This is a genomic window from Pseudomonas sp. HN8-3 (assembly GCF_020790195.1).
Taxonomy (GTDB): Bacteria; Pseudomonadota; Gammaproteobacteria; order Pseudomonadales; family Pseudomonadaceae; genus Aquipseudomonas; species Aquipseudomonas synxantha_A.
Genome location: NZ_CP086206.1, coordinates 2799488 through 2856937 on the forward strand (window position 1 = coordinate 2799488; position 57450 = coordinate 2856937).

The 57450-nt window shown below is 60.6% G+C and carries 49 protein-coding genes and 1 pseudogene (2 of these 50 only partly in view); 22 read left to right on the forward strand and 28 right to left on the reverse strand.

Annotated features, from left to right (window positions below; all coding sequences use genetic code 11):
- The 5 genes from LJX92_RS12310 to LJX92_RS12330 form a co-directional block, all read left to right on the forward strand.
- A protein-coding gene (locus LJX92_RS12310) for an MdtB/MuxB family multidrug efflux RND transporter permease subunit (protein WP_032875755.1) crosses the window boundary here: on the forward strand, positions 1-935 show its 3' end. It extends 2167 nt beyond the left edge of the window; 935 of the gene's 3102 nt are visible here — the last part of the coding sequence; its start codon lies beyond the left edge, outside the window; its stop codon occupies positions 933-935.
- Complete coding sequence (locus LJX92_RS12315) at positions 932-4039, forward strand: efflux RND transporter permease subunit (RefSeq protein ID WP_032875751.1); 3108 nt, start codon at positions 932-934, stop codon at positions 4037-4039. Before LJX92_RS12310 ends, LJX92_RS12315 begins: the two co-directional genes overlap by 4 nt.
- On the forward strand, positions 4036-5523 hold the full coding sequence (locus LJX92_RS12320; RefSeq protein WP_032875748.1) for an efflux transporter outer membrane subunit: 1488 nt from the start codon (positions 4036-4038) through the stop codon (positions 5521-5523). The genes LJX92_RS12315 and LJX92_RS12320 overlap by 4 nt, the downstream gene beginning before the upstream one ends.
- A gap of 299 nt (positions 5524-5822) precedes the next feature.
- Positions 5823-7919, forward strand: coding sequence for a putative bifunctional diguanylate cyclase/phosphodiesterase (locus LJX92_RS12325; RefSeq protein ID WP_228309818.1), 2097 nt, complete (start codon positions 5823-5825; stop codon positions 7917-7919).
- 54 nt (positions 7920-7973) lie between these two features.
- Positions 7974-8720, forward strand: coding sequence for an SDR family oxidoreductase (locus LJX92_RS12330; protein ID WP_032875743.1), 747 nt, complete (start codon positions 7974-7976; stop codon positions 8718-8720).
- Between the two features lie 8 nt (positions 8721-8728).
- Here the strand turns inward: LJX92_RS12330 and LJX92_RS12335 are convergent, their stop codons facing one another.
- From LJX92_RS12335 to LJX92_RS12350, 4 genes are all read right to left on the reverse strand, one after another.
- On the reverse strand, positions 8729-9184 hold the full coding sequence (locus tag LJX92_RS12335) for a hypothetical protein (RefSeq protein WP_032875740.1): 456 nt from the start codon (positions 9182-9184) through the stop codon (positions 8729-8731).
- 77 nt (positions 9185-9261) lie between these two features.
- Positions 9262-10671, reverse strand: a complete 1410-nt coding sequence (gene mapR / locus LJX92_RS12340; protein ID WP_005788562.1) for a GntR family transcriptional regulator MpaR — start codon at positions 10669-10671, stop codon at positions 9262-9264.
- A gap of 533 nt (positions 10672-11204) precedes the next feature.
- Positions 11205-12614, reverse strand: coding sequence for a cytochrome c oxidase accessory protein CcoG (gene ccoG / locus LJX92_RS12345; protein ID WP_228309819.1), 1410 nt, complete (start codon positions 12612-12614; stop codon positions 11205-11207).
- 184 nt (positions 12615-12798) lie between these two features.
- The gene (locus LJX92_RS12350; protein ID WP_228309820.1) at positions 12799-13038 is read right to left on the reverse strand and encodes a DUF3203 family protein; all 240 of its coding nucleotides are present in this window, start codon (positions 13036-13038) and stop codon (positions 12799-12801) included.
- Positions 13039-13156: 118 nt separating this feature from the next.
- Here LJX92_RS12350 and LJX92_RS12355 point away from each other — a divergent pair, with 118 nt between their 5' ends.
- Positions 13157-13648 (forward strand): MgtC/SapB family protein, encoded by a 492-nt coding sequence (locus tag LJX92_RS12355; protein WP_103734282.1) that lies wholly within the window; start codon positions 13157-13159, stop codon positions 13646-13648.
- Between the two features lie 10 nt (positions 13649-13658).
- Here the strand turns inward: LJX92_RS12355 and LJX92_RS12360 are convergent, their stop codons facing one another.
- Together LJX92_RS12360 and LJX92_RS12365 are read right to left on the reverse strand one after the other, a co-directional pair.
- Entirely contained in the window at positions 13659-14666 is a 1008-nt protein-coding gene (locus LJX92_RS12360) for a M10 family metallopeptidase C-terminal domain-containing protein (protein WP_228309821.1), read from the reverse strand.
- A gap of 188 nt (positions 14667-14854) precedes the next feature.
- A complete protein-coding gene (locus LJX92_RS12365) occupies positions 14855-15013 on the reverse strand; it encodes a hypothetical protein (protein WP_164699486.1) in 159 nt (52 codons plus the stop codon).
- A 204-nt stretch (positions 15014-15217) separates the two neighbouring features.
- On the opposite strand from LJX92_RS12365, the gene LJX92_RS12370 reads away from it, so the two are divergent.
- From LJX92_RS12370 to LJX92_RS12385, 4 genes and pseudogenes are all read left to right on the forward strand, one after another.
- Positions 15218-17212 carry an alpha-1,4-glucan--maltose-1-phosphate maltosyltransferase gene (locus LJX92_RS12370; protein ID WP_228309822.1) on the forward strand — a complete coding sequence of 665 codons (1995 nt, stop codon included), beginning with the start codon at positions 15218-15220 and terminating at the stop codon, positions 17210-17212.
- Between the two features lie 148 nt (positions 17213-17360).
- Positions 17361-20708: a maltose alpha-D-glucosyltransferase gene (gene treS / locus LJX92_RS12375; protein WP_228309823.1), complete on the forward strand. Its 3348-nt coding sequence runs from the start codon at positions 17361-17363 to the stop codon at positions 20706-20708.
- On the forward strand, positions 20705-22942 hold the full coding sequence (gene glgB / locus LJX92_RS12380) for a 1,4-alpha-glucan branching protein GlgB (protein WP_032875727.1): 2238 nt from the start codon (positions 20705-20707) through the stop codon (positions 22940-22942). The genes treS and glgB overlap by 4 nt, the downstream gene beginning before the upstream one ends.
- 51 nt (positions 22943-22993) lie before the next feature.
- Positions 22994-23701 (forward strand): annotated as a pseudogene (locus LJX92_RS12385) (GGDEF domain-containing protein); the annotation flags it as partial.
- A gap of 36 nt (positions 23702-23737) precedes the next feature.
- Here LJX92_RS12385 and LJX92_RS12390 read toward each other — a convergent pair.
- From LJX92_RS12390 to LJX92_RS12410, 5 genes are all read right to left on the reverse strand, one after another.
- Positions 23738-25942: a GAF domain-containing protein gene (locus LJX92_RS12390; protein WP_228309824.1), complete on the reverse strand. Its 2205-nt coding sequence runs from the start codon at positions 25940-25942 to the stop codon at positions 23738-23740.
- A gap of 103 nt (positions 25943-26045) precedes the next feature.
- Positions 26046-26897 (reverse strand): CAP domain-containing protein, encoded by an 852-nt coding sequence (locus LJX92_RS12395; protein WP_005788547.1) that lies wholly within the window; start codon positions 26895-26897, stop codon positions 26046-26048.
- Between the two features lie 81 nt (positions 26898-26978).
- Complete coding sequence (locus LJX92_RS12400; RefSeq protein WP_228309825.1) at positions 26979-28304, reverse strand: MFS transporter; 1326 nt, start codon at positions 28302-28304, stop codon at positions 26979-26981.
- Positions 28305-28360: 56 nt separating this feature from the next.
- Positions 28361-29554, reverse strand: coding sequence for an L-2-hydroxyglutarate oxidase (lhgO, locus tag LJX92_RS12405; protein WP_032875718.1), 1194 nt, complete (start codon positions 29552-29554; stop codon positions 28361-28363).
- 106 nt (positions 29555-29660) lie between these two features.
- Positions 29661-30371 (reverse strand): FadR/GntR family transcriptional regulator, encoded by a 711-nt coding sequence (locus LJX92_RS12410; RefSeq protein ID WP_078821451.1) that lies wholly within the window; start codon positions 30369-30371, stop codon positions 29661-29663.
- A gap of 188 nt (positions 30372-30559) precedes the next feature.
- On the opposite strand from LJX92_RS12410, the gene LJX92_RS12415 reads away from it, so the two are divergent.
- The gene (locus LJX92_RS12415) at positions 30560-31237 is read left to right on the forward strand and encodes a GNAT family N-acetyltransferase (RefSeq protein WP_228309826.1); all 678 of its coding nucleotides are present in this window, start codon (positions 30560-30562) and stop codon (positions 31235-31237) included.
- Here LJX92_RS12415 and LJX92_RS12420 read toward each other — a convergent pair.
- Positions 31227-31829, reverse strand: a complete 603-nt coding sequence (locus tag LJX92_RS12420) for a TetR/AcrR family transcriptional regulator (protein WP_005788542.1) — start codon at positions 31827-31829, stop codon at positions 31227-31229. The genes LJX92_RS12415 and LJX92_RS12420 overlap by 11 nt on opposite strands.
- Before the next feature lie 72 nt (positions 31830-31901).
- Between LJX92_RS12420 and LJX92_RS12425 the strand changes: the two genes are divergently transcribed.
- On the forward strand, positions 31902-32501 hold the full coding sequence (locus tag LJX92_RS12425; RefSeq protein ID WP_005788541.1) for an NAD(P)H-dependent oxidoreductase: 600 nt from the start codon (positions 31902-31904) through the stop codon (positions 32499-32501).
- A gap of 1 nt (position 32502) precedes the next feature.
- On the opposite strand, the gene LJX92_RS12430 is transcribed toward LJX92_RS12425, so the two are convergent.
- The 3 genes from LJX92_RS12430 to LJX92_RS12440 all read right to left on the reverse strand — a co-directional run bounded on the left by LJX92_RS12430 (position 32503) and on the right by LJX92_RS12440 (position 34898).
- The gene (locus tag LJX92_RS12430; protein ID WP_005788540.1) at positions 32503-32892 is read right to left on the reverse strand and encodes a hypothetical protein; all 390 of its coding nucleotides are present in this window, start codon (positions 32890-32892) and stop codon (positions 32503-32505) included.
- Between the two features lie 33 nt (positions 32893-32925).
- Entirely contained in the window at positions 32926-34182 is a 1257-nt protein-coding gene (locus LJX92_RS12435) for a 3-phosphoshikimate 1-carboxyvinyltransferase (protein ID WP_228309827.1), read from the reverse strand.
- A gap of 161 nt (positions 34183-34343) precedes the next feature.
- Positions 34344-34898 (reverse strand): UPF0149 family protein, encoded by a 555-nt coding sequence (locus tag LJX92_RS12440; protein ID WP_228309828.1) that lies wholly within the window; start codon positions 34896-34898, stop codon positions 34344-34346.
- A gap of 185 nt (positions 34899-35083) precedes the next feature.
- On the opposite strand from LJX92_RS12440, the gene LJX92_RS12445 reads away from it, so the two are divergent.
- Together LJX92_RS12445 and nudC are read left to right on the forward strand one after the other, a co-directional pair.
- Positions 35084-35896, forward strand: coding sequence for a crotonase/enoyl-CoA hydratase family protein (locus tag LJX92_RS12445; protein WP_032875698.1), 813 nt, complete (start codon positions 35084-35086; stop codon positions 35894-35896).
- Positions 35897-35901: 5 nt separating this feature from the next.
- Positions 35902-36735 carry an NAD(+) diphosphatase gene (nudC, locus tag LJX92_RS12450; RefSeq protein ID WP_005788532.1) on the forward strand — a complete coding sequence of 278 codons (834 nt, stop codon included), beginning with the start codon at positions 35902-35904 and terminating at the stop codon, positions 36733-36735.
- Here nudC and LJX92_RS12455 read toward each other — a convergent pair.
- From LJX92_RS12455 to LJX92_RS12465, 3 genes are all read right to left on the reverse strand, one after another.
- Positions 36703-37482 (reverse strand): TSUP family transporter, encoded by a 780-nt coding sequence (locus LJX92_RS12455; protein WP_228309829.1) that lies wholly within the window; start codon positions 37480-37482, stop codon positions 36703-36705. The genes nudC and LJX92_RS12455 overlap by 33 nt on opposite strands.
- 170 nt (positions 37483-37652) lie before the next feature.
- The gene (gene pcsA, locus LJX92_RS12460) at positions 37653-38369 is read right to left on the reverse strand and encodes a phosphatidylcholine synthase (RefSeq protein WP_032875693.1); all 717 of its coding nucleotides are present in this window, start codon (positions 38367-38369) and stop codon (positions 37653-37655) included.
- A gap of 148 nt (positions 38370-38517) precedes the next feature.
- Positions 38518-39438 (reverse strand): class I SAM-dependent methyltransferase, encoded by a 921-nt coding sequence (locus LJX92_RS12465; protein WP_228309830.1) that lies wholly within the window; start codon positions 39436-39438, stop codon positions 38518-38520.
- 191 nt (positions 39439-39629) lie between these two features.
- On the opposite strand from LJX92_RS12465, the gene mdeB reads away from it, so the two are divergent.
- Complete coding sequence (gene mdeB / locus LJX92_RS12470) at positions 39630-42308, forward strand: alpha-ketoglutarate dehydrogenase (protein ID WP_228309831.1); 2679 nt, start codon at positions 39630-39632, stop codon at positions 42306-42308.
- A 90-nt stretch (positions 42309-42398) separates the two neighbouring features.
- Here mdeB and LJX92_RS12475 read toward each other — a convergent pair whose 3' ends face one another.
- Positions 42399-42884 carry a DUF1289 domain-containing protein gene (locus LJX92_RS12475; protein WP_228309832.1) on the reverse strand — a complete coding sequence of 162 codons (486 nt, stop codon included), beginning with the start codon at positions 42882-42884 and terminating at the stop codon, positions 42399-42401.
- 185 nt (positions 42885-43069) lie between these two features.
- Here LJX92_RS12475 and LJX92_RS12480 point away from each other — a divergent pair, with 185 nt between their 5' ends.
- On the forward strand, positions 43070-43369 hold the full coding sequence (locus LJX92_RS12480) for a putative quinol monooxygenase (RefSeq protein ID WP_032875681.1): 300 nt from the start codon (positions 43070-43072) through the stop codon (positions 43367-43369).
- 46 nt (positions 43370-43415) lie between these two features.
- Here LJX92_RS12480 and LJX92_RS12485 read toward each other — a convergent pair whose 3' ends face one another.
- Entirely contained in the window at positions 43416-44666 is a 1251-nt protein-coding gene (locus tag LJX92_RS12485) for a ribonucleotide-diphosphate reductase subunit beta (RefSeq protein ID WP_005788524.1), read from the reverse strand.
- Positions 44667-45043: 377 nt separating this feature from the next.
- On the opposite strand from LJX92_RS12485, the gene LJX92_RS12490 reads away from it, so the two are divergent.
- The gene (locus LJX92_RS12490) at positions 45044-45259 is read left to right on the forward strand and encodes a TOBE domain-containing protein (RefSeq protein ID WP_003173733.1); all 216 of its coding nucleotides are present in this window, start codon (positions 45044-45046) and stop codon (positions 45257-45259) included.
- A gap of 56 nt (positions 45260-45315) precedes the next feature.
- Here LJX92_RS12490 and LJX92_RS12495 read toward each other — a convergent pair whose 3' ends face one another.
- The gene (locus LJX92_RS12495; RefSeq protein WP_103734269.1) at positions 45316-46461 is read right to left on the reverse strand and encodes a MalY/PatB family protein; all 1146 of its coding nucleotides are present in this window, start codon (positions 46459-46461) and stop codon (positions 45316-45318) included.
- 227 nt (positions 46462-46688) lie between these two features.
- Here LJX92_RS12495 and ggt point away from each other — a divergent pair, with 227 nt between their 5' ends.
- Complete coding sequence (gene ggt / locus LJX92_RS12500) at positions 46689-48413, forward strand: gamma-glutamyltransferase (RefSeq protein ID WP_228309833.1); 1725 nt, start codon at positions 46689-46691, stop codon at positions 48411-48413.
- Between the two features lie 120 nt (positions 48414-48533).
- On the opposite strand, the gene LJX92_RS12505 is transcribed toward ggt, so the two are convergent.
- From LJX92_RS12505 to LJX92_RS12515, 3 genes are all read right to left on the reverse strand, one after another.
- Positions 48534-49058, reverse strand: coding sequence for an AAA family ATPase (locus LJX92_RS12505; protein WP_228309905.1), 525 nt, complete (start codon positions 49056-49058; stop codon positions 48534-48536).
- Positions 49055-49618 carry a nicotinamide riboside transporter PnuC gene (pnuC, locus tag LJX92_RS12510; protein ID WP_005788520.1) on the reverse strand — a complete coding sequence of 188 codons (564 nt, stop codon included), beginning with the start codon at positions 49616-49618 and terminating at the stop codon, positions 49055-49057. The genes LJX92_RS12505 and pnuC overlap by 4 nt, the downstream gene beginning before the upstream one ends.
- Positions 49619-49861: 243 nt before the next feature.
- Positions 49862-51496 carry a methyl-accepting chemotaxis protein gene (locus tag LJX92_RS12515; RefSeq protein WP_032875667.1) on the reverse strand — a complete coding sequence of 545 codons (1635 nt, stop codon included), beginning with the start codon at positions 51494-51496 and terminating at the stop codon, positions 49862-49864.
- 227 nt (positions 51497-51723) lie between these two features.
- On the opposite strand from LJX92_RS12515, the gene LJX92_RS12520 reads away from it, so the two are divergent.
- Together LJX92_RS12520 and LJX92_RS12525 are read left to right on the forward strand one after the other, a co-directional pair.
- Complete coding sequence (locus LJX92_RS12520; protein WP_005788518.1) at positions 51724-52554, forward strand: undecaprenyl-diphosphate phosphatase; 831 nt, start codon at positions 51724-51726, stop codon at positions 52552-52554.
- Positions 52551-52934 (forward strand): DUF1294 domain-containing protein, encoded by a 384-nt coding sequence (locus LJX92_RS12525; RefSeq protein ID WP_228309834.1) that lies wholly within the window; start codon positions 52551-52553, stop codon positions 52932-52934. Before LJX92_RS12520 ends, LJX92_RS12525 begins: the two co-directional genes overlap by 4 nt.
- On the opposite strand, the gene LJX92_RS12530 is transcribed toward LJX92_RS12525, so the two are convergent.
- Both LJX92_RS12530 and LJX92_RS12535 read right to left on the reverse strand, forming a co-directional pair.
- Positions 52923-53279, reverse strand: a complete 357-nt coding sequence (locus tag LJX92_RS12530) for an MmcQ/YjbR family DNA-binding protein (protein WP_228309835.1) — start codon at positions 53277-53279, stop codon at positions 52923-52925. The two genes, LJX92_RS12525 and LJX92_RS12530, sit on opposite strands and share 12 nt — an antisense overlap.
- Entirely contained in the window at positions 53276-54184 is a 909-nt protein-coding gene (locus LJX92_RS12535; RefSeq protein WP_032875659.1) for a LysR substrate-binding domain-containing protein, read from the reverse strand. Before LJX92_RS12535 ends, LJX92_RS12530 begins: the two co-directional genes overlap by 4 nt.
- Positions 54185-54309: 125 nt before the next feature.
- Here LJX92_RS12535 and LJX92_RS12540 point away from each other — a divergent pair, with 125 nt between their 5' ends.
- Entirely contained in the window at positions 54310-54921 is a 612-nt protein-coding gene (locus LJX92_RS12540) for an FMN-dependent NADH-azoreductase (protein WP_005788514.1), read from the forward strand.
- Positions 54922-55122: 201 nt separating this feature from the next.
- Positions 55123-56160 carry an alpha/beta hydrolase family protein gene (locus LJX92_RS12545; RefSeq protein ID WP_032875656.1) on the forward strand — a complete coding sequence of 346 codons (1038 nt, stop codon included), beginning with the start codon at positions 55123-55125 and terminating at the stop codon, positions 56158-56160.
- Here the strand turns inward: LJX92_RS12545 and LJX92_RS12550 are convergent.
- Together LJX92_RS12550 and LJX92_RS12555 are read right to left on the reverse strand one after the other, a co-directional pair.
- Positions 56154-57326 carry an MFS transporter gene (locus tag LJX92_RS12550; RefSeq protein WP_228309836.1) on the reverse strand — a complete coding sequence of 391 codons (1173 nt, stop codon included), beginning with the start codon at positions 57324-57326 and terminating at the stop codon, positions 56154-56156. The two genes, LJX92_RS12545 and LJX92_RS12550, sit on opposite strands and share 7 nt — an antisense overlap.
- 116 nt (positions 57327-57442) lie before the next feature.
- Positions 57443-57450, reverse strand: the 3' portion of a protein-coding gene (locus tag LJX92_RS12555; protein ID WP_003191057.1) for an ABC-F family ATPase. Its footprint extends 1579 nt past the window's final position; 8 of the gene's 1587 nt are visible here — the last part of the coding sequence; the start codon falls outside the window, past its right edge; the stop codon is at positions 57443-57445.

Consider the following 57450-nt stretch of genomic DNA (forward strand, 5'->3'; position numbering starts at 1 on the left):
GTGTGAGTGTCTCGACCATTACCGACGCGTTGTATGACGCCTTTGGCCAACGGCAGATCTCTACCATCTATACCCAGGCCAGCCAATATCGCGTGGTGCTGCAAGCTCAGTCCGGCGAAACCCTCGGCCCGGCCGCGCTCAACCAGATCCATGTGAAGACCACCGACGGCGGCCAGGTGCGGCTGTCGAGCCTGGCCCATGTCGAGCAGCGCCAGGCGCAGTTGGCGATTGCCCATATCGGCCAGTTCCCGGCGGTGATGATGTCGTTCAACCTGGCCCCCGGCGTCGCCCTGGGCAAGGGTGTGGAGCTGATCAACCAGACCCAGAAGGACATTGGCATGCCGGTGGGCGTGCAAACCCAGTTCCAGGGTGCCGCCCAGGCGTTCGAGGCGTCGCTGTCGAGTACCTTGCTGCTGATCCTGGCCGCGGTGGTCACCATGTACATCGTGCTGGGCGTGCTTTACGAGAGCTATATCCACCCGATCACTATCCTTTCGACCTTGCCGTCGGCGGCGGTGGGGGCCTTGCTGGCCCTGCTGCTCAGTGGCAATGACCTGGGCATGATCGCGATCATCGGCATCATCCTGCTGATCGGTATCGTGAAAAAGAACGCGATCATGATGATCGACTTCGCCCTCGACGCCGAGCGTAATCAGGGCCTGGACCCACAGACGGCGATTTACCAGGCGGCGCTGTTGCGTTTCCGGCCGATCCTGATGACTACCCTGGCCGCGTTGTTCGGTGCGGTACCGCTGATGCTTGCCAGCGGTTCCGGCGCGGAGTTGCGCCAACCGCTGGGTTTGGTGATGGTCGGTGGCTTGCTGGTGAGCCAGGTGTTGACGCTGTTCACCACGCCGGTGATCTACCTGTACTTCGATCGCCTTGGCCGGCGCTGGCGCAAAGAGCCGCAACGCCTGGAGCCGGTTGAGCCATGAACCTGTCCGGACCTTTCATTCGCCGGCCGGTAGCGACCATGCTGCTGAGTCTGGCGATCATGTTGCTCGGTGGCGTCAGCTTCAACCTTTTGCCGGTGTCGCCGCTGCCGCAGATCGACTTTCCGGTGATCGTGGTGTCGGCCAGCCTGCCCGGCGCCAGCCCCGAGGTGATGGCGTCCAGCGTGGCGACGCCATTGGAGCGTTCATTCGGTTCGATTGCCGGTATCACCACCATGAGCAGTTCGTCGAGCCAGGGCTCGACTCGGGTGATCCTGGCCTTTGATTCCGACCGCGATATCAACGGTGCGGCGCGGGAAGTGCAGGCGGCGATCAATGCCTCGCGCAACCTGTTGCCCAGCGGTATGCGCAGCATGCCCACCTACAAGAAGATCAACCCGTCCCAGGCACCGATCATGGTGTTGTCGCTGACCTCCGACGTGCTGCAGAAGGGCCAGCTGTATGACCTGGCGTCGACCATCCTGTCCCAGAGCCTGTCCCAGGTGCCGGGCGTGGGCGAAGTGCAGATCGGCGGCAGCTCCCTGCCGGCAGTGCGCATCGAGTTGGAACCCAAGGCCCTCGACCAGTACGGCGTGGCCCTGGACGATGTGCGCAATACCATCGCCAATGCCAACCAGCGCCGGCCCAAGGGCTCCCTGGAAGACGCTGAGCGCAATTGGCAGATCCAGGCCAACGACCAGCTGGAAAAAGCCAAGGACTACGCGCCGCTATTGATCCGCTATCAGGACGGCGCGGCCCTGCGCCTGGGGGATGTGGCGAAGATCACCGATGGTGTGGAAGACCGCTACAACAGTGGCTTCTTCAATAATGATTCGGCGGTGCTGCTGGTGATCAACCGCCAGTCCGGCGCCAACATCATTGAAACGGTCAGGCAGATCAAGGCCCAGTTGCCGGCGTTGCAGGCAGTGCTGCCGTCCAGCGTCAAACTCAGCCTGGCCATGGACCGCTCGCCAGTGATCACTGCCACCCTGCATGAAGCGGAAATGACCCTGCTGATTGCCGTGGGCCTGGTGATCCTGGTGGTGTACCTGTTCCTGGGTAACTTCCGTGCTTCGCTGATCCCGACCCTGGCGGTGCCGGTGTCGCTGGTCGGCACCTTCGCGGTGATGTACCTGTACGGGTTTTCGCTGAACAACTTTTCGTTGATGGCGCTGATCCTGGCCACCGGGCTGGTGGTGGACGATGCCATCGTGGTGCTGGAGAACATTTCCCGGCACATCGACGAGGGTGTGCCGCCGATGAAGGCGGCGTACCTGGGTGCCGAAGAAGTCGGCTTTACCTTGTTGTCGATGAACGTGTCGCTGGTGGCGGTGTTCCTGTCGATCCTGTTCATGGGCGGGATTGTCACCAACCTGTTTCGCGAGTTTTCCATCACCTTGTCGGCGGCGATCATCGTCTCGCTGATTGTCTCGCTGACCTTGACGCCGATGCTCTGCGCCCGCTGGCTCAAGCCTCATGACAAGACCCGGCAGACCGGTTTGCAGCGCTGGAGCCAGAAGGTCAACGACCGCATGGTCGCCGGCTACGCCACCAGCCTGGACTGGGTATTGCGCCACCGGCGCCTGACCCTGCTCAGCCTGTTGATTACCGTGGGGGTGAATATCGCGCTGTATGTGGTGGTGCCAAAAACCTTCATGCCTCAGCAGGACACCGGCCAATTGATCGGGTTTGTGCGCGGTGACGATGGCCTGTCGTTCAGCGTGATGCAGCCGAAGATGGAAGTCTTCCGCCAGGCGGTGCTCAAGGATCCGGCGGTGCTCAGCGTGGCCGGCTTTATCGGTGGCAACCAAGGCACTAACAACGCAGTGATGCTGGTGCGCCTCAAACCCATCAGTGAACGCAAGATCTCTGCCCAGGCGGTGATCGAGCGTCTGCGCAAAGAGGTGCCGTTGGTACCGGGCGGGCGCCTGTTCCTGATGGCCGACCAGGACCTGCAGTTCGGCGGCGGCCGCGACCAGACCAGCGCGCAATATTCCTACATCCTGCAAAGCGGCGACCTGGCCGCGTTGCGCCTGTGGTACCCGAAAGTGGTCGCGGCGATGCGTGAGTTGCCCGAGCTGACTGCCATCGACGCTCGCGAAGGCCGGGGCGCGGCGCAGGTCACGCTGATCGTCGATCGGGACCAGGCCAAGCGTCTGGGCATCGACATGGACATGGTCACGTCGGTACTCAACAACGCCTACAGCCAGCGGCAGATTTCCACCATCTACGACAGCCTCAACCAGTATCAGGTGGTGATGGAGGTCAACCCCAAGTATGCCCAGGACCCGATCACCCTGAACCAGGTCCAGGTGATTACTGCCGATGGTGCGCGGGTGCCGTTGTCGACCATTGCCCATTACGAGAACAGCCTGGCCGACGATCGCGTCAGCCATGAAGGCCAGTTCGCTTCAGAAAACATCGCCTTCGATATGGCGCCCGGGGTGACGGTAGAGCAGGGCACCGCGGCCATCGAGCGAGCGATTGCCAAGGTCGGCCTGCCTGAAGATGTGATCGCCAAGATGGCCGGCACCGCCGACGCCTTTGCGGCCACGCAGAAGGGCCAGCCGTTCATGATTCTCGGTGCGTTGGTGGCGGTGTACCTGGTGCTGGGCATTCTGTATGAAAGCTATATCCACCCGCTGACCATTCTCTCGACCCTGCCGTCGGCGGGTGTTGGCGCGTTGCTGGCGATCTACCTGCTGGGCGGCGAGTTCAGTCTGATATCGTTGCTGGGCTTGTTCCTGCTGATCGGTGTGGTGAAGAAAAACGCGATCCTGATGATCGACCTGGCGCTGCAACTGGAGCGCAACGACGGCATGAGCCCGCTGGAATCGATCCGCAGCGCCTGTCTGCTACGCCTGCGACCCATTTTGATGACCACGCTGGCCGCCATCCTCGGCGCCTTGCCGTTGCTGCTCGGCACCGGCGATGGCGCGGAAATGCGCCATCCGTTGGGCCTGACCATTATTGGTGGCCTGGTCTTCAGCCAGATCCTGACCCTTTACACCACCCCGGTGGTCTACCTCTATCTCGACCGCGCGCGCCACCGCTTCAATGCCTGGCGCGGCGTGCGTACCGATGCTGCCCTGGACACTGCGCTATGACCGATTCAACCAAATTATTGTGGCGAGGGAGCAAGCACCCTCACCACAACAACACAATGAAGTTATTGGCCGTGATGATGTGTGGGGTGTTGCTCAGCGCCTGCGCCATTGGCCCTGACTACAAGCGCCCGGAGGTCATCGAACCGGTGCAGTTCAAAGAAGCCCAGGGCTGGCGCCAGGCCAACCCCAGCGATTCCCTGGCCCGTGGCGCCTGGTGGGAGCTGTATGGCGACCGCCAACTCAATGAGCTGGTAGAGCGCCTCAACACGTCCAACCAGACCGTTGCCCAGGCCGAAGCGCGCTTTCGCCAGGCCAAGGCGCTGGTGCGCAGTTCCCGCGGGGCGTTTTACCCCAGCGTCGACCTGAGCGTGGGTAAAACCCGCGCCAGCCAGGGTACCGGCAGCAGCAGCGCCAGCCTCAGCAGTTCCAGCAGTGGTATCCGCGACACCCTCAATGCGCAGTTGGGCGTGAGTTGGGAAGCCGATATCTGGGGCAAGTTGCGCCGTGGACTAGAGGCCAATGAAGCCAGCGCCGAGGCCAGCTCGGCAGACCTGGCCGCGATGCGCCTGAGCCAACAGTCGGAACTGGTGCAGAGCTACCTGCAACTGCGGGTCATGGACGAACAGACGCGCCTGTTGCAAGCCACCCTGGACACCTACCAGCGTTCATTGAAAATGACCGAAAACCAGTACCGTGCCGGGGTGGCCGGCAAGGATGCCATCGCCCAGGCGCAAACTCAGCTCAAGACCACCCAGGCCAGCCTGATCGACCTGATCTGGCAGCGGGCCCAGCTGGAAAACGCCATTGCCGTGCTGATCGGCGAAGCCCCGGCCAACTTCAACCTGGCGGTGAGCAAAGACATTCCGGCGCTGCCGCAAATACCGGTGAGCCTGCCGTCCCAGTTGCTGGAACGTCGCCCCGATATTGCCTCGGCCGAACGCTCGGTGATCGCCGCCAACGCCAACATCGGCGTGGCCAAGGCGGCCTATTACCCGGATCTCAGCCTGAGCTTGCAGGGCGGCTACTCCAGCAGCACCTATGAAGATTGGATCAGCCTGCCGAACCGCTTCTGGTCGGTGGGGCCGAAACTGGCGATGACCCTGTTCGATGGCGGCCAGCGCTCGGCGGAAGTCGACCGCACCGTGGCCAGCTATGACGAGACCGTGGCCAAGTACCGCCAGACCGTACTGGATGGGTTCCGTGAAGTGGAAAACTACATGGTGCAACTCAAGGTGCTGGCGGACGAAGCTGTGGTCAGCAATGAAGCGCTGGAATCGGCGCGTGAGTCGTTGCGCTTGACCGAGAACCAGTACAAGGCGGGTCTGATCGCTTACCTGGATGTGGTGACTGTGCAGGCGACGGCCTTGAGCAACGAGCGCACCGTGTTGACCTTGTTGCAGTCGCGGCTGGTGGCGAGTGTGCAGTTGATTGCGGCGTTGGGTGGTGGCTGGGATGGCCAGACGTCTCTTGCCGAGAAGGAGTGAGCGAATACCTGCGCATCCTGTAGGAGCGAGCTTGCTCGCGAAGAACACACAGACACCGCGTTTCCCCCGGTTTCGCACGTCATCGTTGACGATCTTCGCGAGCAAGCTCGCTCCTACAGTGGGGAGGCCCCTTTCCACAGGTATTGAAAAACACCCGCATTAAGCCAGCAGATTGACGCCAAAAAATGACTAATGGCTATCTGCTTAATTAATCACCTGCCCCAGAATCATTCTCGCTACAATCGCCCGCTTTGCCACCCGGCATGGGCTTTTACGCCCTGTTGCCTGCGAGAAGCCCCATGTTGATCGGTAGCTATTCAACCTCCCTGGTCGTGATTTCCCTGTGCGTTGCAATGCTGGCGTCCTACACCGCGTTGGACCTGGCCGGGCGTATCGCTACGACGAAGGGGCGTGCCGTTTACCTATGGATTACCGGCGGCGCAGCAGCCATGGGCGTGGGCATCTGGTCCATGCACTTTATCGGCATGTTGGCCCTGCGCCTGCCGTTTGCCCTCGGGTTTGACCTGGGCATCACTGCGCTGTCGCTGTTGATCGCTGTGTTATCCAGTGGCTTCGCCTTATGGCTGGTCAGCCAGCCACGTCTGCCGGCCTGGCAACTGGCGTTCGGTGCGCTGGTGATGGGTGCCGGTATCGCCAGCATGCACTACACCGGCATGGCAGCGATGCGCATGACCCCGGGTATCGACTACGACCCGACCTTGTTCGGCGCTTCGTTGTTGATCGCGGTAATGGCCTCCGGCGCCGCGCTGTGGATCGCCTTCAACCTGCGTCGCAATACGCCTTACGTGCGCCTGGCGCGGGGTGCGGCGGCGGTGGTGATGGGCGTGGCCATTGTCGGCATGCACTACACCGGGATGGCCGCGGCGCAGTTTGCCGATGACAGTTTCTGCGGTGCCGCGCTAACGGGCTTGAGCGGCAAGGGCCTGGATAACCTGGTCTTGGTGACCTCCCTTGCGGTGTTGGTCATAGCGTTGTTGACCTCCTTGCTGGATGCCCGCCTGGAGGCGCGCACCGCTGTACTCGCCGATTCCTTGACCCTGGCCAACCAGGAACTGACCCACCTGGCACTGCACGACATGCTTACCGGCTTGCCCAATCGCACACTGCTGGCGGATCGCATTCAACAAGGCATTCAGGCGGTGTACGAGCAGGGCGGTTGCTTTGCGCTGATGTTTATCGACCTGGACGGCTTCAAGCCGGTCAACGATGCCTTCGGTCATCACATGGGCGATCAACTGCTGCGCGAGGTTGGCCTGCGTCTGCGCGAGGACTTGCGCAGCCAGGACACCCTGGCCCGTATTGGCGGTGACGAGTTCGTGTTGCTGGTGCAATTGACCCAGCCGGACGATGCCATGGGCCTGGCCGAGCGTCAGGTCGGTCTGATCAACCGCGCTTTCACGGTGGCCGAGCATGAGCTGAAAATCTCCGCGAGTATCGGTATCGCCATGTTCCCGGGCAACGGTAATAACCCCCAGGAGCTGTTGATGAACGCCGACGCGGCGATGTATCACGCCAAGGGCATGGGCAAGAACGGCTACAGCTTCTTCGATGCGTCAATGAACACCAATGCGCGCAAGCAACTGCAATTGTTGCAGGACCTGCGCAATGCCCTTGAACTCGGCGAGTTTCGCTTGTATTACCAACCCAAGTTCGATGCGGTGAGCGGTATTGCCGTGGGGGCCGAGGCGTTGTTGCGCTGGGAGCATCCGCAACAGGGCTTGTTGCTGCCGGCAGCTTTTATCGCGCTGGCGGAGAAAACCGGGCTGATCATTGCCATCGGTGAATGGGTACTCGACGAAGCCTGCCGCCAGATGAGCCTGTGGTACGCACAGGGTTATCAGAGCTGGCGCATCGCCGTGAATCTTTCGGCGCTGCAGTTCTGTCATGCCGGGTTGGTCAACAGTGTTGCGGCTGCTCTGGAGCGCCACCAATTACCCGCCAACAGCCTCACGCTGGAGATCACCGAGACCACTGCCATGAGCGATGCCGATGCGAGCATGACGGTATTGCAGCAGCTCTCGGACATGGGAGTGGACCTGTCCATCGATGACTTTGGCACCGGTTACTCCAGCCTGATGTACCTCAAGCGCCTGCCGGCCAACGAGTTGAAGATCGACCGCGGCTTTGTACGCGACCTGGAGCACGACAGCGACGACGCCGCCATCGTCTCGGCCATTGTCGCCCTCGGCCAGGCCCTGGACTTGCGGATCGTTGCCGAAGGCGTGGAAACCGAAGCGCAGCAAAATTTCCTTACCCGCCTGGGGTGTGATTCCTTGCAAGGCTATTTGTTGGGGCATCCATTGCCGGCCGACAATTTCATGGCAAACATCCTCGCCGGCGAAGATGCGCCAGCGCCTGACAAAAGCCATCAGTGACGGGTATTCTTGGATCCAACCCTAACCATCAGGTTGAATCAGGAGACCGTAGCCATGGACAAAGTCGTCATCATCACCGGAGGCAGCCGCGGGATTGGCGCCGAGACGGCCTTGCTGGCTGCTCGCGAAGGTTATCGCATCTGCATTAACTATCAGTCGGACGAGAAGGCTGCCCATGCCGTGCTTGAACAAGTGCGCGGCCTCGGCGCCCAGGCCATTGCGGTGCGCGCTGATGTCAGCATCGAAGATGAAGTGATAGCGCTGTTCAATCGCGTGGATGCCGAATTGGGGCGTGTCACGGCGCTGGTCAACAACGCCGGTACTGTGGGGCAAAAGTCGCGGGTCGACGAGATGTCCGAGTTTCGTATCCTGAAGATCATGAAGACCAACGTGCTGGGCCCGATCCTGTGCGCCAAGCACGCGGTGCTGCGTATGTCGCCTCGGCATGGCGGGCAGGGTGGCAGTATCGTCAACGTGTCCTCGGTGGCGGCGCGGCTGGGGTCGCCAGGTGAGTATGTGGACTACGCTGCGTCCAAGGGCGCTCTGGATACCTTCACCCTCGGTCTGTCCAAAGAAGTCGCAGGTGAAGGCATTCGAGTCAACGCGGTACGCCCTGGTTATATCTTTACCGATTTCCACGCCCTGAGCGGCGACCCGGACCGCGTCAGCAAGTTGGAGTCCGGTATCCCCATGGCGCGTGGCGGGCGTCCGGATGAAGTGGCTGAGGCGATTATCTGGTTGCTGTCGGACAAGGCCTCATACGCCACCGGCACCTTTTTAGACCTAGGGGGCGGACGCTGAAAAGCAGCTTACTGCCCGAGGTTTTGCAGCACGTCGTAGCCGTTTTCCGCGAATGCTACAAGTAGACGGGCTTCTGAGTTCTTTCGGGTGGAATAGCCGGCGTTGTGAAAGCCATTGATCTTGCCGTCGTGTCGTTCGCTGTTACCGACGCGGCGATCATTCACATTGTCGAGGACGTTAATCACTCTCGCCAGGTTATAGGCCGCGTGGGCCCTGGCCTTGGCATCAGGGTTGGCGAATGTCCAGTCCCCCAGTCGGCGCTTGAGCAAGTCTGTCACCGGGTAGCTATCGCGGCGCTTGAACAGGTGCTTGAGCGCAGGATTGGCGTTGATGATCTGCCGGGTGGTACGACGGTCACCGACGGGAGGTTCTTCGGGCGCAGTCGGCGCAATAAGCCAGTTATTTTCAGGGCGACCTTCGCCAAGCCGATAGGCGGTCGATGCCGCAAGAGGGTTGATGCGCATGACGATCTCGACATGAGGATAGGCATAGCTAGGTGGTTCCTGATGGCACACGGTTCCACGGGCTGTGTTTCGCGCCGTTAAAAAGACCGCACTATCCGCCCCAGCGTCTCCATGGCCTTTTCCGAGGCTTCGTTCCATGGGCTGCCATAGTTCAAGCGTATGCAGTTTCTGAAGCGCTGGGTCGCTGAAAAAATCGGCCCCGGTGCGATGCTGATGCCTTGGGCCAGGGCCATCTGGAACAATTTCAGCGAGTCGGTTTGCTCCGGCAATTCCAACCACAGAAAATAACCGCCCGCCGGCTGGCTGACCCGTGTCTGGGCCGGGAAGTAGCGGGCGATGGCCGCCAGCATGGCGCTTTGCTGTTCTTCCAGGGCATAGCGCAATTTGCGCAGATGCCGGTCATAACCGCCGTGTTGCAGGTAGTCGGCAATCGCCGCCTGGGCCGGCATCGACGGGCACAGCGAGGTCATCAGTTTCAGGCGCTCGACCTTCTGCGCAAAGCGCCCGGCCGCGACCCAGCCGACGCGGTAGCCCGGTGCCAGGCTCTTGGCAAAGGAGCCGCAGTGCATCACCAGCCCTTCGGTATCAAACGCCTTGGCCGGTTTTGGCGCGTGTTGCCCGTAGTACAACTCGGCATAGACATCATCTTCGATCAACGGCACCTGATGGCTGCGCAACAGCTCTACCAGCGCCTGTTTTTTTGCTTCGGGCAGGGTGGCGCCCATGGGGTTCTGGAAGCTGGTCATGGTCCAGCAGGCCTTGATTGGGTAGCGCTCAAGACTTTGTGCCAAGGCGTTCAGGTCAATACCATCGCGCGGGTGCACCGGGATTTCCACGGCCTTGAGTTTCAGGCGCTCCAGCACTTGCAGGCAGGCGTAGAACGCCGGTGCCTCGATGGCAACCAGGTCGCCCGGTTCAGTCACGGCTTGCAGGCACAGGTTCAGCGCTTCGAGGGCACCGTTGGTAATCAGCAGCTCCTCCATGGGCAGCATCAGGCCGCCGACCATGTAGCGTAGGGCAATCTGTCGGCGCAGTTGCGGGTTGCCCGGCGACATGTCGGTGACCACCAGGCGCGGGTCCATTTCGCGGCTGGCGCTGGCCAGGGAGCGGGCCAGGCGCGGCAACGGGAACAGCATCGGGCTGGGGAAGGCCGAGCCGAAGGGCACTGTATTAGGGTCTTTGATGGAGTCGAGTACCGAAAACACCAATTCACTGACGTCCACATGGGTGGACTCATGCACCTGCTCGCTCACCACTGGCTCGGAAAACGGGCTCGGCGCATGGGTGTTGACGAAGTAGCCCGAACGCGGCCGCGCGCGAATCAGGCCACGGCGTTCCAGCAAGTAATACGCTTGGAACACGGTAGACGGGCTGACGCCGTAGGTCTGGCTGGCATAGCGCACCGACGGTACGCGCTGACCTGGGCCAAGGACGCCGGAGCGGATCAGTTCTGCGATGTCATCGGCGAATTTTTCGTAGCGTTTCATGGCAGCCTTAAACAGTTTTCAGTCTGTACGCCGGGTAAGTGTGTGTGGGAGCTTGCCCACGATTAGCATAGGTATCTACACATTTTTGGTACGGCGCTGTACCTGTGGCGAGGGAGCTTGCTCCCGTGACGACCAGTCAGCCAGCGCATATCTATCTGATGCTCCGAGATCCAAATGTGGGAGCGGGCTTGCTCGCGAAGGCGGCCAGGCAGCCGACACAGTTATACCGAGTACATATCCATTGCTGCGGTAACGGCCACTTATGGTTCCGCTCTTACAGCGGGTCACTTTCGAAAAGCCGGAATGCCGGCCCAGAATCCCTGTCGAATTCCGGCCAGCGTGGTTTGACGGGGCGCTTAAGATCAAAAACAGATCAAGATCAAGAGCGGCTCGCTTCGCATCGTAGTTACCGTCGGCTTCTACAACCTAAAAAATTGTGTAGATACCTATGTCCCGATGAGGGGGTGTCAGTAACCAAAACTGTTCTGACCCACCGCTATCGGGAGCAAGCCCCCTCCCACATTGGCGGATTGTCAGCGGTTCAACGGCGCGACGAAGCGACTGTCTGCGGCGCTGTAGATCCAGGGCTCATCCACATCTGTCACCTTGAAGCGCAGGCTCTGCGAGCTGCTCGCCGGCTTCTCGGCCAGCAGTGCCACTGACACCGGCATATCGACGATTTCTCCGGGCGCCAGGCTGATCCGGGTCTTGCCTTGCAACTGGAACCCGTCGGCATCCACCAGTTCCACCCGGTAGTCCTGGCGTTGCTGGGTCTTGTTGATGACCTTGAGGCTGTAGATGTTCTCGATCAAACCCTGGCTGTTTTCGCGAAACATGCCGCGGTCCTTGGTGACATCCAGCGACACCATCGGCCGTTCAATCAAGGCCACCACCAACGCGGCAATCATTACCAGCAGTACGGCACTGTAGCCGATCAGGCGTGGCCTGAGCAGATGAGTCTTGCCACCCTGCAGTTGGTGTTCACTGGTGTAGCTCACCAAACCCCGGGCATAGCCCATTTTGTCCATGATCGAGTCGCAGGCATCAATGCAGGCCGCACAGCCGATACATTCCATTTGCAGGCCGTCGCGGATATCGATGCCGGTAGGGCAAACCTGCACGCACAGCTGGCAATCAATGCAATCACCGAGCCCTGCATCGGCTGGCTGCACTTCGCGTTTGCGCGGGCCACGGCGTTCGCCGCGGGCGGTATCGTAGGAAATGGTCAGGGTGTCTTTATCAAACATTACGCTTTGGAATCGCGCATACGGGCACATATGCATGCACACCGCTTCGCGTAACCAGCCGGCATTGATGTAGGTAGCGCCCGTGAAAAACAGCACCCAGAACAGGCTCACCCCGCCGATTTGCCAGGTCAGCAGTTCGACGGCGAGAGGGCGGATGGGCGTGAAGTAGCCGACAAAGGTCAGCCCGGTCAGCACGCTGATGCCCAGCCACAGCGTATGTTTGGCTGAGCGTCGCGCGAGTTTGTTCAGGCTCCACGGGGCCGCCTGCAGCTTGATACGCTGGTTGCGCTCGCCCTCGGTGATCTTTTCACACCACATGAACAGCCACGTGAACGAGCTTTGCGGGCAGGTATAACCGCACCAGACGCGGCCGGCAAACACCGTGATCGCAAACAGGCCGAAGGCACAGATGATCAGCAGCGCCGAGAGCAGGATAAAGTCCTGCGGCCAGAAGGTGGCGCCGAAAATGTGGAACTTGCTGTGCGCCAGGTCCCACAGCACGGCCTGGCGCCCACCCCAGTTCAGCCATACGGTGCCGAAAAAGGCCAGGAACAGCAAAGCCGTTCCACTGACACGCAAGGTGCGGAACAGGCCGGTAAAGCTGCGGGTATGGATCAGGTTATCGCTGGATTTGGCCTTCACCTTCTTTGGGTGTATGGGCTCAAAGGTTTCCACGGTTGGGATTCGTTCGCTCATGGTCGTTCGCTCATCAGCCTCCATCAGGCCAATGCACTATGGGCGACAGGCTGTTTGCATAACAGACTCAGGTATGGCGATATAAAGCGGATCAGATGGGCTGGATGTACCCATCTGCGTCAATGTGCTGCACCCCAGCGTCAATAAGGTGCAGCGATCGATCGAAGGGGCTGACGCAGATCAATTAAATCACCGAACCCGGTTCGTCGGCCTTCACGTGCTGACGGCCATCGGTGGCGCCTTCAACCGTCAGGGCGTCCGCCTCGGCTTCGGTGATGTAGATGCGAGAACCCGCCAATTCCAGATAAGACATGGCTTTGTCGTGATCGGTAAGGATGGTCACCCGGGTGGCGGGCAGGCTTTGTTCCTGGCCGTTTTCGTCGAGCGTGAAGTAGCACAGATGATTTTCGATGTGTACGGTCATGACGATCTCCGTTTTGTGAACTGTGCAGCGTTAGGCGACTGCCATGCGCACGGGTTCCGGGCAACTGACTGGCGGTCTGTGCGGTCTATTCTTTACTCATAATAAAAGGAGCGCATCCATGGACGTCTGGTGGCAACAAGTGTGGCAAACCCTGCAAGCCGAGTTCGCCGACATCACCGATGCCCGGCAACTCACTCAAGTGACTGTGCGCCTGCTGATCGCTGCGATCCTGGGTGGCATCCTGGGTTTTGAGCGTGAACACAAGGGCAAGGCGGCGGGCGTGCGCACTCATATGCTGGTGGCGCTTGGCGCGGCGCTGTTCGTGCTGGTGCCGCAGATGTCCGGCAACCAGGCAGACGCCATGAGCCGGGTGGTTCAAGGGGTGATTGCGGGCATCGGCTTCCTTGGCGCCGGCACTATCCTCAAGGGCAAGGAAGATGAAGAGGGCCAGCATGTGAAGGGCCTGACCACGGCTGCCGGGTTGTGGATGACCGCCGCCATCGGGGTGGCGGCGGGCATGGGGCGTGAATCGACGGCGGTACTCAGTACGTTGCTGGCCCTGGCGGTGTTCAGCATCATGCCGAGAATCGTCAAGTTAGTGGAAAAGTGATACCCAGCCATCAGGTCACGATGTTGCTTTGGCGCACCTCACCAAACACCTTCAGTACGAAGGGTGGCTTGCCTGGAGCATCAGCAATGACTACCACGCTGACATTTTTATTGGGCGAATATTGAATCTGTATCTCCCCGATCGACTCTGGGCGGCGCTCAACCCACCGCAGCGGGGTGTTCAACTGTTTCTGAATGCCGGTCAGGTTCAGTTTGTCTTGGGATTTGAAATTCCGGATCTCTTGAGGAGACTCGAGTGTGGATTCACTGGCAGAGCGGAAGCTGTAGGTTGCAGAGCTGTCGTGGCCAGTGTCGGAGGCCGATGGCGGTGGCGTGGCATCTGCTTGTGACGCGTCGAGCTTTTCCTTGGCCAGCGAATCGCAGGTATTGCTTAAGGTTTTATAGGTCGAGTCCATCCTGGAATAGTGTTGTTTGATTTTGGCTAACTCTGCGAGTGAGTTATCGAGACGGCCAAAAGAGCTCGAGGCGTCGCCGTCAAATGCCCCGAGCAGGGCCTCGATATTTTCAAAGGCGAATTTATTCATTACCTCTTCTGTTGTTTTGTGCTTGGCTGAGTTCAGGTTCCTGGCACCGGCATTGAGCACGACGCTCATCTCTTCAAATTTTTTGCGGTTCGCTTTGGCGTCGGGCCCACGTAACGCTGCGCGCCTGTTTTCTGGCTGAAAAATCCATTCGAGTTCGGACTTGATCGCACGAGATTGGGCAGAGTCCGGATTGCCCTGTAGCGCGTTGATTGTTTCCGGGGTCAATAGTGTATGAGTATCGCTCACGCGTTTCGTCGCGTCTGCGTGTTGCTCAGGAGAGGTCTGATTGGAACGCGTGTCAGGCGATTGCTGTGCACGGTCCGGTGCCTTGGGCGTAACGGACCAGTTCGGGCCAGCGTTGAGCAACGCGTCCACCTGCTGCTGTGTGGGCCGGCCCTGAGCTTGGGCGCCGCTGGAGTGTCCAGGTGGCGATGGCTGCGTGCGGGAAAAGTGCTGAGGGTTGATAGTCGACATGGTGTCCTCGCGATAGGATCAGAACTTCCCATCGGAAGATGGGTTGAGTGCGAGGTAAATATATAAACCTGCAGTCACGCGAGCATTCAGGCTTGTTCCCAGTGTCTGTAGGAGAGTTCGATTTTTTGCGGCTCGCTCGAGTTGAAGAACAGCCTGGCCCCTCCCGAGCGAACCTCCATCATTGTGACTCAGACGATGACCGGCGGCGTGGTCGTGGGCGGTTCTTGCGCTGCGGGTGGCTCATCTTCAGGGGGTTCCTGCTTTGGCGCCGGCGTCGGCTCCGAAGGCGGCAAGGGCGGGGCATCGATATTCGGATCTTCGGGTTCAGGGGGTATTGGGATATTCATCAGTGTGGCCTCCTTTGTGCTTGGCTCTATGGGTGGACCATTGCCTTGGGGAATTGATTCCCCGCCCGGCGGCCACATATCCACCTGAACTTTTGCCGCGCGCCCAGGCTCGGACTTTAAACGGCTCTGCTCAGGGAGAGCGTCGCCGTACTTGAATTCGGATCAAGCAAAGAGCGTCCACGGGGCGTAAGGGGAAGATGCTCGATGACTGCTGAAATACTGGCTCCAGAGGGCTGCGCACTGCCGTTGTCGCAAGCGCTGTTGTTACCCAGGATCGCTATCGAAAGCACCATGCCGGTGATCGACAAGGGGGAATTTGCCGTCAAGGCCGTGGTCGGCCAGCGCGTCAATGTCACCAGTAAAGTGTTCGCCGATGGCCACGACAAACTGGCGGTGCTGATCCGCTGGCACGCGCTGGAGGATGAAAGCTGGCACAGCGTGGTCATGACCGATGTCGGTAACAATGGCTGGGAGGGCGCGTTCACCGTCGCCCACCTCGGTCCGCATGAATACTGCATCGAGGCATGGATCGATACCTTCGCCAGCTTCTGCTATGAACTGCGCAAGAAACACGAGGCCGGGGTGCCGGTCAGCCTTGAATTGCAGGAGGGCCGTAGCCTGGTGTTGCAGGCCGCCGAGCGCAGTGACAACGAATTGCGCGACCGCTTGATGTTGCTGCACCACGAATTGTCGGGCCTGCTGGAAACCGAGCAGGTGGCGTTGTTCCTGCACGAAGACAGTGCACACCTGATGACCCAGGCCGATCATCGCGCTTATCTGAGCATCAGCCCCGCCTACCCGATTGACGTAGAGCGTGAGGCGGCGCAGTTCGCCAGTTGGTATGAGCTGTTTCCCCGCTCGATCACCGACGATCCGGCCCGCCACGGCACATTCAATGACGTGCACTCGCGCTTGTCGATGATCCACGACATGGGCTTTGACGTGCTGTACTTCCCGCCGATCCATCCCATCGGCCGCAGCCATCGCAAGGGTAAGAACAACTCACTCACCGCCGGCCCCGATGATCCGGGCAGCCCCTATGCCATCGGCAGCGAGGAGGGCGGGCACGAGGCGATTCACCCGCAACTGGGCAGTCGTCAGGATTTCCGTCGCCTGGTCAAAGCCGCTGCCGACCACGGCCTGGAAATTGCGCTGGACTTTGCCATCCAATGCTCCCAGGACCATCCGTGGCTTGAACAGCACCCTGGCTGGTTCAACTGGCGCCCCGATGGCACGATTAAATACGCAGAGAACCCGCCGAAAAAGTACCAGGACATCGTTAACGTCGATTTTTATGCGGCGGATGCGATTCCGGGCTTATGGACAGAGCTGCGCGATATTGTGGTGGGTTGGGTGGAAGAGGGCGTGAAGACCTTTCGCGTCGATAATCCCCACACCAAGCCGCTGCCATTCTGGCAATGGCTGATCAGTGATGTCAGGTCCAGATACCCTGAGGTGATCTTCCTCGCCGAGGCCTTTACGACTCCGGCGATGATGGCGCGCCTGGGCAAGGTCGGCTACTCCCAGAGCTACACCTACTTCACCTGGCGCAATACCAAGGCCGAGTTGAGCGAGTACCTGACGCAATTGAACCAGTCGCCGTGGCGCGAATGCTACCGGCCGAACTTCTTCGTCAATACACCTGATATCAACCCAGGCTTTTTGCACCAGTCCGGGCGCGCCGGCTTCTTGATTCGTGCCGCGCTGGCGGCCATGGGCTCGGGCCTGTGGGGCATGTATTCAGGCTTTGAACTGTGCGAAGCCGCGCCAGTGCCGGGCAAGGAGGAATACCTGGATTCGGAGAAGTACGAAATCCGCCCGCGGGACTTCACCGCCCCCGGCAACATCATTGCCGAGATCGCCCAACTCAACCGTATCCGTCGGCAGAACCCGGCCCTGCACACACACCTGGGGCTCAAGCTCTACAACGCCTGGAACGACAACATCCTGTATTTCGGCAAGCGCAGCGAAGATGGCAGCAACTTCATTCTGGTGGCAGTCAACCTCGATCCCTTTAACGCTCAGGAAGCCCATTTTGAACTACCGCTGTGGGAACTGGGCCTGCCGGATGACGCCCAGACCCAGGGTGAAGACTTGATGAACGGCCACCGTTGGACCTGGTACGGCAAGACCCAATGGACACGGCTTGAACCGCAGATGCCCTTTGGAATCTGGCGCATCACCCATTCCCCAGGCTGATGGAGTTCCCCTGTGGGAGCTGGCCTGCCTGCGATAGCGATTTGTCAGCCACCATTTCAGGTACTGACAGACCGTTATCGCAGGCAAGCCAGCTCCCACACTGGATCGCATTCCGTCTGCAGAACTTTAGTGTTTTCAGGAGTTCCCGATGGCGAAGAAACCCAAGACAGCCACCTTCATCAAAGACCCGCTCTGGTACAAGGATGCGGTGATTTACCAGGTTCACGTCAAATCCTACTTTGACTCCAACAATGATGGCATCGGTGACTTCCCCGGGCTGATTGCCAAGCTCGACTATATTGCCGACCTTGGCGTGAACACCATCTGGCTATTGCCGTTCTACCCCTCGCCACGTCGCGATGACGGCTACGATATTGCCGAATACCGTGGCGTGCACAGCGACTACGGGACCATGGCCGATGCCAAACGCTTCATCGCCGAGGCGCATAAACGCGGGCTGCGGGTAATTACCGAGCTGGTGATCAACCACACATCCGACCAGCACCCCTGGTTCCAGCGTGCGCGCAAGGCCAAGCCGGGTTCGGCCGCGCGGGACTTCTACGTGTGGTCGGACGATGACCAGAAGTACGACGGCACGCGCATCATTTTTCTCGATACCGAAAAATCCAACTGGACCTGGGACCCGGTCGCCGGCCAGTACTTCTGGCACCGCTTCTACTCCCACCAGCCCGACCTCAACTTCGATAACCCGCAAGTCATGAAGGCCGTACTGTCGGTGATGCGCTATTGGCTGGACCTGGGCATTGACGGCCTGCGTCTGGACGCCATCCCCTACCTGATCGAACGCGACGGCACCAACAACGAAAACCTGGCTGAAACCCACGACGTCCTCAAGCAGATTCGCGCCGAAATCGATGCCCATTATCCCGACCGAATGCTGCTGGCCGAAGCTAACCAATGGCCCGAAGACACGCAGCTGTATTTCGGTGAGCGCAAAGGCGATGACGGCGATGAATGCCATATGGCCTTCCACTTCCCGCTGATGCCGCGCATGTATATGGCGCTGGCCCAGGAAGACCGCTTTCCCATCACCGATATTCTGCGCCAGACCCCGGAGATTCCCGCCAATTGCCAATGGGCGATCTTCCTGCGCAACCATGATGAGCTGACCCTGGAGATGGTCACCGACAAAGAACGAGACTACCTGTGGAACTACTACGCCGCAGACCGCCGCGCCCGAATCAACCTGGGTATTCGTCGACGCCTGGCGCCGCTGATGGAGCGTGATCGTCGCCGTGTCGAGTTGCTCAACAGCCTGTTGTTGTCGATGCCGGGCACACCGACTTTGTATTACGGCGATGAGATCGGCATGGGTGACAACATCTACTTGGGCGACCGCGACGGTGTGCGTACGCCTATGCAGTGGTCTATCGACCGCAATGGCGGCTTCTCCCGTGCCAACCCGGCCAGCCTTGTATTGCCGCCGATCATGGACCCGCAATACGGTTATCAATCGGTCAACGTCGAGACCCAGGCCCAGGACCCGCATTCGTTGCTGAACTGGACCCGGCGCATGCTCGCGGTGCGCAAGCAGTCCAAGGCCTTTGGCCGTGGCAGCCTGAAAATGCTCTCGCCGACCAATCGGCGCATCCTGGCTTACACCCGTGAATACACGGGGGAAGACGGCCACACCGAAATCATCCTGTGCGTGGCCAATGTGTCGCGCAGCGCCCAGGCGGCGGAGCTGGACTTGTCTGCCTTCGCCGGCATGGTGCCGGTGGAGATGCTCGGCGGTAATGCCTTTCCACCGATTGGCCAGCTGAATTTCCTGCTGACCCTGGCGCCCTATGGCTTTTATTGGTTTGTGCTGGCGACGGAAAACCAGATGCCAAGCTGGCATGTGGAACCGGCGCAGAGCATGCCCGACTTCACCACTCTGGTACTGAAAAAACGCATGGAAGAATTACTCGAAGAGCCTTGCCGCACCAGCCTGGAACAAACCTCATTGCCAGCCTGGTTGCCCAAACGTCGCTGGTTTGCCGGCAAAGACACGGCGATCGACAGCGTGCGCATCGCTTACGGCGTACGTTTTGGCGACCCACAGCACCCGGTATTGCTCAGTGAAGTCGAGGTCAGCAGCGGCGGTCAGGTCAGCCGTTATCAACTGCCGTTGGGCTTTCTCGGCGAAGATCAGGTGAGCAGCGCCTTGCCCCAGCAATTGGCCCTGGCCCGGGTGCGACGTACTCGCCAGGTAGGGTTGGTGACCGATGCCTTCAGCCTTGAGCCTTTCATCCGTGAAGTCATCCAGGCGATGCAGGCAGGGACCGTGCTCAACTCCAGTGAGGGCGATCTGCGGTTTGAGGCGACCGGACACCTGGCCGGGCTGCAACTGACTCACGAATCGCCGGTGCGTTACTTGTCTGCCGAGCAGTCCAACAGTTCGGTGGTGTTGGGCGAAAGCCTGGTGCTCAAGCTGATTCGCAAAGTCAGCGCCGGGGTACACCCGGAGCTGGAAATGAGCGCCTACCTGACCGCCGCCGGCTACCCGAATATCTCGCCTTTGCTGGGCTTTATGAGCCGCCGCGACGCGCAGGGGCAGGACAACCTGCTGATGATTGCCCAGGGCTACCTGAGCAACCAGGGCGATGCCTGGAGCTGGACCCAGAACAACCTGGAACGGGCGATCCGCGACGAGTTGGCCGAGGCCATTTCTGAACAGGAGCAGCACTACAACGCCCTTGGCGAACTGGCGGATTTCGCCGCGGCGCTCGGCCAGCGCCTGGGGGAAATGCATGGGGTGCTGGGGGCGCCAACGGATGACAAGGACTTCCAACCGCAAGTCACCACCGCCAAGGATACTCAGGCCTGGGCCAAGGATGTCGGCGCGCAGATCGAGCGTGCGCTGCAATTGCTCAAGCTTCATCAAAGCCAGTTGAACCCCGCTGACCAGGCGTTGGTCAGTGAGTTACTGGTACACAAAAAAGCCATCGCCGGGCATGTCCAGGCGTTGGCGAAGGCCACGGTCGGCGGGCTGCGGATTCGTGTCCACGGTGACTTGCACCTGGGCCAGGTGCTGGTGGTCAAGGGCGACGCGTACCTGATCGACTTTGAAGGGGAACCTGCGCGGCCGTTGCATGAGCGGCGCGGCAAGCACAGCCCCTATAAAGATGTGAGCGGAGTGCTGCGCTCCTTTGACTACGCGGCGGCCATGGCCCTGAATGTGCAAGCAGTGGATCAGACACCGCAAGCCAACACTGCGCGCAAGCGCGTCACCGATCGCTATCTGAGTGAAGCCCGCGAGGCATTTACTCAGGCTTATCAGACGGCGACGTCTACACTGGCGCATGATTGGCAGGATGCCAACGGCCAGGACGCAGCGCTGACGTTGTTCAGCCTGGAAAAGGCCGCGTACGAAGTGGCCTACGAAGCGGAAAATCGCCCGACCTGGTTGCCGGTGCCCTTGCAAGGGCTGCATGGCTTGCTGAGCGGGCTTACACCTAAATCGAAACCTGTACGCGGTGGGGAGACGTCATGAGTTTTACACATAAAGAACCGCTGCAGCCCAAGTTGACTGCATTGCCGGCGTCCAAGGACGTCGAAGCGCTGGTACGCGCCGAACACCCGGATCCGTTCTCGATCCTGGGCCCGCATGACGACGAGCAGGGCGGGCAGTTTATTCGCGCCTTTCTGCCAGAGGCGCTCAGCGTTCAGGTACTCAGCCGGGATGGCGGTGAAGTGCTGGGTAGCCTCGAGGCAACCCAGGTGCCAGGCTTGTTTGTCGGGCAGTTCAGCACGCGCCAGCCGTACCTGCTGAAAATCCAGTGGGCGGGCGGTGAACAGATTACCGAAGACCCCTACAGCTTCAGTCAATTGCTGTTGGGGGAAATGGACCTTTACCTGTTTGCCGAAGGCAATCACCGCGACCTGGGCAGTTGCCTGGGGGCCCAGGTGACCAGTGTCGATGGCGTGCAAGGTGTGCGCTTTGCGGTGTGGGCACCGAATGCGCGGCGGGTTTCGGTAGTTGGCGATTTCAATATCTGGGACGGTCGCCGCCATCCGATGCGCCTGCGTCACCCCTCCGGCGTGTGGGAGATTTTTATCCCACGTTTGCAGCCGGGCGCTGCCTACAAATACGAAATCCTCGGGGCTCATGGGATCCTGCCGCTCAAGGCCGACCCGGTGGCGCTGGCCACTCAACTGCCGCCCGATACGGCCTCCAAGGTCGCCGCACCGTTGCAGGTGGACTGGCAAGACCATGAGTGGATGCAAGCCCGGGGTGACAAGCAGAAATCCACGGCGCCGTTGTCGATCTACGAGCTGCACGTGGGCTCCTGGCAGTGCGAGCTGGACGAGACCGGCGAGGTCGCCCGTCAATACGGCTGGCGTGAACTGGCGGAGCGCTTGATCCCCTACGTGCAGCAACTGGGCTTCACCCATATCGAGCTGATGCCGATCATGGAGCACCCCTTTGGTGGTTCCTGGGGCTATCAGGCTTTGTCGCAATTCGCCCCGAGTGCACGCTTTGGATCGCCCGAGGATTTCGCCTGGTTCGTCAATGCCTGTCACCAGGCGGATATCGGCGTGATTCTCGATTGGGTGCCGGCGCATTTCCCCACCGATACCCACGGCCTGGCGCAGTTCGACGGCACAGCGCTGTACGAGTATGCCAACCCGCTGGAGGGCTTTCACCAGGACTGGGACACGCTGATCTACAACCTGGGCCGTACGGAAGTGCACGGCTTCATGCTGGCCTCGGCCCTGCACTGGCTCAAGCATTTTCATGTGGATGGGCTACGGGTGGATGCGGTGGCTTCGATGTTGTACCGCGATTATTCGCGCAAGGCCGGCGAGTGGGTGCCCAACCGCCATGGCGGGCGCGAGAACCTGGAAGCCATCGATTTTCTGCGGCATTTGAACGACGTGGTCGCCCTTGAAGCGCCCGGCGCGCTGGTGATCGCCGAGGAATCGACGGCATGGCCGGGGGTCAGCCAGCCTACCCAGCAAGGTGGCCTGGGGTTCAATTACAAGTGGAACATGGGCTGGATGCATGACTCGCTGCACTACATCCAGCAAGACCCGGTGTACCGCGCCCATCATCACAACGAGCTGAGCTTCGGCCTGGTATATGCCTGGTCCGAGCGTTTTATCTTGCCGATCTCACACGATGAAGTGGTGCACGGCAAGCACTCGCTGATCGACAAGATGCCGGGAGATCGCTGGCAGAAGTTTGCCAATCTGCGCGCCTATCTGAGTTTCATGTGGATGCATCCGGGCAAGAAGCTGTTGTTCATGGGCTGCGAATTTGGCCAGTGGCGCGAATGGAACCACGACCAGCAACTGGACTGGTATCTGCTGCAATACCCTGAGCACCGTGGTGTGCAGAAGCTGGTGGGCGATTTGAACCGCCTGTACCGCGAGGAGCCGGCGCTGCATGAACAGGATGATGCTCCCCAAGGCTTCCAGTGGCTGATTGGCGATGATGCGATCAACAGTGTTTACGCCTGGCTGCGCTGGAGCAAGGACGGCCGGCCGGTGCTTGTGGTTGCTAACTTCACTCCGGTGCCGCGTGAAGGCTATGCGGTTGGTGTGCCGTTCGGCGGGCGTTGGAGTGAGGTAATCAACAGTGATGCGGACACTTACGCCGGTTCCAACTTTGGCAATGGGGGAGAGGTGTTCACCCAGGATGAGCCGCGTCATGGGCAACCGGTGTCGCTGTCGTTGAACCTGCCGCCGCTGGGTGTGTTGATTCTGCGTCCGCAGGAGCTGTAAGGGCACTGGATTGGCGGATGCAGTTGTTCCCGATACTGGCAGGGCGCCACAATGGCGCCTTTGCCGTCGCAATCGACACAGGCGCATTGCATGAACAGCCTTGGGCATGGGCAAGATCAGGATCCCATCATCGAGCAGCAAGTGCGAACCGACCGGTTGCACCAACTGTTTCGCCAGTCGTTCTCGGCCGTCTTCGGTAGTTATCTGGGCGCCGCCATGCTCTGCTGGCTGTGCTGGGATCGCTTCGATCATCGAATCATTCTGGTATGGCTGGTGCTGCTGGGTTGCTCGTCACTGCTGCGCCTGCACATGTTCGTGCAGTGGTTTCGCTGCCCTGACAGCGAGCGCACCCCAAAGCGTTGGGAGCGGCGTTACTGGATCACGCTGATGTTGTCGGCTGGCATCTGGGGAGGTGGAGCGCTGGCGGTGATGCCGGTTGATGACCGAGTGTCCCAGGTACTGGTGATGCTCTTTACCGTAGGAATGTCAGTCAGTGCGGTGTCCTGCTACTCGGCCTTTCGCTACATGACCTTGAGTTCGATGGCGTTGGTGCTGTTGCCCTGTACGCTGTGGCTGTTGTTCCAGCCGGCGCCGATGCAAGTGGGTGTGGCCCTGGCGGTGCTGGTGTTTTCATCTTTTGTGGTGACGGCCACCTGCAAACTGTCCGATGCGCTGGAAAAAGCCTTCCGCCTGACTCGGCAAATGGAGCGTACACACCGTCTTTCAACCCGCGCGGCCCAAACCGATGAGCGCGACGGGTTTGAAGACCTGCACCGCTAAGGCTCAAGGTCTTGATCAGGTGGCCGTAGCGGTCTGATCCTTGGACATCGCCCTCACCAACGCCCTGGCGACCTGTTCGGCGGAGTAGGGTTTGGCGAGGAACTCAAACCCCTCATAACCGCTGTCCGCCAGCTCTTCGCTGTAGCCTGAGACAAGTACCACCGGCAGGTCCAGACGCCGCTCACGCAGCAGTCTGGCCATCGCAACGCCGGTCATCCCCGGCATGACCACATCCGAAAAAATCGCGTCGAAGGCTCGGGCGTCGTTGCCAGCGAGGGCCAGTGCCTGCTCGGCATTGGTCGCCCAAGTGGTCTTGTAGCCCAGGTCCTTGAGGATCTGGCTGGCGAAACGTCCCACTTCCAGGTTGTCTTCTACGATCAGAACATGCCGTTGGGCAGCCTCCTGCGGCGGTACAAGTTGCTCCTGTTCGTCCTGCTGCGGGGCGGGTTCGCCTTCCACTTGGGGCAAATACAAGGTGAACACAGTGCCCTGGCCGAGGGTACTTGCCACATCGATGTTGCCGCCCGACTGTTTGGCAAAGCCGAAGACTTGCGACAGGCCCAGCCCGGTGCCTTTGCCAACGGCCTTGGTGGTGAAGAACGGCTCGAAGATACGGTCGATGGTGTCGCCGGCAATACCGGTGCCGGTGTCGGTCAGAGAGATGCTGATGTACGGCAGGCGCGACTCGGCGTCACCGCGGATGCGCGGCAGCGCTTGCTGTGTGGCGACCTTGAGGGTCAGGGTGCCCTGGCCGTCCATTGCGTCGCGAGCATTGAGTGCGATGTTGAGCAGCGCGGTTTCGAGTTGGCTGGGGTCAATGCGTGCGTAGCACGGCTGATCGGGCAACTGCACCTGTACATGAATGCGGGCGCCGGTGACACTTTCAAGCATCTCGCCGATGTTGCGTACCCGCTGGCTGACATCCAATACCTGCGGGTTCAACGGCTGGCGACGGGCGAAGGCAAGCAATTGGCTGGTGAGTTTACTGGCCCGCTCCACGGTGTCGGAGACGACGCTCATGTAGCGCTGGCGACGCTCTTGCGACAAGTTCGGTTGGCGCAGGAAGTCCACTGACGAGCGAATGATGGTCAGCAGGTTGTTGAAGTCATGGGCGACGCCGCCGGTCAGTTGGCCGATGGCTTCAAGCTTCTGTGACTGGCGCAGCGCGGCCTCGGCCTGGGCCAGCGCGAGGGTGCGTTCTTCCACGCGCTGCTCCAGTGTGGCGTTGAGTTCGGTGTAGGCCGCCAAACCCTCGCGTACGGCGGCATCGGCGCGCACGCGCTCGATGTGCGCCCAGGACCGTTCGGTCACTTCACCCAACAACGCCAGATCGTAGGGCGACCAGTAGCGGGGCTGTTTGTCATGCACGGCCATCAGCGCCGTGAGACGTCCATCCTTGATCAGCGGCACGCAGATGGTAGCCGTGACGCCCAGCGCCTGGAAGGTTGCCGACTCATCGGCGGGCAGTTCGATCAGGTTATCGCGGATCACCAGGGGCTGACCGGCACGCAGAGCCCTCACCGCGCGTTCGCCGAACGCCGCCAGGCTGTAGTGGCCGATGATGCTGGGTGAGCCCTGCGCCGCCCAGTCGCCACGGATAGTGAAGCCATCTTCATCCTCATCCATATCGGCATAGGCGCAAATCGACACTTGCAGGTGTTGCGCCAGCAGTTGGGTGGTCGATGTCATGATGGCTTCGGCGTCGGTGGCGCTGGCCACGGCGTTGCCGATGGCATCCAGCACCGCCAGGCGACGGGCGAGGAATACGGTGGAGGTGGTCTCGGTCACCGTATCGAGCATGCCCACCACGTTGCCTCGGGAGTCGCGGATAGGGCTGTAGCAAAAAGTGAAATACGCCTGTTCCGGCGCACCATTGCGCTTGAGCATCAGCGGGAAGTTTTCAATATAGGTGGCATGACCGTCGAACGCCGCGCTGGCGATGGGGCTTATCTCGCTCCAGGCCTCGTGCCACACCTCGCTGAAAGGGCGGCCCAGTGCCTCCGGCTTGTTGCCCAGAATCGGCCGGAATGCATCGTTGTAGAGCGTAATCAACTCAGGCCCCCAAACAATGGCCTGGGGAAACCTGGAAGCGAAGCACAGCGCGACGGTGGTCTTCAATACATCGGACCACTGCTCCAGCGGGCCGAGGGGCGTACTGGCCCAATCATGCTGGCGGACCCGCTCGGCCATGTCGCTGTTGCCTTGCAGCCAATTCATCATGGGGTCAACACCTTATCTACCGCGGTTCGACTATTGCCTGAAACGTCAGGTTGCCAAGCAACAGACCTGAATGACTGCTCCCAGTTCAGCGCGAATATCCAGGTTATTGAGCGGCGAATACACCTGTCCAATAGATACCCGCATCGCTCTTGGGGTCCATCGCGTAGGCCGCGCCCAATTCGCGAAATTGCGGGTTCATCAGGTTGGCGCAATGGCCGGGGCTGGCGAGCCAACCGTCCACGACTTTGCGTGGGGTATCGAGGCCGGCAGCGATGTTTTCGCCGATGTTCTTTGCGATATACCCGGCCAGTTCGGCGCGGTCACCGGGAGTACGACCGTCGTGGTCCAGGTGGTCGAAGAAGTTGCCGTTGGCCATGTTGCGCGTGTGGCTGTTGGCCGCGCTGGCCAGGGTGTCGTTCCACGACAGCGGCGTGGTCGCGCTGAACGCCTGGGTGCCGCATTGATGTGGTTCGGCGCGCGCAGCGTTGACCAGGTTCAGCAGTTGCTTGCCTTCGGTCTGCCAGTCGCCCAGGCCACTGGTCAGCAGCGGGCGGGCCAGCACGATGCGCCAATCCTGGCCGCTGTTGCTGACGCCGATGTCGACATATTGCGGGTCCAGTACGACCCGACAGAAGCTTTCGCGCACTGCTTTCATGGCGGCGTCGGCATCCTTGGGCCCGGACAGGCTGATGGCCTGCACGTTGACCATAGGGTACGCAGCCCGCGCCAGCGACTGCTGCAAATCGCCGACATTGGAGGCCGGCAGCACCAGCCGTGTGTCGCTGGTCAGCGGTGGCAGTTCCTGGGAACCCTGGTCACCGCAGCGTTGCACCTGGCTGCGGTATTGGTTGATCTGTTGGACTAACTGACTTTCTTCATTCGCCATCGCGCTGGCGCAGAACACCGTAGTGGCGGCCAGCGTCGTAAGACCCATCATCAATGACAGAACGCGCATGGACGTTACCCTTGAGCTTGAAAGTGCCCATGATGCGCGATCCAGGTGCATCCATGCACCCGTTGGTCCGAACTTTTTTCTTCAGTTCTTGAATGTCGAGTGTTTTGCACCCTGATCGCAGAGGGCGAACACCACCACCAGCAGGGCGGAAATCGCGAGGATAACCACCACGCCATCGGTGGAATGAGTGGCCGAGGCCGCCACCATCGACAGCGCGCCCAGCGGTGCCAGGCCACCGGCAATCGCGGTGCCGATTTCGCGCCCGGTGCCGAAACCCGATGAGCGCGTCTGGGTCGGGAATTGCCGGCTCAGGAACGAGCCCTGGGGCGCAAACATCATCGGCGCAAGGATACCGGTGCCCACGCCGATGGCCAGATAGATCATCAGGCTTTCACCACTGTTGAGCAGGGCCAGGAACGGGTAGGCGAACAGCAGCGAGCACAGACCGCCGAGCATCAACACGGTCTTGCTGCTCCACTTGTCGCACAGCCAGCCAAAGCAAGGCACGGCCACGATGGCCACCAGGCTGGCGATGGTCACCGACAGGGAGGTGACGTGTACATCCACACCTTTGAATTGGGTCAGGTACGCCAGGGAGAAGGTCTTGAAGATATAGCTCAGGGCGTTGTAGCCAATCGCGACAAAGAACACCACGGCGAGGCCCTTGAGGTCGTTCTTGAACAACGCTTTAAGGGGCGACGGCTTGGCCTTGGCTTTTTCCTTGCTCAGTTCCTCGAACTGCGGGGTTTCCGGAATGCTGTTACGCACCCACAGACCCACGCCCACCAGCACGATGCTGCAGATAAAGGGGATGCGCCAACCGCCGGCCAGCAAGAACTCGTTACCGTTGATGGTCAGCAGGTAAATGGTCAGTGAGGACAGCAACAGGCCCAGGTTCAGCCCCAGTGCCGGCCAGGCACCTTGGCTGCCGCGCTTGCCATGGGAGGCGTGTTCGTAGGAAGTTACCGCGGCGCCCGACAGTTCAGCACCCGCGCCCAGCCCCTGGATGATGCGGATGAACACCAGCAGGATCGGCGCCCAGATACCGATGGAGGCATAGCTGGGGATCAGGCCGATCAGCGTGGTGCACACGCCCATCAGGCAGAAGGTCAGCACCAGCACCTGCTTGCGTCCGAACTTGTCACCCAGGTAGCCGAACAGAATGCCGCCGAAAGGGCGGGCGATAAAGCCGATGGCAAAGGTGGAAAAGGCCATCAGCGTGGCCGTTTTCGGGTCGCTGTTATCGAAGAAGATCTTCGAAAACACAATGGCCGCCATGGTGGCGTACAGGTAAAAGTCGTACCACTCCAGCATCGAGCCAAAGATGGTGGCGGCGGCCACTTTGCGCAGGCGCTTGCGGGTTTGTTCGGGCGTTTCGGTGCCGGGGATGGAGGCGGATGCCGACATGCTGGATTTCCTTCTGGTCTTTGTAGTTATTTTTGGGTGAACGGGCAGTACGGGTATTACTGAGGCTGGAACAGACGGTCGGCGATCATCGCGCCGATGGGCATGGCCGAGGTGGCGGCCGGTGAAGGTGCGTTGCACACGTGGAGCATTCGCGGGGTTTGGGCGAACAGGAAATCGTGTACCAGGCTGCCGTCGCGCATGACTGCCTGGGCACGGATACCGGCCTCGTAGGGCAGCAAGTCGTCGAGGGTCAGAGAAGGGCAGTACTTGCGGCACTGCTCCAGGTAGCCGGACTTGAACAAAGAGTTTTTCATCTCGGTGGTGCCGGAGCCGAGGTTCTGCCAGAGGGTTTTCCAGAAACCCGGGAAGCTGGCGTATTGCGCCACATCGCGCCAGTTCACCGAGAACTTGCGGTAGTTCTCGCGGCCCAGGCCCAGCACGGCATTCGGGCCGACGGTGACACTGCCGTCGATCATGCGTGTCAGGTGCACGCCGAGAAACGGCAACTGCGGGTCGGGGATCGGGTAGATCAGGTGGTTGACGATGTTGTTCTTTGCCGCCGGCAAGCGGAAGTACTCGCCGCGAAACGGGATGATCTGATGGTCGATACTGATCCCGGCCAGGCGAGCCAGGCGGTCCGATTGCAAACCGGCGCACACCACCAGGTGCCGCGCCTGCCAGGTTTCGCCCTGGGTATGGACCGTGACTTTATCGGTGTCTTCGTGGATCGCAGTGACCGTGCGTTCCAGGCAGATCTGCCCGTCGTTGCGGCGAATCACCTGGGCCATGGTCTCGCACACCTGGCGGTAATCGACAATGCCGGTGGCATCGAGAAACAAGCCGCCCAGGCCGACGATGTTTGGTTCACGCTCGCGCAGTTGCTCGGCATCCAGGCGCTCGACCTGCATACCGTTGAGCTGGGCGCGGGCGTGCAGGGCTTCCATGCGTTGCATTTCCAGGGGGCTGGAGGCCACCAGCAGCTTGCCGCACACCTCGAACTTGATCCCGTGTTCGCGGCAGAACTGCTTGGTGGCTTCGGCACCGCGCTTGCACAGGTCGGCCTTGAGGCTGCCGGGGGCGTAGTAAATGCCGGCGTGGATCACGCCGCTGTTGTGGCCGGTCTGGTGCTTGGCCAGCACTGGCTCCTTTTCCAGGATCACCAGTGATGCGCCGGGTTGGCGCTTGAGCAGTTCCATGGCAGTGGCGAGGCCGACGATGCCGCCGCCGATAATGCAAAAGTCGTGAATCATTGCTGGGAGTACCTAAGGTTAGACATTTTGGTCTGCTTATCAGGTTGTCAGACTAATGTTTTTGTTAAAAAAATGGCGTGTCCGGGGACACGCTTTAAAAAGTCGATCAGTTGATGGGAGGCAGTTCCAGTTGCAAGCGCCGTGCGGATGCACGCAGATGGGCCTCTGCACTGGCAGCGGCGCGTTGGGCATCACCGTCGGCGATGGCCTGATAGAGCTGCTGGTGTTCCTGGGTCGCATCGGCCGAGCCGGTGGCGAAGCGCGAGGCAGAGTTTTCCCAGGCGGTCTTGCGTGCGCTCGCCAGCTGGCTTCTGAGGAAGTCATGGAAGGCCACGAAGTAGTCATTCTTGCTGGCGTCGGCAATGGCGCGGTGGAATTCCACATCGGCCAGGGCTGCGGCTTCAAAGTCGTCGCGATGGTCCTGCATGGCCTGCAAGGCGCTTTCCATGCGTTGCAGGTCGGCGGCGTCACGGCGCTGGGCGGCAATCGAGGCGGCTTGGGTTTCGATCCACAGGCGCACTTCGAACATCTGCGCCAGGTCAGGCCGTCGCCCATTTTGCTGCGGGAAACGGAACACCGTGCCGGCCGGGGTCTGCGAAATGAACGACCCCAACCCCCGGCGGGCGGTGAGAACACCGTCGGCCTTGAGCTGGGCAATGGCCTCGCGCACCACAGAGCGGCTGACGTTGAGCTGTTCAGCCAATTGCTGTTCGGTAGGCAGGCGCGACTCCGGAGCCAGTTGGCCGGATTCGATTTCTGCGCGAATGGCGCTGACAACCCGTACGACAAGCGAGTCGGGGCGCTGGAGCTCAAGCATGATGAAACCTTGGTAATCAGGTTGTCAGACAATAGTCGTTACGAATTTAGCTTGTCAATATGTGTCCAACACGATCAGTGCAGCAAGATAGGCGGCAAGGCCCGTTACCTGCGTTCACTGTGCGGGCCATGAGCGGCCTGCAACAGGTACAATCGCCGCTGCCTTGACGCGAAACTCCAGGAATTTGCATGTTCAGCCTTACCCGTTACACCACGCCGTGCCCCGAATCGGTCAATAGCCAGATCCTGCAGATGGTGGTGGACAACCTCACCGACATCAGCAGTGTCGCGCTGGCGCCAAGTAACTTGCTCTACAACATCTACCAGTACGCCATCGGGTTTGAGGTGCACTTGTACCTTGAGGCGTTGAATGGCGAGAAGGGCATCGCCGTCGAGCTGGTCGTGGCGATGCAGGACGAAACCGTTGTCGGTTTTTGCCTGTATCTGCCGGTCAAGAACGACCCTCAAGCCTGCGGCATTGCCTTTATGGCGGTGCAGGCCGGCTTTCGTCGCCAGGGCGTGGCGAAGCAAATGCTAGGCGATGTGCTGGCGCGCTATCCCCACGCCGAACTGGCCTGTGCGGTGGAGAAGGTGCCAGCATTCGAGGCCATGGGTTTTCAAGTGCGCGGCGCACGTGGCACCCAAGTGCTGATGAACACCCGGGACTACGGCACCGATGGCTTGATGGGGGTGTTGGATGTGGCAGCGATCTATCGTTCGCTGGAAGTGTGCCAGATTCATACCTACCTGCTGCAAAAGCACGGCAAGCGCGCCATGGTCGACGCTGAAAAACAGCGTGACCGGCATCTGGATCAGTTGACGCGCAAGGTGCAGCTGTACATCCAGCAGCGGTTTCCTACGATTTGACCCGCTGGACCATCCCCAGGATGGTCGCCAGCAATTCCTGCTGGGCCTCCTCACGGCTGATCTCGCCATTGGCTGCCGCATGAGACAGGGCTTCCGCCGCACCGAGCATAGCGCGCAAGCCGGCCTTGGAAACACCGCCGCCCGAGGCGAACGGTGACAGTGCGTTGGAGCACTTTTCCAGGAAGATCGCCTCATATTCGCGCTTGAGTACCGCCAGCTCCGGCGAGCCGCTCAGCGCGGCAATCACTCCGGGGATTTCCCGGCCCTGCAACAGCACGCAATCGACATACGCCGACGCGATCACCCATGCCCGGTCCTCTAGCGTCGCCTTACTGGTGTCGATGGCCTCGGTAAAGACCTGGTCCTGGCGCGCATCGAAATCGGCATACAACGCCGCCAGCAATCCCGCACGCGTGGTGAAGTGGTCGTAGACCACCGGCTTGGTCACACCTGCCAGCTCCGCCAGGCGGCCCAGGGTCAGGGCGTCGGTGCCTTCCTCGCGCACCAATTGCCACGCCACATCGAGTAATTGGCGCTGGCGATCTTCACGGGACAAGCGCCGACGTGGGGCAGGGGATTCACTGCTTGACATGCTTATATACCAAAAGTAATTTAAGGGGCGTAACTTACTAAACGTAGCTTAATCCTGTCAGGAGTTAAAGTCATGCACGCCTTGATCGTAGTTGCTCATCACGACCGGAAATCGCTCACCCATAGCGTAGCGGCTCAGGTAGGCGCCGGTTTGACCGCCGCCGGCCACACCTTCGAAATCGCCGACCTTGCCGCCGAAGGGTTCGATCCACGCTACACCGCCGCCGACCATCAGGTGCACCGCGCTCATGCAACTCCGCCGGCCGATGTGCTGGCCGAACAGGCGCGTATCGAGCGCGCCGACGCGCTGGTGGTGGCTTTCCCGATCTACTGGTGGTCGATGCCGGCGTTGCTCAAAGGCTGGGTCGACCGCGTGTTCGTCAACGGCTGGGCGATTGATTATGGCCCCGACACACCCGTCGTGAAAAAACTGCGCCACTTGCAGGTGCACCTGCTGGCCCTCGGGGGCGCGGATGACAGCGCTTTCGATCGGCACGGCTATGCCAAGGCCATGCACACCCAGATCGATTACGGCATCTTTGATTACTGCGGGGCGCAGGTGCTGACGTCCAAGCTGCTGCTGGATTCGGAGAGCGGGGGCGCCCAGGCGCATTTGCACACGGCCAAAGCTGTGGGGCAGGGGATGTTCCAGCGCGAGACAGTCGCGGGGTGATTCAGGTGTCGCGAAACAGGTCGTGGGCATCGAGCAAGCGGTAGGCAATCTCGGGGCGTTTTTCCAGGCCGCGGCGGATCGACGCCGGGATCGATTGACGAGTCTTGCGGCACATGCCCGGCAACTCGTCGATAACGATCTGGATCCCGCGCATACTCTTGACCTCGGTATGCCCAGGCGCAATGTGCACGCGGATGCCCAGTTGCTCGTACATCCGCTGCTGCATGTGTTCAAGGTCTTGCAGACTCTTGAGGTTTTCAAGGCGTTCGAGCAGGATTTTTTCCTGCTGTCGCGTCAACTGGAGGATGCGCAGGTCCGCGCCGGGCGCCTCCAGCAGTTGTTCACGCTCGCACACACAGGCGCCGGGAGGGCAGGGTTGGCGAATGGTCATTGACGCTCCCGGCGAAGTTTCACGATCGGCGTGTCAGTAGGTCAATTGAACGCCCAGGCTGCCCAAGGCTTTCCAGTACTCAGGGTAGGTCTTGGCCACGCAGTCCGGGTCCTGGATGCGAATCCCCGAAACTTTCAGCCCGGCCAGGGCAAAGCACATAGCGATGCGGTGGTCGGCGTGGGTGTCGATCAGCGCCGTGCACGCGGTGCCGGCCAGGGCTGGGTCGCTCGCAACCAGCAGGTCGTCGCCCTCAATGCTCGCCAGGCCTGGGCGGATCTCATTGAGGCCATCGTGCAGTGCCTGTACACGGTCACATTCCTTGACGCGCAGGTTCGCCAGTTCAGTAAAACGCACCGGGGTGTTGTTGAAAGCGGCGAGCACGGCCAGGGTCGGGATTGCGTCCTGCATTTGCGAACCGACCACCGTGGCTTGCATGTTCGGGAACTGGGCGATCACCGCCTGGGCCTGGGCGTCCGGCTGGGTGAAATCCTGGGCCGCGACACCGATGTCGATACGGCCAGCGGTCAGCACTTCGGCGGCCCACAGGTAGGTAGCGGCCGAGGCGTCGGGTTCGATCAGGTAATCCCGGGCGGTGTAGCCGGTCGGGGCGACGCGCCAGGTGGTGTCGTCCACGGCTTCAACCTGGGCGCCAAAGGCGCGCATGCAATCCAGGGTCAGGTCCACGTAGCCACGGGCGCCGATGTCTTTGCCGGTCAACGCCACTTCAATCGGCGCCTCACCACAGGCCGCGAGCATCAGCAGGGCCGATACATACTGGCTGGACAAGCCGCCATCGATCTCAAAGCGCCTGGCTTGTACCTTGCCTGTGCCATGCACGGTCACGGGCGGGCAGCCAGTGGGGCTGTCGACCTGAATTCCGTTTTGGCCGAGGGCGGTCAGCAGCGGGCCAATCGGGCGCTTTTGCATGTATTCATCGCCGTCCAGCACCACGCTGCCTTGCACGGTGGCCACGGCGGCGGTGAGAAAGCGCATGGCAGTCCCAGCGTTACCGAGGAACAGTGGTTGGGGAGGCAATTGCAGCGAGCCTTGGCTGGTGACGACAAACGTGGTGTCGTCTGGCTCATCGATACTCACACCCATCTGACGCAGGGCGACTGACATGTGGCGAGTGTCATCGCTTTTCAACGCACCGCTCAAACGGCTGGTGCCCTTGGCCAATGCCGCCAGCAACAGGGCGCGGTTGGTAATGGATTTGGAGCCGGGGGGCGCGACCTTGCCATTGAGAGGAAAGTTGGGCGGTGTAACGGTCACGGTTTTTTGCGAACTCAAGGTACAAGGCTCCTGGTCAAGGCGAGGTGGCGTGGAGTGGCCGACGTGCGGACCCGAATAATCAGGCAAACACGCCATGCTTGTCGAGTGAGCAAGTGATCTGCGTGAATTTTCTGGAATGTGCTCCGATTCAAATGTGGGACGGGGCCAGCAAGCCCGGCTTAACGCTGGCTCAACCAGTAGTCATGCAGCACCCGCGCAGCCGGTTCGATTTCGCTGACCTGCTGTTGATGGGCGTTTATATCCAGGTCCGCCGGAAGTTCGAAATTGTCCTGCTCGGCGCACGCGGTGATTTTTTCCAGTTGCCCGGCTTGTTCGGCGGGCAATGGCGGCCAGTTGCCGATCGTCACACCCCGCACATAACCAAAACACCATTCTTCAGCCAGCGTCACCGCCTGGTCTTGATGTTCGGTTTCATCGAAACGGGCTTTGAATGCCTGGGAGTCGGTGGCCAATCGAGCGGCCAGGGTATTCATATGGCGTACACACAGTTCGAGAAAATCCTGGGCCTCGTCCATGTTGTCCCATTCAGGGTTTTGCCCACCCCAGATCGCCGGGAACCACTCGGCCACGTCCACCTTGGCCGGGCTGGAAACCAGGGCGGTGAAATAACCGTCGAGTTCGGCCATGTTCAGCACCGAGTGGTCTTCACCGTATTTGAGCAAGGTGGCGTCAATGAAGTCGAAATCGGCGGGAGCGAGGGGTTGGGCGTGCATGGCATATCCTTAAAACGTCGAGCGCCGCTGACAGGGGCGGCTTAAAGCGCAAAGGATGGCGTGTGCACCGGGTTTTATCCAGCGTCTTTTCCCTCACCGTGGCCAGTCCCGCTTTTGGCCGATGCGCCGTGGCGCACCCTTGATATAGTCTGGCCTTCCTCAATCGCCAGTCAGGGATCACTGCCATGTCCGAATACCAAGCCTTCGTCGTCGAACTGAGCGGCAACGTTGCCCATGTGCAGATCAATCGCCCGGAAAAGATCAACGCCATGAACGCGGCGTTCTGGACCGAAATCATCGACATCTTCCAATGGATCGACGACACCGATGCCGTGCGCGCCGTGGTGCTCAGTGGTGCGGGCAAGCATTTCTCTTCGGGTATCGACCTGATGATGCTGGCCTCGATAGCCAATGAGTTCAGCAAGGACGTGGGGCGTAATGCGCGCCTGTTACGGCGCAAGATCCTCGAGCTGCAAGCCTCGTTCAATGCGGTCGACCATTGCCGCAAGCCGGTACTCGCCGCGATCCAGGGCTACTGCATTGGCGGGGCCATTGACCTGATCAGCGCCTGCGACATGCGCTACGCGGCCGAGGGCGCGCAGTTCTCGATCAAGGAAATCGACATCGGCATGGCCGCTGACGTAGGCACTTTGCAACGCCTGCCGCGCATCATCGGCGACGGCATGTTGCGTGAGTTGGCTTACACCGGTCGCCAGTTCGGTGCTGAAGAAGCGCGCAGCATCGGCCTGGTCAATCGCGTGTATGCCGATCAGGACAGCCTGCTGGCCGGCGTTATGGAAATCGCCCATGAAATCGCCGCCAAGTCGCCAATCGCCGTGACCGGCACCAAAGCCATGATCAGCTACATGCGTGACCACACAGTCAATGACGGCCTGGAATACGTTGCCACCTGGAACTCGGCTATGTTGCAATCCAACGACTTGCGCGTGGCCATTGCGGCCCATATGAGCAAGCAGAAACCCGAATTCGTGGATTGACTGATATGACCCCAGGCTGGATTACCACAACGCTGCTGGATAACGACGCCGTCGGCGGCTGGGCCGTCGCCCGCAGCCGTGAGGGCTTTTTGCATGACGCCAATGGCCCTCTGTTCCCTCGGGAGTGGCTTAAGCGTCAGGACCTGCCGGTGTTCGCTGAACACGGCATCGGCCACCTCGATGGTGAACCGGTGTACTTGCTGGAACTCGACAGTGCTGCCGATGTGCCAGGGTGCAGTTGGCAGGGGCTGCGCGGTTTCATGCTACAGGGCGATCACACTCTCTACAGAGTGCTGGGCTACGCCGCCCAGATCGGCACCTGGGCGCGGGAGCATCGTTTCTGCGGCAGTTGCGGCCAGGCCATGGTTCAGGTCCCGCGGGAGCGGGCGATGTACTGCGCGCCTTGCGACCTGCGCAGCTACCCACGGATTTCGCCGAGCATGATCGTGCTGGTGACCCGTGGTGACGAGATTCTTCTGGCGCGCTCGCCACGTTTCGTCACAGGGGTCTACAGCACCTTGGCCGGCTTTGCCGAACCCGGCGAATCGGCCGAAGACTGCCTGATCCGCGAAGTGCGCGAGGAAGTGCAGATAGAAGTGAAGAATATCCAGTACATGGGCAGCCAGTGCTGGCCGTTCCCCCATTCGATGATGCTGGGTTTCCACGCCGAGTACGCCGGTGGCGACATCGTGCCCCAGGCCGACGAGATCGAGGATGCGCAGTGGTTCAACATCCACGAACTGCCGCCGTTGCCGGCGTCACGTTCGATTGCTCGTTACCTGATCGACCTCTACGTGGCCCGCCGCTTAGGCCACGCTGAACCAGTGCTGCCAGGCTAGGCGTACGGTCAGGCCCAGCACCACGGTGATAAACACCGGGCGAATGAATTTGGCGCCGCCGCTGATTGCGCTGCGTGCGCCAAATAACGCGCCACACATCACTGACACGCCCATCGCCAGCCCGACGATCCAGTCTACCGAGCCATTGATGATAAACACCGTCAGCGCCGCCGCGTTGCTGACGAAGTTCATGCTGCGCGCGACGCCGCTGGCCTTCACCAGGTCGATGGGGTGCAGCAGCATCGTGCTGACGGTCCAGAATGCACCGGTGCCAGGCCCGGCCACGCCGTCATAGAAGCCCAGGCCAAAGCCCTGGGTGGCCTGCCATTTCTTCTTGATCGGTGCTTCGGCATCCACCGGCGCCTTTGGCGTACCGCCGAACAACAGGTACACCCCGCAGGCAAAGACGATCACCGGCAGCATCTTGTTCAGGGTTTCGGCGGGCAGGTAGTGGGCGACCACGGCACCGGTCAGTGCGCCGATCAATGTACCGACGATGGCGTGCACCCATTGGCGCGGGTGGAACAGCTTGCGCCGGTAAAAGGTGAAACTGGCGGTGGCCGAGCCGAAGGTGGAGCTGAGTTTGTTGGTGCCCAGTACCAGGTGAGGCGGCATACCGGCGGTGAGCAGAGCCGGAGTGGTCAGCAGCCCGCCGCCGCCGGCGATGGCGTCGATAAAACCGGCGATAAAGGCAACGACGGCCAGGATGGCCAGGGTGGTGAGGTCAACGCTGAGTTCGAAGGGCATGGGCAGGGCTTATTGTTGGAGGGCCGCAGAAAGCCAGCATCTTACTGCGATGTGACTCAAATGTGGGAGGGGGCTTGCCCCCGATGGCGGTGGGTCAGTCAGCTTATTGGTCACTGACCCACTGCTATCGGGGGCAAGCCCCCTCCCACATTTTTACCGAGCGTGCTCGGTCATTTGTGCGCGCCCAGCCACTCCAGCGCCGTACGCCAGATGCAAATGCCCAGGAAATACGCCGACATCAGCGACCACAATCCGAACGTCCACGGGTTGGTGTTGGGATAGTCCACCACCATCAAAAAGCTGCACAGTAACCAGATCGTAGTCACCGCAATATTGATCGGCATGAAGCGCTTGACCCGGAATGGGTGCAAAAACTTCATCGGTGTCACGGTCAGCAGGGCCAGGCCGATCACGGTCAGCAAGGTGACCCAGGCGTCAGGCTGGATGATGTACACGCACAGGGCGACCACGTTCCAGGCGGCGGGGAAGCCGACGAAGTAGTTGTCCTTGCTCTTCATGTTCACATTGCAAAAGCAGAACAGCGAAGACACCAGAATCACCGACACCGTAAACAGGTGGGTAAATTCCGGCAGGTCGATATAGCGGTAGATAAACAGTGCGGGGATGAACACATAGGTGAGGTAATCGATCACCAGGTCCAGGACCGAGCCGTCAAAGCTGGGCAATACCGTGCTGACATTCACCCGTCGTGCCAGCGAGCCATCGACGCCATCCACCACCAGCGCCAGGCCCAGCCATAGCAGGCACGCCTTGGGGGAGTTTTCCAGCAGCGCCAGGGTGGCCAGGAAGGCCAGTACCACTCCGGTGGCAGTAAAGCCGTGGGCGCCCCAGGCTTTGAGTCTGGCTACATGCAGGGTCGATATCACGGGCGGTTCTCCAAAAGGTCAAACGGGGCAGCCGACAACGTAGCGCCGTCGAGTCTGGCCGGGGAATGCAGGTATCGACCGGGAAGAGGGGGATAAGGTTCACCGCCCGGTGTCTGCGTAAGCGTAGCAAGCGTAGGACGATTCGGCATCAACCCTGACGGAACACCAGGGCCTTCAGCCCACTTTGCGGATCGACGTCGGGGAATTCCGGCGGGTTGTCCAGGCGCTGCACGAAGCGCAGGCCCGGTGCCTCGCGGGTTACACCGTCGATCAGGAAATCTTCGCCGAAGGCTGGGTCATTCATACACGCCAGCACCGTACCTTGGGCGGTGAGCAAGTCCGGCAGGCGGCGCAGCACGCGCTGGTAGTCCTTGGTCAGCAGGAAGCTGCCTTTCTGGAATGACGGCGGGTCGATGATCACCAGATCGTAAGGGCCGCTGTGGGTGACCTTGGCCCAGGACTTGAACAAGTCGTGGCCCAGGAAGGTGACTTTGCTCAGGTCATGCCCGTTCAGGCGATGGTTGTCGCGGCCACGACTGAGGGCGCCACGGGCCATGTCCAGGTTCACCACATGGTCGGCGCCGCCTTCGATGGCGGCCACCGAAAAACCGCAGGTATAGGCAAACAAATTCAGCACGCGCTGGCCATGGGCCTGTTCGCGCACCCAGTTGCGCCCGTAGCGCATGTCGAGAAATAGCCCGCTGTTCTGCTTTTTACCCAGGTCGATCAGGTACCGCAGGCCGCCCTCGGTGATGGTCAGCTCATCGATGGCCTCACCCACTAACCACTCGGTGGTGCTTTGCGGCAGGTAGCGGTGTTGCAGCGCCACTGTGTGCGCGCCAAAGCTCGCCCAGTCGATGTTCAGCAGCGTCTGCTTGAGGGCTTGCAGGTGCTCGGTTTCCTTGAACAGCGCCACCAGCACCACCCCTTGCAGCCAGTCCACCGTCAGTTGTTCCAGGCCCGGCCAGCAACGGCCGCGGCCATGGAACAGGCGCCGGGTTTCCACCGGTGCGTCAGCCAGGGCGGTCAGCAAGTGGGCGTGAAGGGTAGCGAGTGCGTCTGGGTTCATCGTTGTGCGTCAGTCATCGGGCGGGCGGCATTTTAAACACAATTGCCGGGTTTGCGGGTGCATGAGCACAACGTGCTGGAATAAAGCCGATCTACAGTGATTCATGCTCAAAATTCTGTTGGGTGAGCCTGATAACAGGCAAAAAATCCTTCAGCACCGACATAAACTGGAAAAAAAGTCCGGAGGTGCCCATGAACGGTTTCGCCCACGCAGTCAATCACACGGCGCAGGATCAGCAGGAGCTGGATGAGTGGCGTGATGCCCTGGCCTCGCTGGTGGCCAATGCCGGCCCCGCCCGGGCCCGCGAAATTCTAGACCTGCTGGCCCGCGAAGGCGGTGCGCCGGGCATCGACTGGAAACCCCGCCACGGCACACCGTATATCAACAGCATCAGCGTCGAGCAGCAGCCGGCTTTTCCCGGCGACCTGGCCACCGAAGAGCGCCTCGCCTCGCTGGTGCGCTGGAATGCCCTGGCCATGGTGGTGCGCGCCAATCAGGCGTATGGCGAACTGGGCGGGCATATCGCCAGTTACGCCAGCGCCGCGGATTTGTTCGAAGTGGGCTTCAACCACTTTTTCCGCGCCCGCAGCGAGCAATCCGGCGGTGACCTGGTGTTCTACCAGCCCCATTCGGCGCCCGGTATTTATGCCCGTGCCTACCTTGAAGGGCGCCTGACAGAACAGGATCTGGCCCACTACCGCCAAGAAATCGGTGGGCCGAAGGAGGGCGCTCGCGGGCTGTCCAGCTATCCCCATCCATGGTTGATGCCCGACTTCTGGCAGTTCCCCACCGGTTCCATGGGCATTGGCCCCATCAGCTCGATTTTCCAGGCGCGCTTTATGCGTTACCTGCAGCACCGCAGCTTGCAGGACACCTCGGACCGCCATGTGTGGGGCGTGTTCGGCGACGGCGAAATGGACGAACCGGAAAGCATGTCAGCCCTGACCCTGGCCGCCCGCGAGGGCCTGGATAACCTGACCTGGGTCGTCAACTGCAACCTGCAACGCCTCGACGGCCCGGTACGCGGTAATGGACGCATCATCGACGAGTTGGAGGCATTGTTCAGCGGCGCCGGTTGGAATGTGATCAAACTGGTGTGGGGCTCGGACTGGGATGCGTTGCTCGCCAAGGACGTCGACGGCTCATTGGTCCGAACCCTTTCGCACACCGTGGATGGGCAGTTCCAAACCTTCGCCGCCAAGGATGGCGCCTATAACCGCGAGCATTTTTTTGGCCAGAGTGAATCCCTGGCCAAGCTGGTCGAGGGCCTGAGCGATGATCAGATCGACCGCCTCAAGCGTGGCGGCCATGACATGGTCAAGATCCACGCCGCTTACCACGCTGCCCGCCGGACCAAGGGCAAACCCACGGTGATCCTGGCCCAGACCAAAAAGGGCTTTGGCATGGGCGAAGCCGGGCAGGGCAAGATGACCACTCACCAACAGAAGAAGCTTGATCGCCAGGCGCTGATTGCCTTTCGCAATCGTTTCCAATTGCCGCTGTCGGATGAGCAGGTCGAGTCCTTGAGTTTTTTCAAGCCGGCCGATGACAGCCTGGAGTTACGCTACCTGCACCAGCGCCGCAACACCCTGGGCGGTTACGTGCCCAGCCGCAGCCAGCTCGCAGCGCGTGTCAGCGTGCCGTCCATGAGCAGTTATGCGGGTTTCGCCACGGCCGCTGAAGGCAAGGAAATGTCTACCACCATGGCCTTCGTCCGTATGCTCACCCACTTGCTCAAAGACGGACAATTGGGGCCGCGCATCGTGCCCATCGTTGCCGACGAGGCGCGTACGTTCGGCATGGCCAACCTGTTCAAGCAGATTGGCATCTACTCCAGTGTCGGCCAGCACTATGAGCCGGAAGACATCGGCTCGATCCTCAGTTACCGCGAAGCCACCGACGGGCAGATCCTGGAAGAAGGCATCAGCGAAGCCAGCGCCATCAGTTCCTGGGTGGCCGCCGCGACCAGTTACTCGGTGCATGGCCTGCGCATGTTGCCCTTCTATATCTATTACTCGATGTTCGGTTTTCAGCGCGTGGGCGACCTTATCTGGGCAGCTGCCGACCAGCGTGCCCGGGGCTTCCTGCTCGGCGCCACGGCCGGGCGCACCACCCTGGGCGGCGAAGGTTTGCAGCATCAGGACGGCAGCAGCCACCTTGCTGCCGCCGCCGTGCCCAATTGCCGCGCCTATGATCCGGCGTTCGCCGGTGAGTTTGCGGTGATCCTCGACCACGGTATGCGTCGGATGCTGGAGCAGGATGTCGACGAGTTCTACTACGTGACGCTGATGAACGAAAACTACGCGCAACCCAGCCTGACGGAAGGCGTGGAAGGCGCGATCATCAAGGGCATGTATCGCTTGCAGGGTACGCAGGACGCGCAGGTGCGCCTGCTCGGCTCCGGCACGCTGGTGCGTGAGGCCCTGGCGGCGGCGCAGTTGCTGATGGACGACTGGCAGGTGCAAAGCGCGGTGTACAGCGTCACCAGCTTCAGTGAACTGGCGCGGGAAGCGAGAGAGGTGGAGCGCTGGAATCGCCTGCATCCGCAGGGCATCAAGCGTGTCAGTCATTTGCATGACTGTTTGCCCAAAGGCGCGCCGGTGATTGCCGTGTCCGATTATGTGCGGGCAGTGCCGCAGATGATTGGCTCGTACGTGGATTCGGGCTACACCGTGCTCGGCACCGATGGGTTTGGGCGCAGTGATACACGGGCGGCGTTGCGTGATTTCTTTGAGGTGGATCGGCACCATATTGTGCTGGCAGCGTTGACGGCATTGGTGGAGCAGGGGAGTTTGGCGCCGGCGGTGTGTCAGCGCGCGATTCATCTCTACGGGTTGCAGCCAGAACGGGATGCGCCCTGGACCTGCTGATTGTGGGAGGGGCTTGCTCCCGATAGCGGTGTGTCAGTAACTGATGAGCTGACTGATCCACCGCTATCGGCAGCAAACCCCTCTCCCACATTAGACTGTGGCGATCAGGGCTGGTCCGAAGGCATCCTTGAGGAATCCAGGGGCGATATAGCGCTCGTAATGCGCCTCTGAAAGCAGAAAGAATTCCCGATCTATCGCATCGCGCAAATCCGCCAGGTGGCGCTCGCGAAACTCCGGCAGCAATGCCAACCCATAGGCATCCAGCCTGGAAATCACCCGTGCACCCCGCGCGATCAGCTGGTATGCCCAGCAATACGGCGACTGGTGCGGCATAAAGCGAATCTTGCGGGCCTCCAACTGCTGTCGCAGGCAGTGTGGGTCGAACACTTCCAGCTTGCTGGCCATCACCTGCACCAGTAGCTGTTCCAGACGCAGCCATACCGCCTGTTTTTCCTCGGCGTTATAGCCATTCCACTGGATCACCTCGTGGTGATAGCGCTTGCAGCCCCGACAGACCAGATCACCGTAGACGGTGGAGCACAGGCCGACGCAAGGGGTCTTGATGGAGTGCGGCATTTTCAAGCCTTTGAAGAAAGTGTAAGCGTGTTTAGTCGGTGTTTCTGCGTCGCCAAATGGGCAACGATGGCTTCAATCCATTGCGAGCGACACCCATGAGAGCATCGATCAAACCCTGGCTGTATGCCGTGATGTTCACCGCTGTTGCCGGCTGTTCCAACCCACCCACTCAAAGAGACATCGCCATGCCCAAACCTCTGGTATCCCTCGCCGTACTCAAGGCCAAACCTGGCCAAGAACACGCGCTCAAGACTGGCTTGCTGAGCCTGATCGAACCGACGCGGGCCGAACCTGGCAATCTGGATTACGTGTTGTTCGAGCGACGCGATGAACCCGGCACGTTCTATATGCGCGAGGCGTTCAAGAGCCAGGCAGCACTGGATGAGCATTTTGCCACGCCGTACTTCCAGCACTTTGCGGCCACGGCGGATGCTTTGCTCAGCGAGCCGTTGCAGTTGATTTTCCTGGAGCAGGTGTCGAACTGAAGCCGTTGACTGTAGGAGCGAGCTTGCTCGCTCCTACAGCGTTACGTCAGTCCCAGCTCAGCGCACCACCTGTTTGATACTCGATCACGCGGGTTTCGAAGAAGTTTTTCTCTTTCTTCAAGTCCATGATCTCGCTCATCCACGGGAACGGGTTGGTGGTGCCTGGGTACTCTTCCTTCAAGCCAATCTGCGACAGGCGACGGTTGGCGATGAACTTGAGATAGTCCTCCATCATCGCCGCGTTCATGCCGAGAACACCGCGAGGCATAGTGTCACGAGCGTACTCGATCTCCAGCTGGGTCCCTTGCAGGATCATCTGGGTCGCTTCTTCCTTCATCTCGGCATCCCACAAATGCGGGTTTTCGATTTTGATCTGGTTGATCACATCGATACCGAAGTTCAGGTGCATCGACTCGTCGCGCAGGATGTACTGGAACTGCTCGGCCACGCCGGTCATCTTGTTGCGGCGACCCATGGACAAAATCTGGGTGAAGCCGCAATAGAAGAAGATGCCTTCCAGCACGCAGTAGTAAGCGACCAGGTTACGCAGCAGCTCCTTGTCGGTCTCGACGGTGCCGGTTTCGAATTTGGGATCGGAGATCGAACGGGTGTATTTCAGGCCCCAGGCGGCTTTTTTAGCGACCGATGGAATCTCGTGGTACATGTTGAAGATCTCGCCCTCATCCATGGCCAGCGATTCGATGCAGTACTGGTAGGCGTGGGTGTGGATCGCTTCTTCGAAGGCCTGGCGCAGGATGTACTGGCGGCACTCCGGGTTGGTGATCAGGCGGTACACGGCCAGCACCAGGTTGTTGGCGACCAGGGAGTCGGCGGTGGAGAAGAAGCCGAGGTTGCGCATGACGATGCGGCGTTCGTCGTCGGTCAGGCCTTCGGGGTTTTTCCACAGGGCGATGTCGGCGGTCATGTTGACCTCTTGCGGCATCCAGTGGTTGGCGCAGCCGTCGAGGTACTTCTGCCAGGCCCAGTCGTACTTGAAAGGCACGAGTTGGTTGAGGTCGGCGCGGCAGTTGATCATGCGCTTTTCGTCGACGGCGACGCGGGCGGCGGAGCCTTCCAGCTCAGCGAGGCCTTCGGCGACGTCGAGTTTGTCCAGGGCGGCCTTGGCGCGGATGATCGCGGCGGAGTCGTTGGCGGTCACGTTGCGCGCCTCCAGGGCAGCAGCGGCGCCGGCACCGTCGAGGCGGTCCATGTTGGCTTCGCTTGCATGGCCGGCGTTGGCGCCTTTGATCACCGCTGCACCGGTGTCTTCGTTGTCGACTTCATCCCAACTCAGCATTGAAATACTCCCTTCTGATCCGTTCTGACGGTGTTCAACCCGTCCAAAAAATGTGCGATTTGCAGGCTACCAGGCATTGAAATACTGCGCTGAGTGTGGTCGGTAAATACCGATTCTGCACACTATGTAGTGGTCTGTTCTGTTTGTGGGCACACTATATGGTGTGTAACAAGGTTGGTCAACGCACAAGATATGCGGTCATACGTCGCTGTCGAGCGTGCGGCGCCGGGCAGATGGGCGCCGAAGGATATTTCCCTCATATATCATTATGGAATGGATAAATAGTTATTTATTCCTTTTAATGTTTTCTCGTGAGGCGCATTTTGGGGGCCTGCGCATTCGTGCGGATTGACCCAACAGCCAAAAGGAAAGCCGACATGACCATCAAAGCGATCAACGTGCGCAACCAGTTCAAAGGCGTAATCAAGGAAATTCTGCTGGGGGAAGTCGTGTCGGAAATCGACGTGCAGACGGCGTCCGGCATTGTTACTTCGGTGATTACCACGCGCTCGGTACGTGACCTGGAATTGAAGGTGGGCAGCGAAGTGATTGCCTTTGTGAAGTCGACGGAAGTGTCCATCGCCAAGTTGTGAATGGATAACGTGGGTGGGGATTGCTTACCCCTCCCACGAATGTTTCGCTGGGCGAGTCAGCGCTGGCGCAAGGCACGTTCCATGCGCTGTATACCTTCCTCGAGCATCGCCCGTGGGCAACCGAAGTTCAGGCGCACGAACTGTTGGCTGTCATCGCCAAATTCAATCCCGGCACTCAGGCCGACCCTGGCCTGTTCCAGAAAGAACCGTTGCGGGTCTTCCAGGCCCAATGCGCTGCAATCGAGCCACGCCAGGAAGGTACCTTGTGGTGCGTGCATCACTACACCGGGCAGGCGGGTCTTTAGCGCATCGAGCAGGTAATCACGGTTGGCCTGCAGGTACTGCAACAGCGCAGCGAGCCAGTCGCCGCATTGGCTGTAGGCCGCGCGAGTGGCTTCCAGGCCCAGGGGGCTGACGCTGTCGACCATGCCGCAGCGCGCGTTATTGAAGCGCTCGCGCAGCTCGGCGTTTTGCACCACGGCGAAGCAGGTCTTCAAGCCGGCCACGTTATACGCCTTGCTCGCCGACATCAGGGTGATAGTGCGCTGGGCAATCTCGGGGCTGAGGCTGGCAGTGGGGATATGCCGGCGACCATCGAAGCACAGCTCGGCATGAATCTCGTCGCTGATGATCAGCGCGCCGCTGTCAAGGCAGGCGTCGGCCACAGCCTGCAGTTCTTCGCGGGGGAATACTTTGCCGATGGGATTGTGCGGGTTACTCAGCAGCAGCGCACCGGCACCGCTCAATGCCTGGCGCATCGCAGGCATTGGCGTGACGTATGCGCCGTTGATCAACTCGAACGGCATTTCGATGCGCGGCAGGTTCCAGTTGCCGGGTGCCAGGCGAATCGGCCGGTAGTTGGGGGTTTGCAGCACTACCGCTTGGCCGGGTTTGACGAAGGCGTGCAAGGCCATGTTGAAACCAGGCTCGACGCCAGGCAGAAATAGCAGTTCTTCAGGTTGTACGCGCCAGGCGTACTTGGCCCACAGGTCCGCGATGATGGCCTCGCGCACATCCGGGCCGGCTACGCTGTAGCCAAGAATCTGTTGGTCGAGGCGCGTGTGCAGGGCCTGCAATACAGCGGGCGGTGCGGCGATGTCCATATCGGCGATCCACATCGGCAGAACGTCTTGCGGGTAGCGGCTCCACTTGGTACTGCCGGTACCGTGGCGTGGGTGGAGCGTGTCGAAATCAAAGCTCATGAAAAAGGCTCGTATCAAAGCGGCGGCGAAAAAGTGGCGCTGATTCTAGCGCCATTGGCGGTACAAATGTGGGAGGAAGCTAGCCCCCTCCCACATTCGGTTTATTCGCTGTTTCGTTACGCGTCCGTTCCATGACCGACAAGTTCTGTAATAAAAACGCCATTGCACTGGGGATTAGATTTGGGAGCGGCTATTTTGGCGCATCTCAATAAATAGAGTAGCCATGGATGAAATACCAACCTTTGCACCGCACTTTGATCGCCACTGCGCTCGTGTTGACAGTCAGCGGTGTTCACGCCGCTTCCCAGGCCCCGGTAGCCGGTGAAAATGGCATGGTGGTGACGGCCCAGCACCTGGCCACACATGTCGGCGTGGATGTGCTCAAGGCCGGCGGCAACGCAGTGGATGCAGCCGTTGCCGTGGGCTACGCGCTGGCGGTGGTGTACCCGGCGGCGGGTAACCTCGGTGGCGGCGGTTTCATGACCGTGCAACTGGCGGACGGACGCAAGACCTTCCTTGACTTCCGCGAAAAGGCCCCGTTGGCGGCCACCGCCGACATGTATCTGGACAAGGCCGGCAACGTGGTCGAGGGCCTCAGCGCCAAAGGCCATTTGGCGGTCGGCATACCGGGTACCGTTTCCGGCATGGAACTGGCCCTGAGCAAATACGGCACTCTCAAGCGCGCCCAAGTGATTGCCCCGGCGATCAAACTGGCGGAAAACGGCTTTGAGCTGGAGCAGGGCGATATCGACCTGTTGCACACCGCCACTGGCGAATTCGAGAAAGATCAGGATTTGCGCGGGATCTTCCTGCACAACGGCCAACCGCTGCAGGTGGGCCAGAAATTGGTGCAAAAAGACCTGGCCAGGACCCTCAAGGAAATCTCCGCCAAGGGCACCGACGGTTTCTATAAAGGTTGGGTGGCCAAGGCTTTGGTGGATTCCAGCCAGGCCGGCAAGGGCATCATCACCCAGGCCGACCTCGACAAGTACAAGACCCGCGAACTGGCGCCCATCGAGTGCGATTACCGTGGTTATCATGTGGTCTCGGCGCCACCACCCAGTTCGGGCGGCGTGGTGATCTGCCAGATCATGAACATCCTCGAAGGCTACCCGATGGCCGACCTCGGTTATCACTCGGCCCAGGGCCTGCACTACCAGATCGAAGCGATGCGCCATGCCTACGTGGACCGCAACAGCTACCTCGGCGATCCGGATTTCGTGAAGAACCCGATCGAGCATCTGCTGGACAAGAACTACGCCACCAAGTTGCGCGCTGCCATCGAGCCGCAAAAGGCCGGTGATTCCCAGGCGATCAAGCCAGGTGTGTCACCCCACGAAGGCAACAACACCACTCACTATTCGATCGTCGACAAATGGGGCAACGCGGTCTCGGTGACCTACACCCTCAACGATTGGTTTGGTGCCGGGGTGATGGCGAGCAAGACCGGGGTGATCCTCAACGATGAAATGGACGACTTCACCGTCAAGGTCGGCGTGCCGAACATGTACGGGCTGGTGCAGGGCGAAGCCAACGCTATCGCACCGGGCAAGGCGCCGCTGTCGTCGATGAGCCCGACCATCGTCACCAAGGACGGCAAGGCGGTCATGGTGGTCGGCACGCCAGGTGGCAGCCGCATCATCACCGCCACCTTGCTGACCATCCTGAATGTGATCGACTACAAGATGAATATCCAGGAAGCGGTCGACGCACCACGCTTCCATCAGCAATGGATGCCCGAGACCACTAACCTTGAGACCTTTGCGGTCAGCCCGGATACCCAGAAGATCCTCGAAAGCTGGGGCCATAAGTTTGCAGGCCCGCAAGATGCCAACCACTTGGCGGCGATCCTGGTAGGCGCGCCTTCCCTGGGTGGCAAGCCAGTGGGTAACAATCGTTTCTATGGGGCGAACGATCCGCGGCGCAACACGGGCTTGTCGTTGGGTTACTAAAGCCTGGTACGGTAAAAAATGTGGGAGCGGGCTTGCCCGCGAAAGCGGTGGGTCAGTCTATGCATGTGCTAGCTGATACATAGCATTCGCGGGCAAGCCCGCTCCCACAGGGGAAGTGTGTCAGCGCTTAAGCAACTGTTCTACTGCGGAAAATGCCGCTTGGCGACGCTGCTCCCAATCCCCGCGAATCACCACCACCGGCTGTTGATGCTCTTGCATCCACTCCAGGCTGGCCTGGAAAAACGCCCGGCGATCGGCCAGTTCGGGCTGGCAGCGCTGGCCATCGGCGCTCCATTCCACGTCCTCGGGGGAGAGCAGCAGGTGCAGGTCGTACTGCCGGGCCAGCAGTTCGTCATCAAGCCAACCGGGGTAATCGCCAAACAGGGTCTGGCTCCATAGCCTGTTGGTCAGCAGGTGGGTGTCGAGGATCAACAGCGCAGGGCGCCGGGCGCGGGCGCTGTCTTCCCAGGCTAATTGGCCATGGGCGATGGCGGGGATATCCGCCAGGGTCGTGTCACGCTGATGGTGATCGATGAAATGCCGCACGTATTCACCCACCATCAACCCGCCGAAGTGCGCGTGCAGTTGCGCCGCCAACCAGCTTTTGCCGCTGGATTCCGGGCCTGCCAGTACCACCACCTTCATGAGTGCAACGCCGGGTCGGCGCGCCATTCGCGCCAGCCTTGTACGGCAATCACGGTAAACAGTGCATAGAGCGCGGCTGTGAGGTAGAGGCCTTTGTAGAGGAACAGCCCGACAAAAATCACGTCAACGACAATCCACAGCGCCCAGCACTGCACGCGTTTTTGCGCCATCCACATCTGCGCCACCAGGCTGAAACCGGTGAGGGCGGCGTCGAGCCAGGGCTGGGCGGCGTCGGTCCAGTGAGCCATGGCGGCGCCGAGCAACAGGCTGCCGACGGCGCCCACGGCCAGGCTGACCATGATCGCAGGTGCCCGCAGGCTGGTGACCTGACGGCCCTGTTTGACTTCGCCGGCACGGGTCCATTGCCACCAGCCATACACCTGCAACGCGGCGTAGACCACTTGCAGCAGCATGTCGGAGTAAAGCTTGACCTCGAAAAACACCCAGGTGTAGAGCAGCACCATCACCAGGCCGATGGGCCAGCACCAAGGGTTTTGTTTGACCGTCAGCCAGACAGCGATCACCCCCAGGGCGGCGGCGAACAGTTCAAGCCCGGACATGGCGGATCCTTGGGAAGTGGGAGAGGGCGGTGATTGTACCCAGAGCTCACCGATCCTCAAAACACAGCAATACAAATGTGGGAGGGGGCTCGCCACCATGCCCCGTGTAGGAGCGAGCTTGCTCGCGAAAAACGTCAACGGTAACGCGTGTTTCCTGAGTAAACGCGGCGCCTCTGGGTTTTTCGCGAGCAAGCTCGCTCCTACATAAGGCTAAGCAAGCCCCCTCCCACAATTTACCCGGCGCTAGATTCGGAACTGACGCAACAGCCCATCAAGCTGTTCACTCAAGCCCCGCAACTGCGCACTCGCCACGCTGGATTGTTCCGCCGCCAGCGCCGTGCTGTGGGACAGCCCGGCCGCCTGGGTGACGTTCTGGTTGATGTCTTCCACCACATGGGCTTGTTGCAGGGTGGCGCTGGCAATCGAAGCATTCAACCCGTTGAGGTTGTGCAGTGCCTGGCCGATGGCGGTGAGGCTGGCTCCGGCCTGGCCGGCCTGTTCGATGGTCAGTTGCGAGGCGCTGTGGCTGTCACTGATGACCTTGACCGCCGCTTCCGAGTGGCCTTGCAGGCGCTCGATCATCACCTGGATTTCGGCGGTGGATTTTTGCGTGCGCTGGGCCAGCAAGCGCACTTCATCGGCGACCACCGCAAAGCCACGGCCTTGCTCCCCGGCGCGGGCAGCTTCGATGGCGGCGTTGAGGGCGAGCAAGTTGGTCTGATCGGCAATGGAGCGGATCACTTCCAGTACTCCGCCGATCTGCGTGCTTTCGCTGGAGAGCGTGCGGATCACCTCCACAGCCTGGCTGATGGTGCTGGAGAGCTGATCGATCTGCTGCAAGCTGCCGTCAATATTCACTTGGCCCTGTTGCGCCTGGGCCTGGGCATCGCGCATTTCGCTGGCCGCGTGCTCGGCATTCTTGGCCACGTCCTGCACGCCGTAAGTGACTTCGTTGATGGCGGTGGCCACCAGTTCCATCTGCTGCGACTGCTGCTGGCTGCGGTCGTGGGCCTGGCTGGCGTTGTGGCCCAACTCGGTGGATGACTGGCCCAAAGCGTTCGCGCATACCTGCAATTGGCCGACCACCTGGCGCAACTTGGCGGTGAAGCCATTGAAGTGGCGGGCCAGCTGGGTAAGCTCGTCGCTGCCATGGGTGTCGAGACTGCGGGTCAGGTCGCTTTCACCGCTGGCAATATTGCCCATGGCATTCACCGCCGCCTGCAATGGCTGCACGATACTGCGGGCGATCAGCACCACCAGCACGGCCATCATCAGCGCAATGCCCAGGCCGATTGCCGAGGCTTTCCATACCTGGGTCTTGAACTCGGCCTGCACATCATCCACGTACACGCCGGAGCCGATAATCCAGCCCCAGGGTTCGAACAGCTGGATATAGGAGGTTTTCTCCACCGGTGCGTCGGCGCCCGGTTTCGGCCAGCGATAGTTGACGATCCCGGCGCCCTTGGCCTTGGCCAGAATCACGAACTCATTGAACACGGCGAAACCATCCGGGTCACGAATCGCCGAGAGGTTCTGGCCATCGAGCTTGGGGTTGGCCGCGTGCATGATCATCACGGGGGTGAGGTCGTTGATCCAGAAGTAGTCATCGTGGTCGTAGCGCAGGCCACGCACCGCGCTCAGGGCTTGCTGCTGCGCGGCGTCGCGGGTCAGTACCCCGGTTTTTTCCAGGTTCTGGTAATACCCGAGTACGCCACTGGCGGTCTGCACCACGTGCTGGGTCTGCTGGCGCTTGGCCTGGTAGAGGTCGCCGTGGATCTGGTTCAGCATCAGCAGCCCCAAGGCCAGCAGCATCAACACGGCGACTATCAGGATCAGCCAAAGGCGGCGGCTGATCGACATGCTGCGCAAACTGTTCATCGTCCTGTCACTCCATGCTCTTTATAATTGTGGTGCTGCTTCGAGATTTCCGGCGTGTCTGATAGGCTTTCGGCCCGGAATCGAAAAACCTGAGTACTGCCTGATTTTTCACGGAATTTTTGCAGACCGGCGTTGAGAATCAACTGCGGGCGCCTGAGTGCGCTCGTCGTCAGTGAACTTTAAAAAAGACTAAGAGGCATGCCACGCGCATGACCTTTGGAGAGAGCATGGATTTTTGGACCGCCATACAGGCATTGATTCTCGGCATCGTCGAGGGGCTGACGGAGTTCCTGCCGATCTCCAGCACCGGGCACCAGATCATCGTCGCCGACCTGATCAATTTCGGCGGCGAGCGTTTCGAAGCTTTCAATATCATTATCCAGCTGGGCGCGATCCTGGCGGTGGTCTGGGAGTTTCGCCGCAAGATCCTCGATGTGGTCATCGGCCTGCCGACCCAGCCCAAGGCCCGGCGTTTCACCGTCAACCTGATCATCGCCGTATTGCCGGCGGTGGTATTGGGGGTGATTTTTGCCGACCTGATCAAGCATTACCTGTTCAACCCGATCACCGTAGCCAGTGCCCTGGTGGTCGGTGGGGTGATCATGTTGTGGGCCGAACAGCGCCAACATGCGGTGCGCGCTGAAACGGTGGATGACATTACCTGGAAAGACGCCCTCAAGGTCGGCCTGGCCCAGTGCCTGGCAATGATTCCGGGCACTTCGCGCTCCGGTGCGACGATTATCGGCGGCCTGTTGTTCGGCCTGTCGCGCAAGACGGCCACCGAGTTTTCGTTCTTCCTGGCCATGCCGACCATGGTCGGGGCGGCGGTGTACTCGGGCTACAAGTACCGCGACCTGTTCCAGCCGGCGGACTTCCCGGTATTCGCCATAGGTTTTGTCACCTCGTTCATTTTCGCCATGATCGCGGTCAAGGGCTTGCTCAAGTTCATCGCCAGCCACAGCTACGCGGTCTTTGCCTGGTACCGGATTGCCTTCGGCCTGGTCATCCTGGCGACCTGGCAATTCGGCTGGATCGACTGGACTGCGGTCAAGCCATGAGCATCCAGCATCCACGCCTGAAGGCGCTGATCTTTGTGTTGTTATGCGCCGCGCCACTGTTGGGTTCAGCGGTGCTGTGGTATCGCGGCGAGACGGTGATCCCGCTGGCGGCGTATGGCGTGGTCAGTGTGGTGGCGTTCTTCCTGTACTGGAGCGACAAGCGCAAGGCGCAGACCGAGGGCCGGCGCACCCCGGAAAACATTCTGCACGCTGTCGAGCTGGCAGGCGGTTGGCCGGGTGCGCTGATTGCCCAGCAGGTGTTCAGGCACAAGACGCGCAAGGTGTCTTACCAGGTGCTGTTCTGGGTGATCGTGCTGCTGCATCAGGTGTTTTGGCTGGACCAGCTGTTCCTGGGCGGTACGCTGCTTTCAATCCTCTAGCAACAAACCGACCTGCGTGCGCTTGGGCAGTTTGCTCACCACCAGTTGGTGGGAGCGCTGCAACAAGCCACGCAGCTCATCGGCGCCCAGCGGGTAGGGCGTATTCATGATGATCCACTGCGCCCGCGCCAGATACGGTGCGGGGTGGATGCCGGGGCGGTCGACGTGGCCCAGGAACAGTTCCTTGTCGACCTTGAACGCCAGCGACTCGCCGCGCAGGTTCTGCTGGGCGAACATCTTGTTGCCGGCAATCGAGAACACCCGCACACCGCCCCACTTATAATCTTCCCGCGCACCGGGCAGGGTCAGGCAGAACGCGGCCACTTGTGCTTCAGTCATGCTCATAACAATCGATCTCCACAGCCTTTGAAGCCTTCTTCCAAATAGTCGATCCACGCGCGGATCGCCGGCAGCACGCCGCGCCGATGCGGGTATACGGCTTGCAACCAGCCGCCCGGCAATGACCATTGCGGCAGCAATTGCACCAGGCGGCCGCTGGCCAGTTCCTCTTCGCAATACATCATCGGCAGCACCGTAAAGCCCAGGCCCATGATGGCGCTGGCCTTGCGCACGATGAAGTCATCGATGCCCAGGCGGGCCTCCATCACCAGATCGTGAAGGTTGCCCTGGGGGTCGATAATCCGCTGGTGCACCATGCGGTCGGCTTCCAGTGCGCCGAGTATGGGCAGTTGCTTGAGGTCTTCAAGGGCGAGGACCTGCCGCTCGCGCATCAATGCCGGGCTGGCGACCAGCACTGTCTGGGCCTGGCGCAGGCGCTTGGTCACCAGCAGCGGGTCTTCATCACCCAGTTCGCGCACACGCAGGGCAACATCAATGCCTTCGGCGACCAGATCGACGCGGCGATTGACCAGGGTCATGTCCAGTTGCACCAACGGGTGCGCGGCCAGAAAGCCTGCCACCAATTCCGGCAGGATCTGCTGGGCCAGACCCACCGGGCACGTGACCCGCAGGCGTCCACGCGGCTCGCTGGACATGCTCGCCACGGCCTCATCGGCCATCTCCGCTTCCAGCAACATCGCCTGGCAATGGCGCAAGTAACGCTCGCCCACGGCAGTCAGGGTCAGTTGTCGGGTAGTGCGTTGCAGCAGGCGCGCTCCCAGGCGCTCTTCAAGCTCGGCAATGCGCCGTGACAGCCTGGACTTGGGAATCCCCAGCAGCCGGCCCGCCGCGGCGAAACCGCCGGCTTCGACGACTTTGGCGAAATAGTAGAGATCGTTGAGGTCTTGCATGGTCGGCCTATTGTCCTGTCAGTAGGACAAACTATCGCATTTCAGATGGCTTATCGACTATTGGTTTCATGCGTAGCATCACCACCATCTGATCGCCACTGTCGATCCCACCTCGGAGATCCACCATGAAACTATTGCATATCGATTCCAGCATCCTCGGCGACAACTCGGCTTCCCGCCAACTCAGTGCCGGTGTGGTCAAGGCATGGCAAGCGGCTGAACCGGGTGTGCAAGTGACTTACCGTGACCTGGCCAGCGAAGGCATCAACCACTTCTCCGGCGCTACCCTGGGTGCACTGGGCACTGCGGCCGAACTGCGCGATGCCGCGCAAAAGCACGAGGCCGAACTGAGTGCATCATCGCTGGCTGAATTCCTCGCCGCCGATGCCATAGTGGTAGGCGCGCCGATGTACAACTTCACTATTCCTACCCAGTTGAAAGCCTGGATTGATCGCATCGCGGTTGCCGGCCAGACCTTCCGCTACACCGAAGCCGGCCCTGAAGGCCTGTGCGGTAACAAGAAGGTGATTATCGTGTCCACGGCCGGTGGCTTGCACGCGGATCAGGCATCTGGCGCTGCCCATGAAGGCTACTTGAAACTGCTGTTCGGTTTTCTCGGCATCACCAATATTGAAATCGTCCGCGCTGAAGGGCTGGCCTACGGTGATGAAGCGCGCAGCAAAGCATTGAACGACGCCAACGTGCGGATCAACCAGCAGTTGTTCGCCGCCGCGTAAGGCTTGTGTAAATTAAGCCGTTGCCCGGTTTCATTCTGAAGCCGGGCGCCTAAACTCTGTATTCTGATCGCCTGAACGCGAGCGGAGTACGGAGTTTTTTCGTTTGTGGCCCAGGTTATGCAGAGGTTATGCAGATAGGGATCCGATACCTGGACTTTTATTCGACATGCCGGTTCTTACGCAGCAAAGGTGGACATCCCCATGATGCGTCTTAGTGCTGTTCTGGTTCTTTCGCTGCTTAGCGGCCTGCTTTCAGTGCACGCTGCACCGGCACCGCACCCGCATTGGAGTGTGGGGTTTCATCGCATGAGCGTGCTCGACCCGCTGGATTCGCAGCCGATGAAGGCCATTGCGTTTTACCCTTCCACTGACACCGAACGCACCACGCCGCTGGGCGCCTATCAGGTCGCGGCCAGTGAAGACGCCAAGGTTGCCATCGGCCGTTTTCCCATGCTGATGTTGTCCCACGGCAATACCGGCACGCCCCTGGCCTTGCATGATCTGGCCACGTCACTGGCGCGCAAGGGATTTGTGGTGGTGGCGGTCCTGCATCCCGGCGACAACTATAAGGACCACAGCCGCCTGGGCACTGTGAGTAATCTATATGGCCGGCCGATCCAGATCTCCCAGGCGATCACCGCGACCCTGGCTGATCCCATGCTGTCGCCCTTTGTGGATGTCGATCAGATTGGCGTGATCGGCTATTCCGCCGGTGGCGAAACCGCGCTGATCCTGGCGGGCGCCAAGCCGGATTTCGAGCGCCTGCGCCGTTACTGCCAACAACGCCCCGAGGACCGTGATGCCTGCACCACGAAGGGCGAGTTGGTGGTCGACCGCGACGACTTGCAGCCCCAGGCCGACCCACGCATCCATGCCTTGATGCTGATGGCGCCACTGAGCCTGATGTTTGGCCGTCACACCCTGGCTGATGTGCACGTGCCGGTGTTGCTCTACAGTGGCGACGGCGACCAGTTGGTGGCGGTGGACAAAAACGCTGCCGCCCTGGCGCGTAAGCTCCCAGAGCCACCGGACTTCAAGCTGTTAGCCGGGGCAGGGCACTTTGTATTCATGGCGCCATGCGACAGCGATCAACTGGCGACAATGCCAGGCATCTGCACCGATGCCGATGGCGTCGACCGCGAAGGTATTCACCGCGATATGGTCTCCGAGGCCGGGCGCTTTTTCAGCCGAACCCTCGGTGAGGCGACGCGTGCCGGCCTGCAGACCGCTGATCAGTAGGCGCGGCGCCTGAGCAGTACGGTCAGGGCGAGTGCGCTGACCGACAGCAACGCGGCACAGAAGAAGATCCAGCCGTAGCCGAGGTTCAACGCCACGGCGCCCATCAACGGCCCGGCAATCGCCAGCGCCAGGTCGAAAAACACCGCATAGGCACTCAGCCCCGCACCTCGGCTGCTGTCCGGCACTTGCTTGATGGCTTCCACCCCCAGCGCCGGGTACACCAGCGACAGGCCAAAGCCGGTCAACCCGGCACCGATCAAAGCAACGCCGGTGGACGGCGCCAGCCACAGCAGCGTCAGGCCCAGGATTTCGATGCTCATGCAGGCGATGGCGGCGGTAAATCCGCCAAATCGGCTGATGGCAGAAATGAACATCAGGCGCGACAGAATAAAGCACACGCCAAATACCGTCAGGCAATACGCCGCGCCGCTCCAGCCACGATTGAGGTAATACAGGGTGATGAAGGTCGTCAGCGTGCCGTAGCCAATCGACGCCAGGCACAGGCTGGTGCCGAACGGTGCGATTCGCCCGAACACTGCCCAGAACGGCAGCCGCTCACCGCGCACCACCGGCACCGACGGTTTATTGCGGATCAGCACCAGCCCCAGCCCCGCCAACACCGACAGGGCAACCCCCAGGCTGGTATAGCCATATTCCGCCACCATCACCACGCCGACCGGCGCACCAACGGCAATGGCGCCGTAGGAGGCAATGCCATTCCAGGAGATCGAGCGGGCCGTGTGTTCAGTCCCCACCGCGCCCATGCACCAACTGATGGTGCCCACGCCAATCAGGCCCTGGGCCACGCCCAGCAACAGGCGACCGACGATCAGAATGCCCAGGCTCAAGGCTGGCAGGCTGTCCACCAGGGTGGCGATAAAGGTCAGCACGCCGCTGATCAGGATGCCGGCCAGGCCCAGCACGATCGCACGCTTGGTGCCGACGTTATCCGACATCCGTCCGGCCATCGGGCGGCTGAGCAACGTGGCCAGGTATTGCGAACCGATGGTGACCCCGGCGACAACTGCGCTGAAACCCAGTTGTTCGTGCACATAGCCTGGAATCACCGCAATCGGCAGGCCGATGCAGATAAAGGCTATGAAGGTGTAGAACACGATGGAGACGATCTGCAGGGTGATCGACAGGGAGGAGGGGGCGGCAGGCATGGGTACTCGATCGCTGGCGGGCGGTACGGCCATGATGCCACTGCTCTAACCAATGTGGGAGGGGGCTAGCTCCCTCCCACATTTGGATCTGACTGCCCTGGAAGCTGAGGGCGTTCTTAGAACA

Excerpts from the sequence above, each read along its gene's own strand:
- LJX92_RS12315 (WP_032875751.1), top strand. The coding sequence starts at position 932 with ATGAACCTGTCCGGACCTTTCATTCGCCGGCCGGTAGCGACCATGCTG.
- LJX92_RS12320 (WP_032875748.1), top strand. The coding sequence starts at position 4,036 with ATGACCGATTCAACCAAATTATTGTGGCGAGGGAGCAAGCACCCTCAC.
- LJX92_RS12325 (WP_228309818.1), top strand. The coding sequence starts at position 5,823 with ATGTTGATCGGTAGCTATTCAACCTCCCTGGTCGTGATTTCCCTGTGC.
- LJX92_RS12330 (WP_032875743.1), top strand. The coding sequence starts at position 7,974 with ATGGACAAAGTCGTCATCATCACCGGAGGCAGCCGCGGGATTGGCGCC.
- LJX92_RS12335 (WP_032875740.1), bottom strand. The coding sequence starts at position 9,184 with ATGCGCATCAACCCTCTTGCGGCATCGACCGCCTATCGGCTTGGCGAA.
- mapR (WP_005788562.1), bottom strand. The coding sequence starts at position 10,671 with ATGAAACGCTACGAAAAATTCGCCGATGACATCGCAGAACTGATCCGC.
- ccoG (WP_228309819.1), bottom strand. The coding sequence starts at position 12,614 with ATGAGCGAACGAATCCCAACCGTGGAAACCTTTGAGCCCATACACCCA.
- LJX92_RS12350 (WP_228309820.1), bottom strand. The coding sequence starts at position 13,038 with ATGACCGTACACATCGAAAATCATCTGTGCTACTTCACGCTCGACGAA.
- LJX92_RS12355 (WP_103734282.1), top strand. The coding sequence starts at position 13,157 with ATGGACGTCTGGTGGCAACAAGTGTGGCAAACCCTGCAAGCCGAGTTC.
- LJX92_RS12360 (WP_228309821.1), bottom strand. The coding sequence starts at position 14,666 with ATGTCGACTATCAACCCTCAGCACTTTTCCCGCACGCAGCCATCGCCA.
- LJX92_RS12365 (WP_164699486.1), bottom strand. The coding sequence starts at position 15,013 with ATGAATATCCCAATACCCCCTGAACCCGAAGATCCGAATATCGATGCC.
- LJX92_RS12370 (WP_228309822.1), top strand. The coding sequence starts at position 15,218 with ATGACTGCTGAAATACTGGCTCCAGAGGGCTGCGCACTGCCGTTGTCG.
- treS (WP_228309823.1), top strand. The coding sequence starts at position 17,361 with ATGGCGAAGAAACCCAAGACAGCCACCTTCATCAAAGACCCGCTCTGG.
- glgB (WP_032875727.1), top strand. The coding sequence starts at position 20,705 with ATGAGTTTTACACATAAAGAACCGCTGCAGCCCAAGTTGACTGCATTG.
- LJX92_RS12390 (WP_228309824.1), bottom strand. The coding sequence starts at position 25,942 with ATGATGAATTGGCTGCAAGGCAACAGCGACATGGCCGAGCGGGTCCGC.
- LJX92_RS12395 (WP_005788547.1), bottom strand. The coding sequence starts at position 26,897 with ATGCGCGTTCTGTCATTGATGATGGGTCTTACGACGCTGGCCGCCACT.
- LJX92_RS12400 (WP_228309825.1), bottom strand. The coding sequence starts at position 28,304 with ATGTCGGCATCCGCCTCCATCCCCGGCACCGAAACGCCCGAACAAACC.
- lhgO (WP_032875718.1), bottom strand. The coding sequence starts at position 29,554 with ATGATTCACGACTTTTGCATTATCGGCGGCGGCATCGTCGGCCTCGCC.
- LJX92_RS12410 (WP_078821451.1), bottom strand. The coding sequence starts at position 30,371 with ATGCTTGAGCTCCAGCGCCCCGACTCGCTTGTCGTACGGGTTGTCAGC.
- LJX92_RS12415 (WP_228309826.1), top strand. The coding sequence starts at position 30,560 with ATGTTCAGCCTTACCCGTTACACCACGCCGTGCCCCGAATCGGTCAAT.
- LJX92_RS12420 (WP_005788542.1), bottom strand. The coding sequence starts at position 31,829 with ATGTCAAGCAGTGAATCCCCTGCCCCACGTCGGCGCTTGTCCCGTGAA.
- LJX92_RS12425 (WP_005788541.1), top strand. The coding sequence starts at position 31,902 with ATGCACGCCTTGATCGTAGTTGCTCATCACGACCGGAAATCGCTCACC.
- LJX92_RS12430 (WP_005788540.1), bottom strand. The coding sequence starts at position 32,892 with ATGACCATTCGCCAACCCTGCCCTCCCGGCGCCTGTGTGTGCGAGCGT.
- LJX92_RS12440 (WP_228309828.1), bottom strand. The coding sequence starts at position 34,898 with ATGCACGCCCAACCCCTCGCTCCCGCCGATTTCGACTTCATTGACGCC.
- LJX92_RS12445 (WP_032875698.1), top strand. The coding sequence starts at position 35,084 with ATGTCCGAATACCAAGCCTTCGTCGTCGAACTGAGCGGCAACGTTGCC.
- nudC (WP_005788532.1), top strand. The coding sequence starts at position 35,902 with ATGACCCCAGGCTGGATTACCACAACGCTGCTGGATAACGACGCCGTC.
- LJX92_RS12455 (WP_228309829.1), bottom strand. The coding sequence starts at position 37,482 with ATGCCCTTCGAACTCAGCGTTGACCTCACCACCCTGGCCATCCTGGCC.
- LJX92_RS12465 (WP_228309830.1), bottom strand. The coding sequence starts at position 39,438 with ATGAACCCAGACGCACTCGCTACCCTTCACGCCCACTTGCTGACCGCC.
- mdeB (WP_228309831.1), top strand. The coding sequence starts at position 39,630 with ATGAACGGTTTCGCCCACGCAGTCAATCACACGGCGCAGGATCAGCAG.
- LJX92_RS12475 (WP_228309832.1), bottom strand. The coding sequence starts at position 42,884 with ATGCCGCACTCCATCAAGACCCCTTGCGTCGGCCTGTGCTCCACCGTC.
- LJX92_RS12480 (WP_032875681.1), top strand. The coding sequence starts at position 43,070 with ATGCCCAAACCTCTGGTATCCCTCGCCGTACTCAAGGCCAAACCTGGC.
- LJX92_RS12485 (WP_005788524.1), bottom strand. The coding sequence starts at position 44,666 with ATGCTGAGTTGGGATGAAGTCGACAACGAAGACACCGGTGCAGCGGTG.
- LJX92_RS12490 (WP_003173733.1), top strand. The coding sequence starts at position 45,044 with ATGACCATCAAAGCGATCAACGTGCGCAACCAGTTCAAAGGCGTAATC.
- LJX92_RS12495 (WP_103734269.1), bottom strand. The coding sequence starts at position 46,461 with ATGAGCTTTGATTTCGACACGCTCCACCCACGCCACGGTACCGGCAGT.
- ggt (WP_228309833.1), top strand. The coding sequence starts at position 46,689 with ATGAAATACCAACCTTTGCACCGCACTTTGATCGCCACTGCGCTCGTG.
- LJX92_RS12505 (WP_228309905.1), bottom strand. The coding sequence starts at position 49,058 with ATGAAGGTGGTGGTACTGGCAGGCCCGGAATCCAGCGGCAAAAGCTGG.
- pnuC (WP_005788520.1), bottom strand. The coding sequence starts at position 49,618 with ATGTCCGGGCTTGAACTGTTCGCCGCCGCCCTGGGGGTGATCGCTGTC.
- LJX92_RS12515 (WP_032875667.1), bottom strand. The coding sequence starts at position 51,496 with ATGAACAGTTTGCGCAGCATGTCGATCAGCCGCCGCCTTTGGCTGATC.
- LJX92_RS12520 (WP_005788518.1), top strand. The coding sequence starts at position 51,724 with ATGGATTTTTGGACCGCCATACAGGCATTGATTCTCGGCATCGTCGAG.
- LJX92_RS12525 (WP_228309834.1), top strand. The coding sequence starts at position 52,551 with ATGAGCATCCAGCATCCACGCCTGAAGGCGCTGATCTTTGTGTTGTTA.
- LJX92_RS12530 (WP_228309835.1), bottom strand. The coding sequence starts at position 53,279 with ATGAGCATGACTGAAGCACAAGTGGCCGCGTTCTGCCTGACCCTGCCC.
- LJX92_RS12535 (WP_032875659.1), bottom strand. The coding sequence starts at position 54,184 with ATGCAAGACCTCAACGATCTCTACTATTTCGCCAAAGTCGTCGAAGCC.
- LJX92_RS12540 (WP_005788514.1), top strand. The coding sequence starts at position 54,310 with ATGAAACTATTGCATATCGATTCCAGCATCCTCGGCGACAACTCGGCT.
- LJX92_RS12545 (WP_032875656.1), top strand. The coding sequence starts at position 55,123 with ATGATGCGTCTTAGTGCTGTTCTGGTTCTTTCGCTGCTTAGCGGCCTG.
- LJX92_RS12550 (WP_228309836.1), bottom strand. The coding sequence starts at position 57,326 with ATGCCTGCCGCCCCCTCCTCCCTGTCGATCACCCTGCAGATCGTCTCC.